This is a genomic window from Marinobacterium lutimaris (genome assembly GCF_900108065.1).
GTDB classification, from domain to species: Bacteria; Pseudomonadota; Gammaproteobacteria; order Pseudomonadales; family Balneatricaceae; genus Marinobacterium_D; species Marinobacterium_D lutimaris.
The window spans coordinates 1,934,042-1,991,712 of sequence record NZ_FNVQ01000001.1; the positions used below are offsets into that span (position 1 = coordinate 1,934,042).

42 protein-coding genes (2 of these 42 running past the window's edge) are annotated in these 57,671 nt (G+C 58.3%); 13 read left to right on the forward strand and 29 right to left on the reverse strand.

Translation table 11 applies throughout. The annotated features are described in order from the left end of the window. The 11 genes from C4S72_RS09075 to nifE all read right to left on the reverse strand — a co-directional run. Window positions 1–67, reverse strand: the 5' portion of a protein-coding gene (locus tag C4S72_RS09075) for a HesB/IscA family protein (protein WP_104002690.1). The gene continues 254 nt to the left of window position 1, outside the view; 67 of the gene's 321 nt are visible here — the first part of the coding sequence; the start codon lies at window positions 65–67; its stop codon lies off the left edge, out of view. 218 nt (window positions 68–285) lie between these two features. Then, window positions 286–696, reverse strand: a complete 411-nt coding sequence (locus tag C4S72_RS09080; RefSeq protein ID WP_104002691.1) for a hypothetical protein — start codon at window positions 694–696, stop codon at window positions 286–288. After that, complete coding sequence (locus C4S72_RS09085; protein ID WP_104002692.1) at window positions 693–1,466, reverse strand: DUF364 domain-containing protein; 774 nt, start codon at window positions 1,464–1,466, stop codon at window positions 693–695. The genes C4S72_RS09080 and C4S72_RS09085 overlap by 4 nt, the downstream gene beginning before the upstream one ends. A 23-nt stretch (window positions 1,467–1,489) precedes the next feature. Continuing rightward, window positions 1,490–1,861 (reverse strand): hypothetical protein, encoded by a 372-nt coding sequence (locus tag C4S72_RS09090; RefSeq protein WP_104002693.1) that lies wholly within the window; start codon window positions 1,859–1,861, stop codon window positions 1,490–1,492. A 25-nt stretch (window positions 1,862–1,886) separates the two neighbouring features. Then, window positions 1,887–2,210, reverse strand: a complete 324-nt coding sequence (locus tag C4S72_RS09095) for a (2Fe-2S) ferredoxin domain-containing protein (protein ID WP_104002694.1) — start codon at window positions 2,208–2,210, stop codon at window positions 1,887–1,889. Window positions 2,211–2,233: 23 nt separating this feature from the next. Then, window positions 2,234–2,542: a ferredoxin III, nif-specific gene (fdxB, locus tag C4S72_RS09100; protein WP_104002695.1), complete on the reverse strand. Its 309-nt coding sequence runs from the start codon at window positions 2,540–2,542 to the stop codon at window positions 2,234–2,236. A gap of 18 nt (window positions 2,543–2,560) precedes the next feature. Beyond that, window positions 2,561–2,767, reverse strand: a complete 207-nt coding sequence (locus tag C4S72_RS09105; RefSeq protein ID WP_104002696.1) for a CCE_0567 family metalloprotein — start codon at window positions 2,765–2,767, stop codon at window positions 2,561–2,563. A gap of 24 nt (window positions 2,768–2,791) precedes the next feature. Then, on the reverse strand, window positions 2,792–3,259 hold the full coding sequence (locus tag C4S72_RS09110) for a NifX-associated nitrogen fixation protein (RefSeq protein ID WP_104002697.1): 468 nt from the start codon (window positions 3,257–3,259) through the stop codon (window positions 2,792–2,794). A 35-nt stretch (window positions 3,260–3,294) separates the two neighbouring features. Next, window positions 3,295–3,675: a NifB/NifX family molybdenum-iron cluster-binding protein gene (locus C4S72_RS09115; RefSeq protein ID WP_200826704.1), complete on the reverse strand. Its 381-nt coding sequence runs from the start codon at window positions 3,673–3,675 to the stop codon at window positions 3,295–3,297. A gap of 94 nt (window positions 3,676–3,769) precedes the next feature. Further along, the gene (gene nifN, locus C4S72_RS09120; RefSeq protein WP_104002699.1) at window positions 3,770–5,152 is read right to left on the reverse strand and encodes a nitrogenase iron-molybdenum cofactor biosynthesis protein NifN; all 1,383 of its coding nucleotides are present in this window, start codon (window positions 5,150–5,152) and stop codon (window positions 3,770–3,772) included. Continuing rightward, the gene (gene nifE / locus C4S72_RS09125; RefSeq protein ID WP_104002700.1) at window positions 5,145–6,569 is read right to left on the reverse strand and encodes a nitrogenase iron-molybdenum cofactor biosynthesis protein NifE; all 1,425 of its coding nucleotides are present in this window, start codon (window positions 6,567–6,569) and stop codon (window positions 5,145–5,147) included. Before nifE ends, nifN begins: the two co-directional genes overlap by 8 nt. Window positions 6,570–6,920: 351 nt before the next feature. Here nifE and C4S72_RS09130 point away from each other — a divergent pair, with 351 nt between their 5' ends. After that, a complete protein-coding gene (locus C4S72_RS09130) occupies window positions 6,921–7,868 on the forward strand; it encodes a slipin family protein (RefSeq protein ID WP_104002701.1) in 948 nt (315 codons plus the stop codon). Next, window positions 7,868–8,335 (forward strand): NfeD family protein, encoded by a 468-nt coding sequence (locus tag C4S72_RS09135; RefSeq protein ID WP_104002702.1) that lies wholly within the window; start codon window positions 7,868–7,870, stop codon window positions 8,333–8,335. The genes C4S72_RS09130 and C4S72_RS09135 overlap by 1 nt, the downstream gene beginning before the upstream one ends. A gap of 80 nt (window positions 8,336–8,415) precedes the next feature. Here C4S72_RS09135 and C4S72_RS09140 read toward each other — a convergent pair whose 3' ends face one another. The 7 genes from C4S72_RS09140 to nifH form a co-directional block, all read right to left on the reverse strand. Next, on the reverse strand, window positions 8,416–9,159 hold the full coding sequence (locus C4S72_RS09140) for a 4Fe4S-binding leucine-rich repeat protein (RefSeq protein WP_104002703.1): 744 nt from the start codon (window positions 9,157–9,159) through the stop codon (window positions 8,416–8,418). Further along, window positions 9,149–9,424 carry a DUF6129 family protein gene (locus C4S72_RS09145; RefSeq protein ID WP_104002704.1) on the reverse strand — a complete coding sequence of 92 codons (276 nt, stop codon included), beginning with the start codon at window positions 9,422–9,424 and terminating at the stop codon, window positions 9,149–9,151. Before C4S72_RS09145 ends, C4S72_RS09140 begins: the two co-directional genes overlap by 11 nt. Further along, window positions 9,421–10,137, reverse strand: a complete 717-nt coding sequence (locus C4S72_RS09150) for a dinitrogenase iron-molybdenum cofactor biosynthesis protein (protein ID WP_104002705.1) — start codon at window positions 10,135–10,137, stop codon at window positions 9,421–9,423. Before C4S72_RS09150 ends, C4S72_RS09145 begins: the two co-directional genes overlap by 4 nt. Before the next feature lie 14 nt (window positions 10,138–10,151). Continuing rightward, a complete protein-coding gene (gene nifT / locus C4S72_RS09155; RefSeq protein ID WP_104002706.1) occupies window positions 10,152–10,361 on the reverse strand; it encodes a putative nitrogen fixation protein NifT in 210 nt (69 codons plus the stop codon). Window positions 10,362–10,470: 109 nt separating this feature from the next. Beyond that, window positions 10,471–12,042, reverse strand: a complete 1,572-nt coding sequence (nifK, locus tag C4S72_RS09160; RefSeq protein WP_104002707.1) for a nitrogenase molybdenum-iron protein subunit beta — start codon at window positions 12,040–12,042, stop codon at window positions 10,471–10,473. Window positions 12,043–12,137: 95 nt separating this feature from the next. Beyond that, entirely contained in the window at window positions 12,138–13,619 is a 1,482-nt protein-coding gene (gene nifD / locus C4S72_RS09165) for a nitrogenase molybdenum-iron protein alpha chain (protein WP_104002708.1), read from the reverse strand. A 130-nt stretch (window positions 13,620–13,749) separates the two neighbouring features. Further along, window positions 13,750–14,622 carry a nitrogenase iron protein gene (nifH, locus tag C4S72_RS09170; RefSeq protein ID WP_104002709.1) on the reverse strand — a complete coding sequence of 291 codons (873 nt, stop codon included), beginning with the start codon at window positions 14,620–14,622 and terminating at the stop codon, window positions 13,750–13,752. Between the two features lie 428 nt (window positions 14,623–15,050). Between nifH and C4S72_RS09175 the strand changes: the two genes are divergently transcribed. From C4S72_RS09175 to C4S72_RS09190, 4 genes are all read left to right on the forward strand, one after another. Next, the gene (locus C4S72_RS09175; protein ID WP_104002710.1) at window positions 15,051–15,890 is read left to right on the forward strand and encodes an SIR2 family protein; all 840 of its coding nucleotides are present in this window, start codon (window positions 15,051–15,053) and stop codon (window positions 15,888–15,890) included. 710 nt (window positions 15,891–16,600) lie between these two features. Next, complete coding sequence (locus C4S72_RS09180) at window positions 16,601–18,520, forward strand: methyl-accepting chemotaxis protein (protein WP_104002711.1); 1,920 nt, start codon at window positions 16,601–16,603, stop codon at window positions 18,518–18,520. Between the two features lie 218 nt (window positions 18,521–18,738). Further along, the gene (locus C4S72_RS09185) at window positions 18,739–19,152 is read left to right on the forward strand and encodes a hypothetical protein (protein ID WP_146071885.1); all 414 of its coding nucleotides are present in this window, start codon (window positions 18,739–18,741) and stop codon (window positions 19,150–19,152) included. A gap of 29 nt (window positions 19,153–19,181) precedes the next feature. Continuing rightward, window positions 19,182–20,432: a hypothetical protein gene (locus tag C4S72_RS09190; protein WP_104002713.1), complete on the forward strand. Its 1,251-nt coding sequence runs from the start codon at window positions 19,182–19,184 to the stop codon at window positions 20,430–20,432. Between the two features lie 419 nt (window positions 20,433–20,851). On the opposite strand, the gene C4S72_RS09195 is transcribed toward C4S72_RS09190, so the two are convergent. Next, window positions 20,852–21,496 carry a DUF1826 domain-containing protein gene (locus C4S72_RS09195; RefSeq protein WP_160115479.1) on the reverse strand — a complete coding sequence of 215 codons (645 nt, stop codon included), beginning with the start codon at window positions 21,494–21,496 and terminating at the stop codon, window positions 20,852–20,854. A gap of 293 nt (window positions 21,497–21,789) precedes the next feature. On the opposite strand from C4S72_RS09195, the gene C4S72_RS26175 reads away from it, so the two are divergent. Then, complete coding sequence (locus C4S72_RS26175) at window positions 21,790–22,062, forward strand: phosphoribosyl-AMP cyclohydrolase (RefSeq protein ID WP_327332646.1); 273 nt, start codon at window positions 21,790–21,792, stop codon at window positions 22,060–22,062. On the opposite strand, the gene C4S72_RS09205 is transcribed toward C4S72_RS26175, so the two are convergent. The 4 genes from C4S72_RS09205 to C4S72_RS09220 all read right to left on the reverse strand — a co-directional run bounded on the left by C4S72_RS09205 (window position 22,001) and on the right by C4S72_RS09220 (window position 31,229). Then, the gene (locus C4S72_RS09205; RefSeq protein WP_104002715.1) at window positions 22,001–23,947 is read right to left on the reverse strand and encodes a transglycosylase domain-containing protein; all 1,947 of its coding nucleotides are present in this window, start codon (window positions 23,945–23,947) and stop codon (window positions 22,001–22,003) included. The genes C4S72_RS26175 and C4S72_RS09205 overlap by 62 nt on opposite strands. Further along, on the reverse strand, window positions 23,944–29,040 hold the full coding sequence (locus C4S72_RS09210) for an alpha-2-macroglobulin family protein (RefSeq protein WP_160115480.1): 5,097 nt from the start codon (window positions 29,038–29,040) through the stop codon (window positions 23,944–23,946). The genes C4S72_RS09205 and C4S72_RS09210 overlap by 4 nt, the downstream gene beginning before the upstream one ends. Before the next feature lie 387 nt (window positions 29,041–29,427). Then, a complete protein-coding gene (locus C4S72_RS09215; protein WP_104002717.1) occupies window positions 29,428–29,832 on the reverse strand; it encodes a hypothetical protein in 405 nt (134 codons plus the stop codon). After that, complete coding sequence (locus C4S72_RS09220; RefSeq protein WP_104002718.1) at window positions 29,829–31,229, reverse strand: CHASE2 domain-containing protein; 1,401 nt, start codon at window positions 31,227–31,229, stop codon at window positions 29,829–29,831. The genes C4S72_RS09215 and C4S72_RS09220 overlap by 4 nt, the downstream gene beginning before the upstream one ends. A gap of 240 nt (window positions 31,230–31,469) precedes the next feature. Between C4S72_RS09220 and C4S72_RS09230 the strand changes: the two genes are divergently transcribed. The 3 genes from C4S72_RS09230 (at window position 31,470) to C4S72_RS09240 (ending at window position 38,299) form a co-directional block, all read left to right on the forward strand. Beyond that, complete coding sequence (locus tag C4S72_RS09230) at window positions 31,470–32,261, forward strand: hypothetical protein (RefSeq protein ID WP_104002720.1); 792 nt, start codon at window positions 31,470–31,472, stop codon at window positions 32,259–32,261. Window positions 32,262–32,346: 85 nt separating this feature from the next. Further along, window positions 32,347–33,132 (forward strand): anti-sigma factor family protein, encoded by a 786-nt coding sequence (locus C4S72_RS09235; protein WP_104002721.1) that lies wholly within the window; start codon window positions 32,347–32,349, stop codon window positions 33,130–33,132. Window positions 33,133–33,157: 25 nt separating this feature from the next. Further along, window positions 33,158–38,299 (forward strand): caspase family protein, encoded by a 5,142-nt coding sequence (locus tag C4S72_RS09240; protein WP_146071886.1) that lies wholly within the window; start codon window positions 33,158–33,160, stop codon window positions 38,297–38,299. A 12-nt stretch (window positions 38,300–38,311) separates the two neighbouring features. Here C4S72_RS09240 and C4S72_RS09245 read toward each other — a convergent pair whose 3' ends face one another. From C4S72_RS09245 to C4S72_RS09265, 5 genes are all read right to left on the reverse strand, one after another. Further along, window positions 38,312–40,426, reverse strand: coding sequence for a caspase family protein (locus C4S72_RS09245; protein ID WP_104002723.1), 2,115 nt, complete (start codon window positions 40,424–40,426; stop codon window positions 38,312–38,314). A gap of 107 nt (window positions 40,427–40,533) precedes the next feature. Further along, window positions 40,534–47,715 carry a CHAT domain-containing protein gene (locus C4S72_RS09250; protein WP_104002724.1) on the reverse strand — a complete coding sequence of 2,394 codons (7,182 nt, stop codon included), beginning with the start codon at window positions 47,713–47,715 and terminating at the stop codon, window positions 40,534–40,536. Window positions 47,716–47,903: 188 nt separating this feature from the next. Beyond that, window positions 47,904–48,518 (reverse strand): ankyrin repeat domain-containing protein, encoded by a 615-nt coding sequence (locus tag C4S72_RS09255; RefSeq protein ID WP_146071887.1) that lies wholly within the window; start codon window positions 48,516–48,518, stop codon window positions 47,904–47,906. An 11-nt stretch (window positions 48,519–48,529) separates the two neighbouring features. Then, a complete protein-coding gene (locus tag C4S72_RS09260) occupies window positions 48,530–49,744 on the reverse strand; it encodes a trypsin-like serine peptidase (RefSeq protein WP_104002726.1) in 1,215 nt (404 codons plus the stop codon). Window positions 49,745–49,781: 37 nt separating this feature from the next. After that, on the reverse strand, window positions 49,782–50,105 hold the full coding sequence (locus tag C4S72_RS09265; protein WP_146071888.1) for a hypothetical protein: 324 nt from the start codon (window positions 50,103–50,105) through the stop codon (window positions 49,782–49,784). Window positions 50,106–50,619: 514 nt separating this feature from the next. Here C4S72_RS09265 and C4S72_RS09270 point away from each other — a divergent pair. Beyond that, entirely contained in the window at window positions 50,620–53,778 is a 3,159-nt protein-coding gene (locus tag C4S72_RS09270) for an alpha/beta hydrolase (protein WP_104002728.1), read from the forward strand. A 104-nt stretch (window positions 53,779–53,882) separates the two neighbouring features. Here C4S72_RS09270 and C4S72_RS09275 read toward each other — a convergent pair whose 3' ends face one another. Next, window positions 53,883–54,212, reverse strand: a complete 330-nt coding sequence (locus tag C4S72_RS09275; protein WP_104002729.1) for a hypothetical protein — start codon at window positions 54,210–54,212, stop codon at window positions 53,883–53,885. 226 nt (window positions 54,213–54,438) lie between these two features. Between C4S72_RS09275 and C4S72_RS09280 the strand changes: the two genes are divergently transcribed. Both C4S72_RS09280 and C4S72_RS09285 read left to right on the forward strand, forming a co-directional pair. After that, window positions 54,439–55,845 carry a sigma-54-dependent transcriptional regulator gene (locus tag C4S72_RS09280; RefSeq protein ID WP_104002730.1) on the forward strand — a complete coding sequence of 469 codons (1,407 nt, stop codon included), beginning with the start codon at window positions 54,439–54,441 and terminating at the stop codon, window positions 55,843–55,845. Next, window positions 55,814–57,671 carry the 5' portion of a sensor histidine kinase gene (locus C4S72_RS09285; RefSeq protein WP_104002731.1) on the forward strand. Its footprint extends 242 nt past the window's final position, so 1,858 of the gene's 2,100 nt are visible here — the first part of the coding sequence; its start codon is at window positions 55,814–55,816; its stop codon lies off the right edge, out of view. The genes C4S72_RS09280 and C4S72_RS09285 overlap by 32 nt, the downstream gene beginning before the upstream one ends.

The window sequence follows — 57,671 nt, forward strand, 5'->3', positions numbered from 1 at the left end:
TGGGCTTGCCTGCAGATTCAATAAAACGGCTAACCGCACCTATTGCGTTTTCTGTGAGCTGTATCATCGCCTTCTCCTCGCGTGATCGAGTTGCTTGCAATGACTGGTGCAATCGGGGTGCCAGAGAAATATTTGAAATTTTCTCTTTAAATTTCAAAAGGATATAAATACACACATATTTTTTGCGTGTACCTTTGTCGGGTAGGTAAGAACAAGGAAAGGTGTCAGTGTCGTGTTTGCTACATGCGATCCCGCAATGACACAGATCAGGATATAAGCTCGATTTCAGTCGCCAAGCAGCGCTTCATAGGCTGCCCGCATCAGCAGTCTCTCGGTGACTGGCACCTGCAGCAGCTCCATCAGCGTAATAAACCGGCCACCCTCAAGTCTTGGCAGGTCATCACCGGCGATTCTCAGCAGTGCCACCGGCGTCCAACGCCCCGGCTCTTCAACCCAACCTAGCAGTGGCGATGCCACGTCAAGCTGCTCACTGTTAAGCCCAAGCAGCTCGGCAGTAGGCTTTATCATCTGCGCCACATGCGGCACCGCCGTATCCGGCTGATAGTCGGTATGCAGGATCGACAGCGGCGACAGAGGGCGCGGCAGACAGGCAGAGGTCCCCTTGTCTCTGTCCACCACCCAGAAATGCAGGCGTGCACTGAGCGCATGTAGGTGCACCACCATCACCCGCATCATCCCTTCTGCCCATCCCTGGAGAGCAGGCGGTAGCCAACAGCGCCCTGAAAAATACGTACACCACCTCCCTCCATGGCGGTTTTCCAAAGCCTGTCTGCATCAACTACTTCAACACCGGCCAGATAGTCACAGCCCTGATCAAACCACAGCCTGCTCCAGAGCAGACTCGGCCCCATCAGCAGGGTTGTCGGCTCACTGCAAAGCTGCAGCAGGCGTGGCAGTGTCCGATTCGCCAATGCGCTGGCGGTAATAAAGGCCCAGCGACTCTGGGGCAGGACCGCTTCGGCAGCCTGATCCGGCAGGTCTTTCTCTGTCGGGTTGCGTTCAATACAGACGTAATCCAGACCTTCGAGCACATCATCCAGGCCGGGGTAACGTCCGATTACACTGATCTTTCCATTGCCGAGCTGCTCGCGCATGGCGCGAAAAACAGCCAGGTTACCGCCGCCCAGTGTCTTGGACGCCGCCATCATATCGGTGTAGTCGGCACCGCCTCGCAGCACCGCATTAAGCGCAGCCACCGCCAAGGTGGTTTCAAACGGCTGCCAACTATCCAGCCAGCCAATCAACTCGCTGGCCGGACGACCGCAGAGTTCACCAGACCAGCTCAGGGTGCGGCTGTATGACTGAGGCGTCATGCACAGGCCTGTCTGCCCCTTGACCTGAACCAGGGTCCAGACCTGGCCGATACAGACTCTTTCAACCGGTGCGTAAAAACCCGGGCAGGCCTCGGCCTCCCGGGTTAACGAGCTATAGATGGATTGCAGCAACTCTCACTCCTTTGATCTGTCGTCTAACAGCCTTCAAGCTCGGCGAGCAAACCCACCTCGGCTTTCAGCTTCGCTGCATCCCTGCCCCAGACGCTGATCTGCTCCGCCCAACGCCCGGCGTGACCGGGATGGGGACAGAGCAGGTCACACTCCAGCAGCAGCGAGCCATCGGCATTGATCACCAGTGTGGCACGCCGCTGGGAGCCCGCCAACGCCCAGCGGCCGTTCAACGTAGGCTCCCCGGTGTAGGGATCATTGCGCTTTTCGAAGCTGTACTCTCCGGTAGCCGGAACCATGGCGATATCGAATCCGCCTTTCTCCAGTTGCTCCCGGGCAGCGATACACGCCGCATCGAGCAATGCCTGATGGCGCTCAACCAGTGCCGCCGTATCCATAACTCAGATCCTCAGAGGCTGAACCTTACCACTCGGCTTCAGGCGCAAGCAGTTCGCTGACCGGGGTACCGCCGAGCAGATGTTCGTCGATTATCCGATTCACATCCTCTGCTTTCACCGTCTTGTAGAGATGACCACCCGGATACACCAGCACATTGGCGCCCAGATGACAGGGACCGAGGCAACCGGTCGGCGTCACCGCAAACTGCTGGAACAGGCCGCGCTTGGCGATCTCCTCGGAAAAGGTCTGAGCGACGACGGACGCCCCGACGGCGCCGCAGCTACCGCGCGGATGCCCTTCCGGGCGCTGCTGACCGCATACGAATACATGAGCCTGAGGTCTTGGCATGATCCTGCTCCTCGTTCGTTAAGTTAGGCCGCAGCCGGTTCGTGGCTATGACACTGTTTCGGACAGACACGGAAGCAGGATTCGCAACCGATGCAGTCCTCCACATTGGCGATCGCCATCACCTTCATTTCATCGTCGTCATCGTAATCGTCGTAGTCATCATCGTCACCGGCCAGGGCCTCGCCACGATCCACCAGTTCGAATACGTCACGCGGACAGACCTTGTAGCATCGGCCACACCCGATGCAGGTCTGCTGGTTCAGGTCGGTGATAAAACTGGGCACCCACTCGGCACCGCCACGGGTGCGCCCTTTAATAAGCTCTGCAGACATTTCACGGTTCTCCAAGATTCAGCTCTGAACGGAATCCAGCTTCTCCTGAGCGGATTTCCAGGCCAGACAGGCATCGACGGTTTTCTGCGCCAGATCAGGCAAGGTTGCATAGTCGGTCCAGAGACTGTCCTCGACCAGGTCATGGACCGCAGAGGCACACTCGGTAGCGATTCGCTTGGCCTTGCGCGCTTCCTTCTGCAGTTTTTTCAGTTCGTCGTCGGTCATCTCTCCCCCTCCTGTCCTGCTAGATTAATCTTCCGCGGCAGCGCGGAACTTCTCGATGGTAGCGAGCGCACGGGCTACTATTTTTTCACCTTCGTCATCGAGTTTTTCTACGGAATCGAAGCCGAAGCGATGTACATCGCGCAGCGCCTTGTCGACCACAACCAGCTTGCCGACCATGATCAACGCCCGGCCAAAGCCTTCGTGGGTCAGGTTGATCATCGGTACGGCCATCATTCCGCACTCCTGTTCAACGCGTACCGCGATAGCGTTGTAGTAGGCCTTGACCCGCGAGATCACCACCTCATCGGGATCGCCCACCACCGGAATCTCGCGACGGCGCGCCTTGGTCAGGATCATCGGATCCAGTACCTTGTCATCGCCCCAGGTGTCGTATGTGCCGTAGCTGTCCATGGCGCGCAGCTGCACAACCATCTGTTTGACGAACGGGTTTTGCAGCGCGGCGCTGCCGGCTTCTACACAGACTTCGCTCATTGTTACTCTCCAGTGTTATCGAAACGTCTGCCGGGCTATTCGTCCCAGCCTTCCGCCTCCATCGAATCGAACGCAGTAGGCCCCAGCTTCTGGCGTTGGATCGCCTTGGCCAGCCAGCTGGACGGACCCGCCCGCAACTCCTCCTGCAAGGCGGTCAGAAGCTCGTCGATGGAGGCTTCGTCGGTGACCCGCACCGGTTGAATACCTTGCGCCAGCAACTGACGCACCGCCGAGGCGCCACAGGCGCGGCAATAGATCGCGGCGCACCCGGACAACTGCTCTATCTTTACCGGCAGGCGGTCCTCGTTATCCTCTTCGCTGATGTCGGAGAACTCACACACCGACAACAGGCGACTCGCATCCACGCCTACGGAATAGATCGCGAACGCCCGTGCCGAGCCGAAATGCTGATTCACATATTCCCGGTCCGTGGTAGCGAAGGCGACGCGCAGTATTTCTATGTCCTCCGCACTACCGACGACCTCAAGCCGTCGCGTCAGCGGTGTCATATCAGCCTCCCGAAGCCACCTTCAGCGCTGGCTCGTGGTCCTGTTTCTGGGCATAGATCGAGTGATAGGGCTCGATCTCCTCGTGCTGCGACAGTTTCAGGTTCGAGATATCGAACAGCGTCTGCTGGATACCGCGGTACCCGCACCAGACCCGCTGAAAGCCGCCCACGTAGTCATATTGAGGGAAGCCGGCACGCAGCAGCGGTTTGTGCAGACGGGCGGAGGTTTCCGCCAGGTGACTGTTACCGATCAACAGCTCGGCACGGGCTTCGCGGGCATCGTTTTCCAGATCTTCCAGATCGCCGATCTGCACCTCCTCCATGGCCAGCTCCGCAAGCGCAGGCCCCTTGGCCGGTGCTACGGCGGTGACCACCTCGCCGCCCATGCTGACCACCAGGTCGTGTAGCGCCAGCAGCAGATCTGGGTCCGCAGCGATCGCAACTCGCAGCTGACCGAGCATAAAGTGAGTATCGAGCATGGCATCCTGCAGTTGGCTGCGGTGGCGGCGCCAGCGCGAGGGCACCTCGTTGCCGGACAGCTCAGCCAGGGTCATCATCCAGCGATCCACCTGTTTCAGGCTGTGCAGATGAGGAAATGCGTGATTTTCCACGCCGGTGCGCTGCTGCAGCAGCTCGGCTGCCGCCTGCATGGAGGTACCGATGGTCAACGTCGCCCGGCTTTCGCAGGCGGTGGCCAGCTCATCCAGGGTGAGGCCACCGGTAGTCAGCGGATTGAACTCCTCGGTGGGCAGATGGCCGTCCAGCGAGGTTGAAAGATCTGGCAGCAGCAGTGGACGCAGCCCGAAGCTCTCGATGCTGTCGCAGATAAACTCCAGGTCGCCCGGTGTCAGATGAGCACCGCAGATCACGTTCACTTGCTTGTGACGCAGCCCCGCCCGGGAAGACTCGGGGATCAGCGCCTCGAAGATCGCCTTCATCGCCAGGGCGTAGCCGGTTTCGAAACAGCCACTGAAGTCGGGCGTATTCGCCGCGACCACAGCGACCTTGTCGAACTCAGGGTACTTGCGCCGGAACTGGCCTATCGCCCCTGTCATGTCACAGCCCTGGGTTTCCGCCAGGCCTGTACTGCATAGGCCGATTAGCGCCGGCTTTTGCTTGTCGCTGATCGCACGCAGCGCCTCAACGATATTGTCGTCCGCCCCCATGATCGAGCTGACCTGATCCATCGCAGTGGTCTGCAAAGGGATCGGCTCACGAAAATGGCGCACGAAAAACACCTTGGCGAAAGCGGTACAGCCCTGGCTGCCATGCATCAGCGGCATGCTGCGGTTAAAACCGAGATACGCGAGGGCAGCACCCATGGTCTGACTGGCCTTGAGTGGCGCTACCGCCAGTGGCTTTTTGCGCTTATGAATCTTAGCCATGCTTCACCTCCGCCAGCTGCAGCGGCTCAATGCTGTCGGAGCGCTCGCCCCAGGGAGCCGGCTCACGTACCGCCTGCCAGATCGGGCTTTCCATGGTCAGCGCCAGCTGACGCACCAGCTCCAGCATCCCTTGGTAACCGGCGTAGCCGAACTCACGCTCCTGGTTGATATCGAGGAAGGGAATGCGCGCTTTCAATGCGGTGTAGAGGTTACGACCACCCGCAATCAGGATATCGGCCTTGTAGTCGTGGACGATCTGGATCAGCTCCTTGGCGCCGCCCTCCTCGATCATCTTGGTGTCGTCACCCATGAGTTCGCGGATACGCGCCTTGTCCTCTTCGGTGGACTTCTTGGTGCCGGTGGCGACCACTTTCATACCCAGATCCTGCAGCGCCGAGATCACCGACCAGGACTTCACACCGCCGGTATAAAGCAGTACACGTTTACCCTCGAGACGCTCACGCCAGGGCTCCAGCGCGGCGCGGATGCGCTTTTCTTCCCTCTCGATCAGTGCTTCGGTGCGCTCGGTCAGATCTGGATCGTTGATCGCTTTGGCAAAGTCGCGCAACGCCTGGGAGGTATCGGTGATGCCGTAGAAGCTACCCTCAAACCAGGGTACGCCGTACTTGTCTTCCATCTTGCGAGCCACGTTCAGCATCGCCTTGGAACAGACCATCATGGTCACTTCCGCCCGGTGCATGGTCTGCACCTCGCGGAAGCGGGCATCGCCAGACAGGGTGCAGAGCACGCGGATGCCCAGTTCATCGAGCAGCGGCAGCACATGCCAGAACTCACCGGCGATGTTGTACTCACCGACCAGATTCACGTCATGCACCTTGATACCTTCGCGGCGGCCCGCCTCGGGGACCGGGTCCGGTTCACGGGTGCCGATCACATGCTTGAACATCGCCTCACCGGCGATACGGTTACCCAGGTTCTTGGTGCCATAGAAACCGGCGCCATCCACGGGTACCACCGGCGTACCCCAGCGCTCGGTGGCAGCCTTGCAGACCGCATCCACATCGTCACCAATCAGCGCAGGGACACAGGTGTTGTAAACAAATATGGCCGAGGGGTTATAACCGTCGATCGCCTGCTTGATCGAATGAAACAGACGCTTCTCGCCCCGTCCCATGATCACGTCCTGCTCGGTCAGGTCCGTGGTCATACCGATACGATAGAGTGTCGGACCACTGGAGCGGGTGCCGCGGTTATCCCAGGAGCTGCCGGCACAGGCGATGGGGCCGTGAACGATATGCGCCACATCGGCGATCGGCAGCAGCGCGATCTGCGCACCATCGAAAGCACAACCACCGGCAGACGCACCAGGCTTGGGTTTAGCGCAACCGGACTTCTCTTTCTTGTTATGCTCGCAGGCTGGTTCGTCCAGCAGCTCGGCAATATCCTTGGCTTTCATGGCACCCTCCGGTTACACGGTGTTGATGGCTTTCAGACACAGCAAAAGCATCTGTCAGTCATGGTCATCAAACCTGTTGCAACCGATATGCCACGGATAAGCCATTGATTTGATAGTGTCTTGTAGGCCTTCGATGTTACAAAGCCGACAAAGCAGCAGCACAATCTCCGCTTACTGACATCCCGCTGTCATCCTCGTGTCTCCCGGCTCAGGCAGTTCGACGCATCCCCCCTCCTCTGCCAGCGCCAGCCAGAGCTGACGCCCGTCACGCCAGGTGCTGAATTTCTTTTATTGGTCAGACGGGCACCGTACACTCCGATGTATCCCCTCACCCATAAAAAGGATTTGCCGATGGAAATCGTTGAGTTTCTGCTGAACAACCTGTTTACGGTACCGGTGGCGCTGCTGGTCTTTGCCCTGATACTGCTTAAGTCATCGATCATTTTCGTGCCACAAAACCGGGCTTTCATGATCGAGCGTTTCGGCAAATACCGGGCGACCAAAGAGGCAGGCCTTAACTTCCTGCTGCCCTTTATAGATCGTGTTGCGGCGGACCGTTCGTTGAAAGAGCAGGCTGTCGACGTACCCCAGCAGGGAGCCATCACCAAGGACAACATCTCGCTGCACGTTGACGGCGTGCTCTACTTCCGCGTGCTCGACCCCTACAAGGCCACCTATGGCGTGGACGACTACGTGTTTGCGGTGACCCAGCTATCCCAGACCACCATGCGTTCCGAGCTCGGCAAGATGGAGCTGGATAAAACCTTCGAAGAGCGCGATGCGCTGAATACCAATATCGTCACCTCGATCAACGAGGCTGCGGGCCCTTGGGGTATCCAGGTACTGCGTTATGAGATCAAGGACATCATTCCGCCCCAGTCCGTTATGGAAGCGATGGAGGCGCAGATGAAGGCGGAGCGAGTGAAGCGTGCTCAGATTCTCGAGTCCGAAGGCGACCGCCAGGCAGCGATCAACCGTGCCGAAGGTCAGAAACAGGCGATCGTTCTCGCAGCCGAAGCCGACAAGGCCGAGAAAGTCCTGCATGCAGAAGGTGAAGCGAAAGCGATCATAGCCGTGGCCGATGCTCAGGCGCAGGCCCTGAAAACCGTGGGTGAACAGGCCAACACGGAAGAGGGTCAGAAGGCGATCCAGCTGGATCTGGCCACCAAGGCGATCGAAGCCAAACATGCGATCGCCAAGGAATCCTCCATGGTCATTCTGCCGGATAATGCCACCGATGCCAGCTCGCTGGTGGCCCAGGCGACATCCATCATCAATCAGATCAACAAGAGTTCCTGATGGAGTTTTTAGCCTCTTACCTGATTGAAGCCCTGGCGGTACTGGGTATCGCGCTGCTGGCGATAGAGGTCTGGGTGCTCGGTGTCAGCACCCTGGTACTGCTGTTCGCCGGGATCGCTCTGCTGCTCACCTCGCTGTCGATGTATGTCGGCTGGATTCCCGATACCTGGCAGTGGGCCCTGATTGCGACCACCGGTTTTACGGTGGTGACCGGCCTGATTCTCTGGCCGATTTTCAAACGCATTCAGCGCACATCTGCCTCGGACCACAAAGCGGTTAAAAGCGACCTGATCGGACACAGCTTTTATCTGCCGGAGGATACTTCGCTGCAACAACCGACGACTTACCGTTTCTCCGGGGTCAACTGGAAACTGATCAGTCAGGAAACGCTGACCAAGGGGACGCTGGTTGAGGTAGTGGATCTGCAGGTTGGCGAGCTGTTTATCCGGGCGAAACAGCAGGATTGATTGAACAGACACTTCTCCCCCTTCAGGTTTGAAGTTTTTAAAGAACTAACAGCAAAGAGCCCGCAGGCAAGCGGGCTCTTTCAGGTTTTGGGGCCAAGCCTGGAGCTGACCAGGTCTCTGACCTCAGGGTCAGGGTCATCACGTAGATCTTCCAGTGCCTCCAGCGGCGCATCCAGGGCCGCTGCCAACCTGACGGTCCAGTCATCATCTTTGAGCATCGGCACCACCGCATCGCCTTCAAGCCTGTCGGCAACGATTCGGCGAATCTCCGCTTCGGGGTCGTGCATCATCAACCCCAGACTGACCTCGGGCAGACGTCTCGCCACCAGTTTTCGCACCTGCCGGTCCGGGTCACGGATCATACGGAATAAACGTCCCTGGGGCAGGCGCTGGGTGACATAGGCACGCACCAGATAATCTGGATCTTCGGCCAGCTTTTCCAGGTGCTCTACCGGAATGCGGTCAGCGACGGTGATGCGTACTTCGCGGTCGTCGTCATCAACCAGGGCCAGCAGTTTTTCACGCGGCAGGCGGTATGCCACGGCGCGGCGCACCGCTTCATCCGGATCCAGAATCAGCTTGTCGAGCGCATCCAGCGGTGCGTAGCGAACGGCGATGGCGCGACGCTCCCAGAAGGAGTCCTGCAGGTAGTAGATCGCAAGATGCGGATTTACCCGCAGGAAACGGTCGATCTGGCGACCGCTGTGGGCGGCGATACAGACATCGCCGGGCACACAGCGGCCGGTCAGCAGCAGCTCGGCCTTGAAGCGACAAAAACGGCAATCCGCAACGGGGGTCAGATCGCCGTCCTGCTCAGTCGTCATCCGCAATCACCTCCGCCAGCACCACGCCTGACGCGTTCTCCGCATCGTTGGAGAGCTTTGAACAGTGGTCACTGGAGTTCACCAGATAGAGATTGAAGCTGTCGTACTCTTTCCAGGGCTTGGCGGTGGCGCCGATATCGTCTTCAAAGCACCAGGTGAAATGGTAATCGGGGTATTTGATCCGCAGATCGGCGATCAGCGTCTCACACAACACCTGGGATGTTGCGAACTCGGCGATTTCATTGAGAGTCGTTTCGGTGATCATGCGAACTCCTCCTCATCCTGGCGGAAACGGATACGCTCTTCGGCATCGACACCCATCACTTTCGCCAGCCAGGGCGGCGGATTGGTGCCGATAACAGCTTTGAGCTCTTCCATAAGTTCCGATGCCTCACCACCATTAGGCAGCTTCACCGGATGCAAACCGGCGCGCACTACTTTCGCCGCGGCGGGTCCGCCAATCGACACGGTGTAGAGCAACTGACAGTCTTCGATCAGACCGGCGCGATAGATGTTCTTATCCTCTTCATCCGGGGTCTGTCCGGCGCTGCGGATATCTATCAGTCGCACCTCTGAATCCGACACCTGATAGACCAGAAAGCGCGCACAGGAGCCGAAATGACCGTCGATGCGGGTGTCGTGGTTGGAGGCGCAGGCGATACGGATAGAACCCGGCATATCGCCCTCGGCGTAGGCCTGGGTTTGCGGCAGTGACTCTTCACTGGCCTCCATGTTAACGCCGATACCCTTGAGCAGGTTCAGCGCCGCCTTGAGGTGTTCATTATCGATCTCGGCCAGCTCTTCATTGGCCGCGGCCTTGAGCTTGGCGACTTTGAGCCGCCCCAGCTTGGTCGGTGTGATCGGCAGACCCAGCGCTGAGACCAGCACGGTCATCAGGCGTTTCGGGTCTGTATCGGGAAGCGCCCGGGCGGCAAGCCCGATACGCAGAGCAACTTCGGGGGAAAGTTTATCTGCCATGGCACTGTCCTCGGTTAACCGCGCTTGGCGCGCAGGGTAATCGGCAGCTTGGGGGGCGCATCCAGCGGATCGATGTAGTAGCGGGTACCGTCGGTCAGCTCGATGGTGCCGCCCCAGCTGTCATCTGAAGTGAATTCGATGGAAGAGATCTCATCTTCCTGGTCCTTCTTGGCAACGTACAAGGTCATTTTGCCTTCGTTCTGGCGGATCATTACGTTTGGCATGGCCTGTTCCTCTAGTAGGTGGAGAGCCTCTAGGTGGAGAAACTCTGGACGGAGAAAGAACCGGGGCTTACCAGCCCCGGTTCGATTCCGATCAACTCGACAGCTTCGATTAACGAACCAGGTCGTAGTTGAAGTCGGTGGTCTGCATGCCGCGCGTTTCGTCGTCGAGACGATCCAAGACAGCGTTGACGATGGTGGTCAGCATCTGCATGGCGCCTTCGTAGCCGAGGGTAGTCTGGCGATGCAGGTGGTGACGGTCGAAGATCGGGAATCCAAGACGGATAAGCGGTACTTCGAACTCTTTACCCTTGTACAGGGTGTCACGGGAGATCTCTTTACCGTATGAGTTACCGATCAGGAAGTCCGGCTTCTTGGTAAAGCACAGGGAACGCATGTGCCACAGGTCTTTACCGATATGAACTTCGCTGTCAGCACCGTACGGAGAAGAAGCCAGGATCGCTTCCATCTCTTTCTTCCAGCGCTTGTTGGCGTGGTGGCAGAGAACGTGGATCGGCTCACCACCCAGCTCCATCAGGAACTTGGTCAGGCCCATGACGAAGTCAGCATCACCGTAGAGGGCGAATTTCTTGCCGTGCAGCCAGGTGTGGGAGTCGGTCATCATATCGACCAGACGGCCACGCTCAAGCTCCAGTGCAGCACCCACCGGCTTGCCGGTGATTTCGGAGACTTTCATCAGGAACTCGTCGGTGTACTCCAGACCCATCGGGATCTTCAGCTTCGGCACTTCGTGTTTCCAGGTGTTCTTGACGAACTTCTCGGTTTTCACGAGCTGCCAGGGCTGCAGCATGATGGTGTTCAGAGCATTCGGCGCGTCCTTGATTTCGTCCATGGTAGTGCCGCCTTCATACATGCGGAACTGGCCATCAGCCGGAGTATCAAGCACTTCTGAAGGATCAGACAGCAGGGTCGCATCGACACCCATGTCAGCCATCATGCGCTTCATGACGCGGAAGTTACCCAGGTAGGTTTCGAAGCCCGGCACCAGGTTCAGCTTGCCGCTCTTACCCACTTCCTTGTCTTCCATGAAGTTCAGGGTGAAGTAACGGGCGATACCTTCGAACATGTTGTCCCAGCCAGTGGTGTGGCTGCCGACGAAGCTCGGGGTATGCGCGAACGGAACCGGGTAGTCCTGATCGATGTGGCCTTCTTTCTTGGCGTTGCCGATGAAGGCGTTCAGGTCGTCACCGATAACCTCGGCCATACAGGTGGTGGAAACAGCGATCATTGCCGGCTTGTACAGCGCCTTGGCGTTTTCCAGGCCGTCGAACATGTTCTTCTGACCACCGAATACTGCCGCATCTTCGGTCATGGAGTCGGATACACAGGATACCGGCTCTTTAAAATGACGGTTGAAGTAGGTACGGAAGTAAGCGACACAACCCTGGGAACCGTGTACGTATGGCAGAGTCTTTTCAAAACCCAATGCGCAGAGTACAGAACCGAGCGGCTGACAGGCCTTCGCCGGGTTCACGGTCAGCGCTTCGCGCTGGAAATTCAGTTCCTGATATTCTTCAGTGGTCGTCCACTGGAACACTTCGTCGATCTTGGCCTGCGGATGTTTCTCTTCGAAATCATCGCGCTTTTTAGCCAGCATATCCTGGTATTCGTCTTCGAGGAAAAGCGGATAGCTCGGCTTGATATTGTCAACTGACTGACTCATTTCAATCTCTCCTCCCGCGCCACTAATCTGTGAACTGACGGGTCAAAGTGGGTAGTTGGGGTTCACGGCCAGAGGCCGCGAACCTTTCAGCCAATTCAGGCGCTGGCAGCAACGGCAGAATCTTCAGCCGCATCTGCTTTCCAGGGAGCCTGAAGCTTTTTCCAGCAGGGGTTGTTCAGGGTCATGTCCATATCACGGGCGAAGATCGCGAAACCGTCGTAACCGTGGTAAGGGCCTGAGTAGTCCCAGCTGTGCATCTGACGGAAAGGGATACCCATCTTCTGAAAGATGAATTTCTCTTTGATACCAGAGCCGATCAGGTCGGGCTTAACTTTCTTAACGAACTCTTCGAACTCGTAGCCGGTCACATCATCGTAAAGCAGGGTAGCGTTACCCATTTCCTTGATGGTGCGATCGTAGTCGTCGTTGTGCGCGAACTCGTAGCCGGTACCAACCACTTCCATACCCAGATCTTCATAGGCACCGATCACGTGACGCGGGCGCAGACCGCCGACGTACAGCATGACGCGCTTGCCTTCGAGACGCGGGCGGAACTTGTCGATAACAGCCTGGTACTCGAGCTTGTACTTGGCGATAACCTCTTCCGCTTTCTTCTGGATAGACTCGTCGAAGTGGGAAGCGATTTTGCGCAGGGACTCGTCGGTTTTGGTCGGACCGAAGAAGTTGTATTCAACCCAGGGAATACCGTACTTCTCTTCCATGTGACGAGAGATGTAGTTCATGGAGCGATAGCAGTGAACCAGGTTCAGCTTGACCTTCGGAGTCAGCTCCATCTCGGCGATGGTGCCGTCACCGGACCACTGAGCCACAACGCGCAGACCCATCTCTTCCAGCAGGATGCGGGAAGACCAGGCGTCACCACCGATGTTGTAGTCACCGATGATCGCTACGTCGTACGGAGTGGTTTCAAAGCTGTTGTCGTCGTCACGCTTGTCCAGAGCCCAGTCACGAACAGCGTCGTTCGCGATGTGGTGACCCAGGGACTGAGACACGCCACGGAAGCCTTCACAGCGAACCGGAACAACGGTCTTGCCGGTGTCTCTGGTCGCTTTTTTGGCAACGGCTTCGATGTCGTCACCGATCAGACCGATCGGGCACTCGGACTGGATGGAAACACCTTTGTTCAGCGGGAACAGGGTTTCGACTTCTTCCAGCAGTTTGGCCAGCTTCTTATCGCCGCCGAATACAATGTCCTTCTCCTGGAAATCAGAGGTGAAGTTCATGGTAACGAAGGCGTTGATGCCGGTGGTGCCGATGTAGTAGTTACGACGGCCGTTACGGGAGTACTGACCGCAGCCAACCGGACCGTGAGAGATGTGAATCATGTCCTTGATAGGACCCCAGACCACACCCTTGGAACCCGCGTATGCGCAACCACGAATGGTCATCACACCCGGCAGGGATTTCTTGTTAGAAGTGATGCACTTCTTGGACTGTTCTACAGACTGATCGTTGGTAGCCAGGTGCTTGGCGCGATCTTTCTTGGCTTTTGCAGGATAGACTTCGAGCACTTCATTGATGAGCGCATCGGTCTCTTCACGTGACATGACAGACATGACCTGTCTCCTTTACATGTTGGGTTGCGAACAGAGGCTAATCTGCCCCATGCTCGTCCTCGGAGCGGGCAGCCCCCGGAAATACCGGGAGGCCCCCCGTCCTGCCGACAACTTGCAATACCAGACCGAATTACTCTTCAGCCGCAGTCTTACCGATGATGCTGGCGTCTTCCTCGTCCATGATGCCGAATTCCATCAGCAGAGCTTCGAGCTCATCCATGGTTACAGGAGTCGGGATAACCAGCAGCTTGTTGTCTACGACTTTCTGTGCCAGCGTGCGGTACTCATCAGCCTGCGCAGCAGCCGGATCGTATTCGATAACGGTCATACGACGGATTTCAGCGCGCTGTACGACGTTGTCACGCGGAACGAAGTGGATCATCTGGGTGCCCAGCTTTTCAGCCAGAGCCATGATCAGTTCATCTTCGCGGTCAGTCTGACGGCTGTTGCAGATCAGGCCAGCCAGGCGCACGCCACCGGAGTTAGCGTATTTCACGATACCCTTGGAGATGTTGTTGGCAGCGTACATAGCCATCATCTCGCCAGAGCATACGATGTAGATTTCCTGAGCTTTGTTTTCGCGGATCGGCATAGCGAAGCCACCGCACACAACGTCACCCAGTACGTCGTAGAAAACGAAGTCGAGATCGTCTTCGTAGGCGCCTTCCTCTTCGAGGAAGTTGATAGCGGTGATTACACCGCGGCCGGCGCAACCAACACCCGGCTCAGGACCACCGGACTCGACGCACTTAATGTCGCCGTAACCGGTTTTCAGTACATCTTCAAGTTCCAGATCTTCCACGGTGCCGGCTTCAGCAGCCATTTCCATGATGGTGTTCTGGGCTTTGGAGTGCAGGATCAGACGGGTAGAGTCAGCTTTCGGGTCGCAACCCACGATCATGACTTTTTTACCCATTTCAGCCAGGGCAGCTACCAGGTTCTGAGTAGTGGTAGACTTACCGATGCCGCCTTTTCCGTAGATTGCACATTGACGCATTGCCATAGTGTTGCTCCTCGTTTCGGACATTGCTTCCGAGCCCAGACTCACAGCCATTTACTGAGTCGCCTCGGCCTTCGTAACTTCCCGCTAGTCGTTGCGAAAGCTGTACCAAAACGGGCACAAGGCAGTATCCGCCTGTTTTTCAAAGGGTTTATATCTACAATCACTGAATTGGCCGTAGCGATGTCACGACAAAGAGGGGGTTGTCTGTCGTAACAACAACAAAAAACCCTTAGCTTTGTCAGGGCTTATACCTCTGTCGAAAATGCGACAATCAGCCACATCTTTACCAACGCACCTCCCCCTTCCCGCCTTTCAGTTCTTTAAGATCAAACACTTATCCGTGGCGTAACTATTGCAGTTCGTGCATATGGCCCGATGAACCTAGTGACGGGTCTCCATTGTCCGAACCCAACATGAAAGGCCCTGCCATGTATAAAGAGCTAATTGAAGGAATACAGAGCGGTAAGATCGTCCCCTATCTCGGCGCCGGCGCCCTTAAGGATGTCACCAGCAAAGTGGACGGCAGCCCTATCCCTGCCGACAGCGACAGCCTTATTCTGGCGATGAACAACGGTCAACCGATGGCGCCGCGGCTGATGTATGAATTCCCGCGCGCGGCCATGAGCATGGAGAACAAGAAAGGTCGCAGCTTCGTCACCCGTTTCCTTAACGAGACCTACGGCGAAAAAGAGTGGAGCCGGGGCCAGCTGCACGACTGGTTGGCAGACCTGAAGCCCAACTACGTGATCGATGTAAACCGCGATACCCAGCTGCTCGACAGTTACGCGGATACCGAACATACCCTGATCATGGGGGTAGCACGGATCATGGCCAGCGACTTCCGTTTCAAGATTTTCCATTACGACGGCAGCAGCTATAAGGAGATTGAACAGAGCGCGGTCAACGCCAGCCTGCCGATCCTGTTCAAACCACTGGGCGCCCCCAAGCCGGAATCCAACTACATCGCCGCCGATGCCGACTTTGTCGACTACATCACCGAACTGATGGGTGGGTTCGCTATTCCTTCCTTCCTGAAGGAGTATCGCCAGCAGAAGCAGTACCTGTTCCTGGGGATGCGCTTCACCCGCGATACCGAGCGTATGGTCATGAGCGATATCATCTACTCCGCCGACCAGCCTGCCGGTTGGGCGTTTATCCCGGAGCCCAACGATAAGGAACGCCGCTTCTGCCGGCTGAAGAAGATCGAGATTATCGAAGAGGACTGGACCGCCCTGCTGAATGCTGAGGCTGTTCGCGCCTCCGCCTGACCCTGTCCCGCTCCGTCCCCCACGGCCGGAGCGGGCCGCTTTCACAGCAGCGCCAGCGCAGAACCCCGCATGCAGATTGCGACCAGCATCGAATCCAGACGGTCGCTGACCGCCCCGACCAAGTAAAAATCCACCTGCATAGCAGGTGGCTTTGCAGGGAGCCTGGGTAAACCTGCCGACGGATGCCTGGACCACCCGTATCTAATTCCTTTTCGAGGCCGGTTTCGGCTGCTGCCGAGCAAAGAGACTTGTGCGGACAAGTCCCTTTGCAATCCCAAACCGCCCCTAAGGCTTGGTCGGCTGCGCCGACTTCCCTGCGCTTCTCGTCTGAAAGAGCGGGAAAGGAAACTCACCGCTTCGCGGCTCAAACAGCCTTTCCCTTGTTTCTCTTTCAGCCTGCGATGCTCGGCTGCACCAAAGGGGATGGATTGCTGCGCTCAGATAGCCACGAGCCATCGAGCCCCGTTATCGATACGGTGCGAGAAAGGCATAGCCTCGACTAAACGATCACTGCCTCCATAAGAGATGGTTTAAGAGCAACAATAAAAGTCTCTAAAAAAAGACCCTTTTCACAAAAACCACTTAGACCTAAGTAGCAAAAAGCCACGTAATAGCGTATTTTTTGCTCTAGATCATGGATCTGATTGCACCTTTGCTGGACGCACTTCTTACTTTTTGAATAAGTGGTTTATTGGTTCCGCGGGAGCGCTATGTCACTGCAACGCAAGTTCATCCTTTCCCTTTCCGTCGCGGTTATTGTCTTTGGCCTGATCAGTGTGATCCTCGCCGTCGGCAAAAAGTCAGGCGAGATTCAAACCCAGGTCGACAGCGAAACCAACCAGCTGAGCAACGAAACGATCCGCCTGCTGGATGTCACCAACAGCATCATGTCCGAGCGCGTGCAGAGCAGCATGAAACTGCTGATGCAGCGCGGTAAGGCGAAAGGTGAAGCCAGCCAGGGAAGCCGCACCAGCGTGGGCGGAACCAGCGTGCCCAACCTTCTGCTGGGCGGCGAGCCTCAGGCCAACAACTTCACCCTGGTTGATCAGCTGACCGATGTCATGGGCGGCACCGCCACCCTGTTCAGCCGCGACGGCGATAACTTTGTCCGGGTATCGACCAACGTCGTTAAGGACGGTAAGCGCGCTATAGGCACACTGCTCGCCCCCGAGGGTAAAGCGATGGCGGCAATCCGACAGAACCGCGCCTACTATGGCGAGGTGGATATACTCGGCCAGCCCTATCTCACCGGCTACGCTCCCATCGAAGGCGCCAACGGCACCATCGGTATCTGGTACGTGGGCTACTCCGCCGACCTTCAGGCGCTGGAGACATCCGTTGCCGGAGCCCGCATCCTGGACAAGGGCTTTGTCGCCCTGCGCGATGGCAAGGGCCAGATTCGAGTCACTTCCGATCATATGAGCGCTGAGCAGGTGAACAACATTGTCGCCAACCCGGGCTCGGACTGGACGGTCAAGGTCGTGCCCTACGCCCCCTGGGGCTATGACGTGATTCTTGGTTACTCCAACACCGAAGTCAGTGGACTGATCCGCAGTGAAGCGCTGATGCAGATCGGCTTTGTGCTCGGCGGCGGGCTGTTGCTGATCCTGATTCTGTCGCTGCTGGTTCACCGCATGGTTGGCCGCCCGATGGATAACTACATCAAGGCGATCGATAACCTGGCCGATGGCGAGGGCGACCTGACCATGCGCTTCAACGAGTCCGGCAACGATGAATTCGGGCATATGGCCAAGGGCTTCAACAAACTGCTGCAGCGCATTCAACAGACCATTGGCGACTCACGCCAGGCTGCCACCGAACTCACTCACGCTGCGCAAAACCTCTCCCGCATCGCCAGCCAGTCCAGCGAGGCCGTGACCGCCCTGAGCCGCGAAACGGAGCAGGTTGCCGCTGCGACCCACGAGATGAGCCAGTCCGCCGAGGCGGTTACCGAGGGCGCAGCGGTCGCCGAGCAACACGCCCGCGCAGCCAATACCGAGGTCAGTCACGCCGGCGACAGCCTGCTGCAGACCATCGCCAATATTGAGAAACAGGCCAACGAGATTCAGGCATCCAGCGATGCGGTCAATGAACTGGCCAGCGCATCCCACGATATCAGCGGCGTGCTGGCGGTGATTCGAGGTGTAGCCGAACAGACCAACCTGCTGGCCCTTAATGCGGCCATCGAAGCAGCACGAGCCGGTGAGCAGGGCCGAGGCTTTGCGGTGGTCGCCGATGAAGTGCGCTCACTCGCCTCCCGGACCCAGGCCTCCACCGAGGAGATCCGCGAAATGGTTGAACGTCTGCAGAACGGCGCGGAAGCGGCTTCCTCACGCATGAGCGCCACCCAGGCCAGCGCCATCGACAACGCCAACAGCGCCCGTGCCGCCGGTGATATGCTGAACAGCGTGCTGGAAGCGGTGAATCGCATCGCCGTTGCCAACACCGAGATCGCCAGCGCCTCGGGCCAGCAGCAACAGGTGTCCGAAGAGGTCAGCCGTAACGTTGAAGGTATCCGCGAAGCCGGCGAACGCAGCGCCGAATACTCCACCCACACCTACGATGCCTGCGATGCGCTGACCAAACTGGCAGAAAAGCTGGACAGCCAGTTGGCCCATTACAAGGTCTAAACTGCTTAGTAAGCCAGCCCCCGGTAAACTGCACGCGCCGGGGGCTCGATCCGCTGGGCCTACCGGAATTTTCGGCTCTGCTGATACCATCCTCCCGGCAGGCCCTAAAACACGCAAATCCCGCCCTTCGCCTTTACACCCTGCATACACTCTGGCTAGATAAACACCAGCTACAGTGACACCTACAAACGGCTATTAACCGAGACTAAGCGCTCAGCATGAAAAAATATTCAATATATAAATATCTGATTATATTAATATTTTTGTTTAGCCGGCATATAGGGTACGCGTCGGAGCCGGAAAGCGACGCATCCTACCTGCAAAGCTTGAAAGCGATCTCCCAGATCGAAGGCAACGGCAGTAACGAGCTGCTGACCCTGCTCAGAGAATCTTCCGATCAGCTCGTCGAGCACTGGTCTGCCCCACTGGCCACAGAGATAGCGCGCGTTTTTAACCTGCTGCTAGATGCCAACCAGAATTATTTTTTGGTGGAGCTGATCGAACCCGCCGTTGAAGGCCAGCCCGATAAATTCCCTCCTGTTCTGGAAAAAGGACTGTCCGATGAAAACTACCAACTCTACAAAGAGCTACTTCAGATAGAGCGCCGCGAAGAGATCGAAGGCAACGGCTGAATTTGTAGCGACTAACCCGGGCACTCCTGATGTCAGACAAGCTGAAACACGCAAGACCGCCACAGTCTCTGGACTTTCCTATCGTTGTCGAAGAGTGCTTCTTCGAACCGGGGCAGTACATTTCCGAGGGTGACCAGCTTTATATATTTAAAGACTCAGCTGGCCGCAAGGTGATCATGCGCTCTCCGCTAACGGGAAGCGTCGCCGAGGGTCCTGTTGCTGTGGGTTCGGCTCTGCCCAAGGGGATGCCCGTCGTTGGCGTTTATACGACAGATTCAGCTGGCACAAAAGCAGATACTCGAACCGCTCAACAGGCAGCGCCAGAAAAGCCCGCGACCGAAAGCCCTGTTGCCGACAATGGACCAACATCGGGAGCGGGCAGTTCAGACGGGGTTTCACAAGCTGTCGAGAAAGCGCGGGAAAACGCCCCATCCGGATTCATGCAAAAATTCTGGAGCAGCGATAAGCCCGGGGTCTCCTGGGGTGGAGTGGGACCGATTTTCAAACTCGTTATTTTTTACGCGCTTCTGGTGCTGATATTTAACTTGGCTCTGCGTATTACCTTTCCCGATCTGGCTCTAGAAAACAGGTTATTACCCTCGATCGGATTAATTCTCCTGGCGATCTGGCTGACGCTGCTAACGGCAAGTCGGTGGCGCCGACGCCCCTCTCCCATCGGGCTCTATACAACGCTGATTCCCCTGGTGATCGCCGGCATCTTTATATCGATCCTGCCGGACAGGGAGCTCGCCAAAGCAACCGGCTTTCGAGCGGACAGGTTATGGGCCTTTTTTCACCAGCCCGGAAACAACGACGCACCACCGGTCACGAAGTCTGCTCCCTCCTCCGAGCCTGAGCCGCCTTCGGCCTCGGCACCCTCCCGTTGCTTCGTAGAAATCGTCCAGCATTGCGAGGGCGCTTACAGCAGCACAGTCAAAAACTGGTCCATCGTTAAACGCCATGAGAGCAATCTGCCAGCGGATCTTTGTACCGAGGGCCTCCAGGCACTCGCTTACACGCCTTATAGCGGAGAGCTCTCCTACCCCAGCGATTTTCCCGCCCGTTTCAAACCGGCGGTCGAACCTATGCTCAAGAGATTCGAGCAGGGCGTAAAAACGCAGCACGCCGATTGCGCCGTCATGCCCTGGAGTTCAGCAACACTGAAGATTGTTCCCAACGAAGAGCTGGCCCAGATCCCCGGCGGGAAAAGGAAATGTACCTCCAGCCCCCAACCTACTGCCAGCGACTCGGTCAGCAGTTATGTGTGTGCCCGTTTTTAGAGGCAAAGAGCTCCAGACGACACGAGATCTGTCAGATCTCATTTCCGGTGGAATAACCCGCCCATCATCAGGAGCATTTCACACTGAATAAGACTAGGCCTGCCAAGCAAAATCTCACATTCAGTGAAATGATTTCGTACGGTTTCTTACTTAGCCTGAAACCGATAGCAGAGGCATTCTATTAGGCACGAAGAGTCATTAAGCACAGCGATAACTCTAGACGGAAGGGACGGTCTGACATTGCAGACCGTTGTTGGTCCGAAGCGAACATTCGGCTCTTAGAGCCAAATGCCAGCGATCGGCAGTCTTTAACGTCCGAGCTAGTGACTTGCCCATAACTGGCCATAACATGCTTCATCTACCCGCCTGGGAGGCTTTGCGTGTTGCGTCCATTTTATGTCTGCTTTGTCCTTTCAAACTCAATCCGCAAAATCCAAAGAAAGAAACATCCTCATGCCTCCCTCTGCCACTGGAGGAGAGCGGTGTACTACCCCAAAGCCTTCATTCTCAAACCAGCCATCACCTTTCAGTAGAGCCACATCACCGGTACTAATCTGTTCGAACCTGTCCGGTTCTGTTTCCGGGATACGTGGGCAGCCATTTTGCGGTTCTGGTAGCCAGTGGGTGCCGGCGCCGCTAAAGCAGGTGACAAGGCGAGCGGGCAGAAAATCTACGTGAAACTTCGGACACATGGCGCGTCGCAGTGTGGCCAGGCGCACACCGATCTGTTCCGGCTCGAACAGACACTGATACATCTCCACCAGTTCGCAGATGTTGTTGACCAGTGCTTCTTTACCTTCGAAAGTTGGCAATGCCCCGTTGAGTTGAATGGCAGTTTCTGCGCGCATCTCTTCACCGGTACCGATCAGACATCGCAGGCTAACCTGGCGGTTGGATTCGGCGAGTTGAGCCATGTAGTGTTCGATCTTCTTTTCCAGGTCGCGTTGCCAAACGGCGAGGTTACATTCAGGTTGGTAAATTTCACCCAGTACTTCGGCTTGGTTACCAATACGTGCAACTCGAGCGGGTTGCTGGGTTAAAACTGCGTGGTTTGTTGCATTCATCGTGATTAGTGTCTTTACCAGGTTCGTCGGAGCCAATAATGTTATGATATAACAATACATAAATATGCAGCTGTGTTGAACCCGCAAGACACTCTGTCTGTACCGCTTAACCCAAAGCCCAGGAATAACGACGACGTCAATGACACGCGCCCATTTCCAACAGATCGCCCCACCCCCAGAGCACTGAATTCCCCAAAGATGATTTTTTAAAGCAGCCTGCCTGGACCCGAGATGGACTTATCCCGGTGATCACCCAGCAGCATCCTAGCGGTGAGGTACTGATGCTGACCTGGATGAACCGGGGATCACTGAACCTGAAAACTGGGTGGGTGACTTACGGGTCCCGTTCCCGCAACCCCCTATGGATAAAAGGTGAGAGTCGTGGGCATATGCAACGTGTGATCGAGCTACGCACCGATTGCGATGGAGACACCTCACTTTGCCTGGTGGACCAGGGCATGCCCGCTCCACAAATGCATCTGTGTAATTCACCCTGGACAGAGCTCAGTTCACAAACTGTACGAAGATACTCTGGGCTTGATCGCAGCTTCCATACCTGGCGCTGATCACGTTTGCTCCCGCGTGCTCAAGCGGTAGCGTGCCATTCTCTACCTCGACGGCCTTGCCGTTGAGATACCAACTCACACCAGTGTTACGGCTAGCTACGGCAATTCTGCCGTTCTGCGTCAGGATCAGCTCGTCCGGTTCTGGATACTCGATAAGACGGTTACAGTTGGCCTTCGCAACCAAGGGCCTTTCCTGCACTGCAATCTCTGGAATCAACGGCGGCTCCAGCCCCAGTGCCAGAATCAGCTCACGCCCTATGGGACTGGCCGTTTGCGCACCGGAGATCTGCTCCCCGGAAAGATGATCGGGACTGCCCACCCATACCAGCACAAGATGGCGTTGGGTGACATGAATCGACCAGGCATCGTTGCGACCATCGGATGTTCCCGTCTTGACCACATAGGGCTGGCCGCGGTTATCGCGTTGCGAGAGCAGAGCAACAAGCTGGTCAGACGCCTGGTTACTGAGAATCCCTTCGCTGTACTGTTCGTTTGCATCTGACAGAAACGACAATCTTGGCGCGGGCTGATCGAGCATCCCCAGGTAAAGCGTCGCGAGCTGCTCGGCGGTCATGTAAAAGCCGCCCACCGCCAGCGATAAGCCGGCCCCCTGCGCCTGGGTTCGGGGGATCGACAGATACTGGCGCAGGCGCCTCTCCACGTTCTGTGGCCCCAGCCTTTCGAGAGTGTTGATCGCGGGAATATTCAGCGACTGAATCAGCGCCTCTTTGAGACGGACACGGCCATGAAAACCATCGTCAAAATTGGTCGGCGCATAACCCTCAACCTGAATCTCCGTATCCAGCATCGATGACTGCGGCTCCAGCAGCCCCCGCTGCAACGCCATACCGTAAATCATCGGTTTCAGCGTAGAACCGGGGCTGCGCAGGGCCAGCAGGAAGTTATTGGCGCCCTTGCGCTCAGCATTAGCGTAACCGGAAGACGCCAGGTAGGTTTTCACCCGGCCGGTGCGCCGCTCCACCACCATCACAGCAGCGTTATAGGCAGAGCCATGTGGCGCGATAGCACCGCGCAAGATCTCACGGGCGCGGGCCTGCCACTCGCCATCGATATGGGTGCGAACAATGCCGCCCGAAGCGCTGCCCAGACGATCGATCAGATGCGCATCGCCCGTGCTAAAGCCCTGTTTACGCAGCGGAATCAGCTCCGCCTGGTACTCCTCAAGCTGCTGCTGACTCCAGCCAAAAGAATCGGCTACATCCTGCAGCACCCGTGATGTCGCACGCTCGGCGGCCTCGCGGTGGCGATCGGGACGACGTGACTCCGGTGACTGGGGCAGCGCGACAAAAAATGCCGCCTCCCTGTAGGTCAGGTGTAAGGGTGAGCGGTTAAGCCAGGCGAAGCTTGCAGCGCGGATCCCTTCAATGTTGCCGCCATAGGGGGCGAGGTTGAAATAGGCTTCGAGTATCTGCCGCTTTGACCAGTGGTGTTCCAGCCGCAGCGCCATCAACATCTGCTCAAGCTTCGCACCCAGACTTTTGCGCCCCAGCTCCGGATACATCAGCCGTACCGTCTGCATCGTCAGCGTAGACGCGCCGGACACCACCCTGCCATGGCGCAGCATAGTGCCTGTTGCCCTGATAACCGCCAGCAGGTCGACACCGGGGTGACGCCAGAAGCGCTTATCCTCGTAGGCCACAAGCATCTCGATCAGGCGCGGATCGACCTCCTCCAGGGACACCGGTTCACGCCAGAAGCCATCGACGCTCAGACGGGTCGCCAGACGCTCGCCCTGCTGGTCCAGTACCACGTTGGCGGTACTGCCCAGCCGGGAGGTCTCCAGCGGCTGCCGGATATAGACGGCCAGCGCCACCAGCAGCAAAGCTGCCAGCAGCCCCAGTATCAGCAGCGTTTTGCGGATCATTTCGCTAGGATCTGCGCCTCGCCAACGCTGCTGCGGCCGTTCACCTCCGGCCGATACATGAACTCCGCATGGGCATCGGGCAGCTGCATGGTACCGGGATAAGCGGCACGCACCCGGTAGTGGATCAGCGCACTTCTACCCTCGCTCCAGCTCAGGTCGAAGTTGGCCACGTAGCGATCATCCATACGCTGCTCCCAGGTGGGTCGCGCCGCGCGCAGGTTGGAGAGAAGTTCCACCTTGCCGGCAGCGAGCTCTATCCGAGGCTCTATGCCTGAATCGGCTTCAAGCTCGAAGCCCGAGGGCAGCAGATCGGTCAGCATCAGGTTGCCACTGCCCAGCTCTTTATCGGCCCTCACATGGACAACCACATTGACCGACTCGCCCTGCTCCAGACTCAGACTTTGATTTCTGCTGAGGATGCTGCCGCTGTCATCAACCCAGAATTTATCCACCTTCAGACCATTGCGCAGCGCCTGTGAAGAGCTGCGCGGGCCGATGACCTCGGCGTTCAGGAACAGCGTCTCGCTGGCATCGTGTTCAAGGCTGAAGCCCTGCGAAGCCAGTTCCGCCGGAATCGCCAGATCCGCACCGATGGGCTCACCATTGACGCGGATATTCAGCGCGTCCGATCTGTCCGCCCCCTGGGTCAATGCCGCCAGATGGGCATTGTTAAGCGTGGAGCGGTAGCGCAGTTCAGAGAGCCCCTGGATAGCACGATTGCTCAGGGAGTCCGTTAACGCCGTGCGGTAGGCCGGCGGGATGGTCGCAAGCATGATGCCCGAGGTGGTGATCCAGGGCCGGGATTCAGATTCAGTGCCGGCCTCGGCGATCAGAGGATCAAACCAGCGCTGCGCCGGCGTCTGCTGCTCAGACCTGCGGACCAGAGCATCGGACGCTGCACTCAGCTCAGTGAGCAGACGCTCAGCACGTTTGTCATCCTGAATCTGCGCCGCGCTCCAGTAGGCGGCCAGCAGCAGATCCATGCGCTGCCGCGGGTCGTTTTGTTGCGCCAGCGCCGCGGGTAACTGCTCGTCGATGGCATAGCGGGTGCGACTGGTGACCTCATAGCCAGCCTTCGCCAGCACGCCGTAGGTATACAGCGCGGTCCAGGCATCCTCTACAAACTGGCGATCGAGGTAGGTCAGCGCGCGATCCAGCGCAGCTTTTGCCGCTTCCGGGTTCGATGCATAGGGCATGGCATCAAGCAGCGTTTCGGCGGCGTAGGCCTGGTAACGTTCCTCGACCCGATCATCCCTGTCCCAGTAGCCGAAGGAGCCGTTGGCTTTCTGTTTCGCCAGAATAGCGTCGATACCGCGGTTGATCTTACGCTCCAGCCGGCTATCCGCCGCGTTGAGCGACGCGATCGCAAGCAGCCCACGGGTGCCACTGGATACCTGTTCAACACAGCCGTAGGGATAGCGATCCAGAGCCGCCACCGCCTGGCGCAACGAAGCACCGGGGCGCGTGGAAAACGACCACTGGATAGCCGTGGTTTCGGGGCTGGCAAACCCGGAAAGATCCATCGGCGCTATTTCGAAACGTCCATCCCGGGCAGCAGACTGAAGCAACTGTATCGAGCGCATCTGCGCCAGCGGATAGGAGGTCTCCCTGGCCTGAATGCTGTAGTCCCGGCGCACCGACTGATCGTTAGCGCTCAGATCGATCTGCACAGGGATCGCTCCCGCCACGGCGCTATGCAACGGTAGCGCCTGGTTCAGGCTCTGCCCCTCGGCGGGGCTTGCCAGAGTTGATGTCGTGCTGTCCTCACCGACGCGTAGATCCAGCGTCAGCTCATCTCTGGGCTCATTAACACGCAGCCCGAGCTTGCCTGCAATCCTGTCGCCAACGCCGACAAAACGCGGCAGCGAGACATCGATACTGACCGGATCCTGAACCCGTATCTGCGCCTGTTCAAAACCAACCCCCTGACCGGAAGCCACCAACACCACGGCCCGCATCTCACCCTCAAAATCGGGCGCATCAAAGGTGTATTCCATCACGCCCTGCTCGATATCGAGCAGCGGCGAGTGCTGGGTCACTGTTTTGAAGAAATCAGAGCGCAGCACGCCGGGGTCGCTCTCGCCCTGGTCACCGCCGACGCCATAGGCCTGAAGCTGCTGGTCCTGCTGGATCAGCTGACCGAAGTTCGAAAGGAACCCGAGGGATAGCTTGCGCTGTCCGAAAAAGAACTCGCGCGGATCCGCATTGCGGTAGCGGGAGATCGCGTGAATCCCCTCATCGACAAGGAAAATCATCCCCTTACCAGCGTCGCTGTTGACCCGTACGCGGATTGTTGTGGGCTGACTGGAGCGCTGGGTTTCCGCCACCTCAACCTCGGTATCGAGCAGACGCTCATCGGCAAGATGATCGATCCAGGCACTACCCATGGCGATCTGCGGCAGGTGCTCGGAGCCTCTGGCCACCGGACGCACCAGGGTCGCCAGCAGATGAAATCCGGGTTCCGCATCAACCTCACGGGGAACGCTGAACTCATTGGCGCCCTGCTTCACATCAAGCAGACGATAATCCTCGATATCGGCGCTGGCCTGCATCACCCGCAGGGTGCCGGAGAACGGAGCATCCAGCTTGAGCAGCAGCTCTTCATCATCCTTGGCCTCAACGGAGAGCTCCAGCTGGCCCGGCTCACTGACCGGGGTGTCGCCATACCAGCCGACACTGAACGGAACCACCGTGGTAAAGCCGTTGCTGTCGACGACTACCAGCTCATAGCTGCCCCAGTCCAGGCTGTCGGTCAGCACCAGTCGGTCATCGCTGGTCTCGCCGGCGGTAACAACCCTGTCGCCCTGGCGTTTGCTGCGGTAGCGCCAGCCATTATCGAAGTACCAGTCAAAGGAATAGTCCACCTCCCTCAACTCATAACGCACCGGCTCGAACGGCAGAGTTGCGCCGTCGCGATTCACCCGGATCAGATCGAAGACCGCGTTTCCCCCCTCCTCCAGCGCACCGGAGAACTGGGGCCTGGCGCCCAGATAGGAGCCTGTAGCATCAACCTTGACCTGTTCGTAGACGCTGTTGGGCCGCCCCCCCACATCAAAGACCGAGCCCTTGAGACTCAGGCTATAGAGGCCACTTTGGGCAAACTCGTCCTGGGGCAGACTGAAGGCGTAGGTCGACTCACCCTGCGCACTCAACTTGCCGGTAAATGTATCCAGGTATTGCTGGGGCTGCTCCTTGTCGGAGCCAAACAGGTAACCTTTCAGCGCATCGGACTCATGGGTGTTCGACAACTTGATCGCCGCCACCACTTCCGCATCCAGGTTCGCGGCCTTACCGCCGGAGAAATACTCGGCCGACAAGCTGAGGCTGGTTTCCTCGTCGATACCCCAGTTTTCCTGGGTCTCCAGCTCGGCTCTCAGGGTCAGCGGGACAAAGTCTTCCACGCGCACTTTGTGGCGTGCGAGCACGACATCGTCCATCCCTTTGACAACGACCTCGTAGGTGCCCAGTTCGATATTGGCGGCCAGGTCAAAAGCGCTCTGCGCCAGGCCAAACTGATCCGGGCTGATAATGCGCTTGTCGATAACATCCTGGTACGCGTCCACAAGCTCAACTTTAAGATCCACCCCTTGCAGCGCTTCCAGCTTGCTATCACGCCCCATCAGTACAAACTGGATGCTGTCTCCGGCGCGATAAAGCTCCCGGTCGGAGGTCAGATAGATATCGCGATCCGTCGCCTTGGCCATCCCTTTTTGGCCGGTTTTCAGCTCACCGCCACCAGCGCTGAACTGCAACAGCCCAAGCCCCTGGCTCTGACCGTCAACCAGCAGGAACGCCGGTGCGTGCCCTCCCTGTCCCGCCAGCAGATGGCCGGGAATACTGAGGTGTCCACTGCGGTCGGACTTACCCTCGAACAGCAGGCGGTTGTTCTGGGCGATCACCTGCACCTGGGCGCTGCCGACGGGCTCCATGGAATCGAAGGCCGCCAGGAAAATATCGGTCTGATTGCGGCCGTGATAGCTGGAGATCGACAGGTTGGAGCGGATCAGCCACTGCGTCGGCTTCATATCCCACTCTCTGAGGTTCAGATCCTCGGAGTCAAAAACCGCGACGTAGATCCCTTTAGCCGGGTTTGGCAGCAGCGAATCGAGATTGATATTGACCGACCGGGTGCTGTTTAACGAAGGTTCCAACCTCACCTGCTTGCTACCTAGCGAGCGGGCGTATTCCGAGGACAACCACTCTTTCTCATAGCCGGATATCGACTTAAACAGAGAGCCGGCACTGGTGACGCTGCGCAGATCGACCTCGAACAGTTCGATATTCACGCTGCTGACATTGGTCAGCTGAACGGGGATCAACGCCTCACCTTCAACCGGCAGAATGCGCTTTCCCGATACCAGCTCGATCGATGCTGGCCGATCACCGGTCGCGCCCCAGAAAGAGACGCCCTCCTGCAGCACTATCGGCTGGCATCCTTCACCGCTGCAGGCGCTCAGTTCCAGCCCCGCCAGCAGTTCGACCTTATAATTGGTCGAGTATTCCAGGCCCTCCAGGCACAGATCCGACTCACTGCGACGCAGGTTCTGGTAGTCGATCGCTTCCTCTTCCAGCGCCTCCCGGGGCGCTGCAACCGTAAAGCCTGCCGGTTCACCCTTCCGGCTCAGCCGAAGATAGTTTTCAACCTGTGCAGAGGTGGGGTAGAGATAGCTTTGGTTCTCTTTATCGAACAGGGTCATGCAGAGCCTGGCCGTATCCCCGGCCGCATCAAACCGCAACAGCGTCGATGCGATGGCGCTGTTGTTGATCACCTCGTCAAAGCCCGCTGCATCGGCGGTATGGATCTGACCGTCGATAACAAAGGTCAGCAGCCGACCGCTGGGAGCGAGGCCCGGATCGACCTCGCTGACGCCAAGTACATCGACAACCTGCCCGGTTTCTATCTCATAACCATTGGAAGAGCTCACCCGGGAGACGGCCATATACTGGCTGGTCGCAAAGGCGGACTGCACAGAGGCGGCCAGCAGAAAAGTCAGCAGTATCTTCAGTCGTAGCTTCAGTCGCCACTTCTGTCGTAAATGGCGTAGCAAGTTAAGCGACACCGCTTTCGTGGCCAGCGCGTTTATACACTTCATAACCCGTCGTTCTTCCCTGTTGTGTAACGGTTGCTGATTCAGCCGTTTGTTCCGGCCGCTCCAACCCGAGGTCAACGCCGTGCGGGCAGATTGCTGGCCCTCTGCGGCGCTTTTATCCTTAACTGGCTCGCAGCCCTCAGTGAAGCCAACAGATTCTGCTGCCGGCATGCCTGGCAACGAGCCGTCTTCTGGGTGTGTAGTGTGCGTCATTCCACTGGCCTCCGGTCTGATCAGAGCTCTTTTTGCATTGAGATGGACCTGAGCGGGAAAACGCTACACTTTTTTATCTGATCGCTTTTTCACTGACTGCGAGATATCAGCCATCGGTTGCAGGCTTAAGCATAGAAGAGCCCTCTCCCTGACAAAGCGATTTACCGATGCCAGGCATCAGCGATCCTCATCAACCCTGTCGATGCAGTGTAGGGCAACCCCCTGCTCTACCCCGCGCAGGCCATAGTTGCGGTAATCCTCAGCACGCCCGGCCACGCTCGCCTGGCACTCCAGCAACAGGGCATCTTCCTCGCTAAGCTGCACCGAACTGCGGCCCACCCAGCGTAATCCCAGCCCCGGCATATTCACCAGCAGTTGCCGCCCTTCGCTCTGCAGGATAGTCAGCGGTGGCTCGGGGAGACGTTCACGATCGATCAATTCCCAGCTACCATCCGGCAGCGTGAGATCCACCGCCGGCTCCAGCCAGGCCTCGATCAGCGGTTGCGCCTGCGCCGGAGCTACGACCAGAAGAGTATGTAGCAGCAAAGTAAGCAGCAACCCTGCCCGCAGTATTCCAGTCATCGGCTCTCTCCCTCCTGGTTGATCGGATCCGGACTTGGATCTTGGTATGGGTCTGGGTATGGAGAATGCCGATCCAGGCGCTCAAGCAGCAGCATCCCCGCCCACCCCATCGCCAGCAACGATATCCATCCGGCCGGCGCCAGATGCAGCCAGCCATAGCTGAACACCAGCATCAGCAGCACAAAGCCGCCCCCCAGCAGCCAGTAGCTGTCGCCCAGGCGGCGGGTCCAGCCAATCGCACGCGCGCGGCCGCTGCGCAGGGCGATCAACGCCATGCAAAAGATCCCCCAGAACAACAGCAAGAGAGGCTGGGCCCGGGCCCCATCGCGGATATAGCCCTCACCGCTGGCCATCAGGTTATCCAGTGCCATGGCATGGAAGAACACTCCCGGCAGGGTGCCATGCACCGGTGAGACGACATAATCGTGAAGCCCCTCGATCTGGCCACCGACCAGCACCAGGCTGCCGTTGATCCAGTCGTGCAACTGTTGCCTCTGTTCGGGATCTGGCGAGCGCGCCAGCGCCATCAACTCATCGGCGTATAGCACCCGCTGCGGAGCGCATACCGGCACCTCACTGCTATCGATAAAGCTCTGAAATGCGCCTTCAAACAGCTTCACCGGCAGTGCCAGCAGCGCTGAAACCAGGCCGGAATCCGTTTGCCTACACTGGTCGCGGCGATGCTCCACCAGCGCGGGCGCCGGGATAGAGCTCCAGCGCACGCTCATGGGAACCGAAAACGCATCCGCTGTCGGTGCACAACCAACCTCTTCGCAATAGTGTTGGTACAACGCCATGGCGGCGGTGGTCCGCCCCTGTACCTGCAGCGGGTAGTAATCGCCGACCGCCTCCCAGCCGTTGATCACCGGCTCCGCAAAGCGCTGCAGGCGTTCGGCAAGCTCCGGCTCAAGCGGCCCGTCCACGGTCCCGGAAGCCAGCAGCAAGGGTACTCCGGTCAGCTGCTGGGTTCGTTCAAGCTTTTGCATCGCCCGTTCAAAGGAGGGATCAACGGAGCGTCTTTTCATCCACATCACGTCGTAGAACAGTGCCTGGGGGTTCTGCTCCATCAGAATAGAGAGCAGGTTCACCTGGTCCAGGTAGGAAAGCGGCCAGTCATTGGCCTGCCAGAAAGCGGGATAAAGATTGTCGATGCTGCGGTCGTTAAACAGCACCACAAGGATAGAGCGCTGTCCTGGCTCGCTGTCATACCAGCCGGAGGTCATGCGGTAGATCGCCTGCTCCGAGGCACGATCGGTGGCGGCACCGATACCAAAGGGGTTGGAATAGATCATCCAGCCACCGGCCAGCATAAGAAACAACCACTTCCAGGCAAATCCCGCCCGGCTGCGCAGCAGCCCGGAGATCCAGCCATCGATCCTTGCGCGTATCCCCTTCATGCCTTTCCCTTATATAAGCTTCCGAGCAATTTACCCGCCGCTCCCGGGCGCGTCCATATATCCCGACCATCTACCGCGATCCTCTCTCGCTGGCAGCGATTATCGCGTCTGAGAACGGAAAAACCTTTCGACGCTTTATTGACCGCTACACTAAACTCCGACCTAATCAGGGTTTTCTGGCCTGCGATTGTTGACGAATTCTTGGCGAGGAGTAGAGCGATTACAGCCTTAGAGGGACAGATGGACTGGTCCGCCATCGTATTTGATCAACAGACGCAGGGCCGGATCTCCGCGCTGTGCGAACGTCGTTTCGGCAAGACCGTGGATGCGGAGGTTGCCAGCCAGTATGTGCTGGAGAAGCTCAGTGCCGACGACTGGCAACTGTGCCGTAAATTCACCGGCCGTTCCCTGCCACAAACCTACCTTTATACCCTGTGCAGCAACCTGATTGAGGAGCACGCGCGCAAGCAGTATGGCCGCATCCGTCCGCCGGCCTGGCTGAAGCAGCTGGGAGACACCTGGCTGACGCTGTGGAAGCTTATCTGCCTGGAACGCCAGCCGGTCCCTGCCGCCATCGAACGTCTCGCCGGCAGAGATGAGACCCTGCGTAACAGCGACGGACTGCTGGATATGGTGCGCACCATCAAGGCACGGCTGCCCTGGTGCGGCCAGCAGACCGGTGCTGTCACCACAGAGCAGGAACCCGAAGAGGAAGCGCATACACCCGCCGCGCAATCCGACTCATCCATCGAAGCCCTGCTACTGCTGCTACACCAGGTGGTACTCAAACAGGAGCCGGAGAACAAGGCTCAGACCCAGGATGCACTAAACAACCTGGGGGCTGAGTTCACGCTGGATGACGAACAGCGACTCGTACTGCGCATGGCCTATGTCGATGGCATGAAGTTCAGCGCCATCGCCCGGGCCCTGAATCTGCCGGCACACAAACCGGCGCGGGTGGCGAAACAGGCGCTTGCCGAACTGCGTTCGGTGCTGCAAAGACATAATCTGCTGCCAGAGGAGTTGCTGTGATCATCAAACTGGCGGCACAAAAAGAAACGAAAAAAGCAGCGCTGTTCCGCGGCTCTGTCCATCAGAGTGATCAGGGGGTGGCGCAATGACCGCAGACAGAGACGAGCAGCAGCAGGAATACCTGGCCCGTCTGGCGCTGGCAATTGCCGAAGCCAGCACCGCCTCAGGCCCTGAGCCCGATAACGAAGACCTGGCCGCCCTGCTCGATAACCGCCTTCCGTTGGAGCGGCGCCAGCAGGTGATCAGCCATCTCGCCAATAACAGTGAGCTTTACAGCCAGTGGCAACAACTGCTGACCGACCTGGAATGCTGGGAAACCTCCGACACCAATGTCAGCAGTATCTCAGGCCGTCATCAAACCAAGCGCTGGCAACGCTGGCTGGCCGGCGTCGGCGGTCTGGGCACCGCCGCCGCTGCACTCCTTGTCGGCTGGCTGATACTCAGCCCCGATGGCCCGCTGAGCCTGGATCAGGCCTATGCCGAATACTCGCCACAGCTGGTCGAGTTTCTCAGTGAGCAACCACGAATGCGCGCACTACCGATCGCCGTCGACCCTGAAACCACTGCAATGCTGGCGGGGATCTACGCCGGGCAGCAAAGGGCCGGAATAGCCACCAGCTTCGGCGGCATCGGTAAGGCACAACTGGAGCTGGCCCAGCAGCAATACGAGGACAAGCCGCAGCCATCGCAAAACCCGGCGTTCGAGCGCGGACGCTGGCTGGTGGTCGGCGCCGCGATCTGCGCAACCGAACCGGACCAGATCGCCCGGATCACGCTGCCGCCGACGGCCGATTCCCTGCCAAAGCCTCAGGCGAGCTGCGATTTTATCGATGCTCAGATAGGGCAACTCCTGGCGCTGCTGAAACCTTGACCAGACACCAGATAGGATAATCGACGTGCTTCTTCGCCTGCCGACCCGGTCATCACCCATACCCTTAGCGCTACTGCTGACGCTGCTTACGGTTCCACTTTTGGTTGCAGCGGCTGAGCCCGATTACCGCTCGATCCCGCAGGAGGTGCTCAGCCTGAGTGCGGTTTGCGATACCGAGCAGCTTGATGCCGACAGCTGCGCTGAGCGCCTGCGCAGAACTTACAACGAAGCGATCATGAACCAGGCTCCTGAGCTGGAACTCGCCCATCTAGCAGAAGCCGCCTCGCGAACCGCAGAAATGGCCTCGGACCAGCTAGGGTTCGACGACGGCAATCGATCTGCAACCCATCGTGTCAACGCCATGCAGTTCACCCAGCAGGCGCTGAATTTCTATAACTCGGCGCAATCAGCGCGGATGCTGGTGATGCTGCACCGGCTGGCGAAGTTCAGCATTGCACCGGGTTATGCCGGGCTCAACCCTGCCCCGCTGGAGACGACGCTGGCGCAGATCGACCAGTTCACCGAAAAGCTGCCCGAGCAGGCTCTGCTCAGCAAGGCGGAGTTTTCGGCCTTGGGGCCCCAATTTATCGCTGCCTTGATCAACCAACAGACTTTCGATCAGCGCTGCTCCGGCGACCTGCCCCAGCGCCTGAAACAGCGTTTCGAGACCGCCCGAGAGGCTGCAGAGCACGCCGAGGCCTGGCGCCTGCTGGTGGACCTTCGGCTATCACAGCCCCAGGTCTGCAGCGCAGAAATGGGCGCGGAATACAGCCTGGACAGCTCGCTAAAACAGGCGGAGGAGATCGCCCATACCCGGGGGCTGACCGATATCGAGGTCAACCTGAAGCTCGGCAAGGCCGGCATTACCCAGGTGGATGCGCCCGGCAGCAGCCAAGTGGCCGAGGCACGCTCAGCCCTTGATGAGGCTGGGACCATCGCCCAGGGCTCTCCGGAACTGGAGCTGCAGGTGCTGCTGGCCAGAGCGCGGCTGTCGATGGCGCTGGGAGAGTACGCCGGCCTGCTCGAACAGACCGAGGCGGTGTTCGAATTTTTCCAGCAGCACCAGTCGCAGCTCGAGGGCAAGGTCGAGCCAGGCTCTATCGCCGCCCTGATTGAGCATGCGGCGATCACCTCATTTCAGCTGGGCCGTTACCAGGATGCCGAGCAGCTGCAGCAGGTGATAGTGACACTGAGGCAGCGCTTCGCGCCCCCTGCAGAGATGCGTGCCCTGAATCACAATCTGGCACTGTACCGGGTGCTTGGGGGCGACACAGCGGCCCAGGATACGCTGGAGCAGTTCACCGCCAACCCCGAAAACAAGCGCCTTTGGCAGCACGCACGCCATAACCTGGCAGAGCAGGCCTACGCAGAGGGTGAGATCACTGCGGCGCTCGACTGGCTGCAGCCGCTGGCGGAGCAGGATAAAGACGCGGGCGAGATAAAAAGTGGCTACTACAGTGCGCTCTATGGTCTTCTGCTGGCTGTCGATGGTCAGGTAGACAGAGCAAAAACCTGGCTCGAACTGGGCAGCAGCGGCTTCGGCTTTTCCGATGGCGCCATTCGGGAGAGCCTGATCGCCCTGGCTCAGCAGGCGGTCAATCCGTCCGCCCTGCAACTACGGCTCGAAGGTGAACTGCTGCAACCCAACCCGATCCGTTATTTCGACACTCTATGGTTCAAACACCGCAAGGACGACATCCAAGCCCAGGCCGCCGTGCTGAAGGCGGAACCCCTGGGTGCCGGCAGCAGCCTGCCACGGCTAACGGTAGATGTGGGTCATGAACGCAGCAGCGCCATCTGGCGCGCCGTCACCGCCCTGGCACTGACCCATGACGGCCAACAGGCGATCAGCTGCGGCGACAAGGGCCGTTGTACCCTCTGGGAAAGCGATTCAGGCCGAACGCTGCGCCACTTCCAGGCTGGAGATGACGCCATCGTCAATCTGGCGATCAGCCCGGACGATCGTCGTCTGCTGACCCAGGGCTTCAGCGACAACCGGATCCGCGTCTGGGATCTGGATACCGGACGTGAACTAGCCCAGTTACGGACCGACAGCAGCAGTAATATCGAGACCTTTGCCCTCACCGGGGATGGCCGCTATATCGCCGCCCTGCAGGACCAGTTTATCTATCTCTGGGATACCAACGACTTCACTCTGATACTGGCGCGCAGCCGCCAGGGTTTTGCCACGCAAACCGGTGATGCGAAGCTCAGATCCCTGGTTGCGGATAGCGGATCCGACGCTTCCACAGATGCCCTGCTGCTGCAGTTCGCCCCCGATCCCAAACCGATTTTCGGCGATCTATCCTCTAATCCGGAGACTGTGCCAGACACAACAGCGACAGATCCGGCCGTCACAGCGATCTATCGCTGGTATCCCGACAGGGATCAACTGGAACAGGTCACACAGTGGCAGGAGGATCAGGGTCGCTACCTGGTATCGATCGCAGGAGAGACCTGGCTGAGCGGCGATGGTGACCGGCAGAAACCCGGAAAAACCGAGGCTGAAGCCTGCGCCGAGCGCTGCCGCCTGCCAGACCTTAGCGACTTTGCAAAACCTCTGCAGGCGCTTGGATTCGATGCCAGCTCCGCCTCGGTCAATCAGGGTGAACAGCTGGCCCTGGTTGCCGACCGCAGCGGCCAACTGCTCACCCTGACACCGGAGAACCTTGTTGCCCGGCATACACCCAAGGTACGCCCGGTGAAGGCAGCCTTTTGGCAGCCCCAGACGGAAACCCTGGAGGCCGTGGTTAAGACCTTCGCGGGCGATGCCGAGCTGATCCGCTGGGACACCACTGCTGGCCGGGTCGCCTCCCGCCTGGAGGTATCCTCACTGATGGAATGGCAGCGGATCGACGCCCAACTCTGGGGTTTCCAGAGCCTGGATCTGCAGCGTCTGGATAGTGATAGCGGAACGCTTGTCACAACCGAGCTGCCACGCTGGGATGAGGAGTTCTACCCCGATATCGTCGCGCTTGGCGAGGCCGCCACTGGAGAGCTCTGGAGCCTGGAGAGCAACGGCTACTATGGCGATAAGAACCGTCTTAAGGCGCGCCTGATCAACGCAGCAGATCCGGCGGATGCACAACTGATGCCCTGGCAGCTTGATGCTGTGCAATGGCTGGCTCTGGATGCTGGCCGAGAACGGCTGCTGGTGCGTGACGAAGCGCCCTGGGGGCAGCCCGCCACCGCGCACTGGCTCGATCTGCATAGCGGAAAAACCCTGACAGAGTTTTACCTTGAGGCCGATTTGAATGACCTGGAGCCACAGCAGCTGACTCTGATACCCGCTGCTGAGGTACCCGCTGCGGATGGAGTCCAACTTCTGATCGCCCTGCGCGACGAGTTGCAACTGCGCAGCGCCGACGGCGCTCTGCTCTGGCGCCAACCTTCAACGCTGGGCGAGATCGCTGCGGTGGCTCCGGCCTCAAACGGCGAAGAGCTGGCAGTCGTGATCAATGCCAGTTCTATGAGCTTTATCCAGCGTTTTCGTACCCAGGATGGGCAGTTGCTCGATTCGCGGGTGTTCGACGGCCAGATCGAACAGTTGGCCTACAGCAGCGACGACCAGGCACTGCTGAGCGCCACGCCGGATGGCACCCTGCAACTCTGGCCAAACGGAAAACGGGACTTTCTTGCCTCACTGATGCATCTCGGCAGCAATGAGTGGCTGGTTATCGATCCCCAGGGCCGCTACGACAGCGACCGCCCCGGCGATATTGACGCCGTCTCCTGGGTGCTGCCCGACGAACCGCGCCAGGCGCTGCCGCTGCAGGCCTTCATGCGCGACTATTATGAACCCGGATTATTGGGCCGATTGCTGGCCGGTGAGCAACTGCAGGCCCCTACCCCACTGTTGGCGCTGAATCGCGCTCCGTCTGAGGTAGAGATTCTGGCTGCCACTCCGACCGCCGAAGATCCGCTGCGAGTGGATGTGCAAATTCGTATCAGACAAACACGTACCGCTGACGGTGAGTGGTCGGGAGCCCGGGACCTGCGCCTGTTCCGTGACGGCCAACTGGTGGGCTTCGCCCCCCGGCAGGATGGCGAGCTGCCCATGGAGGGCGATGAAACCCTGATCAGTCTGCCGGGTATCCAGCTGCCGGCCAAAGACGCACCTGTCGAACTGAGCGCCTACGCATTCAACAGCGATGGTATCCGCAGCGAACGTTCGACTCTGGCGCTGAGCCCACAAACGTCCACAGCGGCTACCTCGCCCCGCGTGGCCTACCTGCTCACCATCGGCGTCAATGAATATGAGAACAGCGCCTGGAACCTGCGCTATGCCGCCAACGATGCGCGCCAGATGCAGGCACAGCTGAAACAGTCACTGGAGGCCAGCGGTGCCTTCGATGAGGTGGTCTCGGTGCCGCTGATATCGGACAGCCAAAGCCAGCCGGGAGAACGGGCAACCAAGGACGCACTGCAGCAGCGCCTCGCCGCTTTCGCAGATACTGCAAGCAGCGAGGGCAACTGGCTGCAGGGCTATCGACCGGATCTGAACGACAGCCTGTATATCACCTTCAGCGGTCACGGCTATGTCCACAACGACGGCCAGTTCTATTTCATGCTGGAGGATATAGGCGCGGGGACACAGCGGGAGATTAACGATGCCGTGCTTGCAAATGCCCTTTCCAGCGATGAGTTGGCGCGCTGGCTACGCCCCATCGATATGGGCGAGTTTGTAATGATTGTCGACGCCTGCCACTCCGCCGCGGGTATCGCCAGCCCGGGCTTCAAACCAGGCCCCATGGGCAGCCGTGGCCTGGGACAGCTGGCTTACGACAAGGCGATGATCTTCCTGGCCGCCAGCCAGGCGGAACAGTTTGCCCTCGAAAGCGACAACCTGCGCCACGGCTTTTTAAGCTATGCCCTGCTCTCGGAAGGACTTGCCGCCGGTCGCGCCGACTACAAACCCACTGATGGCCGACTAGGCCTGCTGGAGTGGCTGAATTACGGCAGCGACCGGGTACCAGAGATGATCGGCGAAATGGCCCGCGGTGAGTTCAACCCGGTCCAGCGTGGCCTAAGCGTCAGTAAACCAGACCCCAGTAACTTGACCAGTAACTCGACCAGTGACAACGCGCTCAGCAGCATCCAGAAACCCTACCTGTTCGACTTCAGGCACTCACAGAGCGAACGGCTGGATCTTGGCAGGTCGCTCTGAAGAGCCAGTCCGTCACGGACTGACCTGCCAGGAGAACAGGTTGATCTCGGACGATGGCGCGGGCTTGCTCAGCTGGATTCCCAAACCACGGGTGCTCACATTGAGCGGCGCCTGTTGCAGGTAACCAAGGTCGGTATTAACACCGACACCCGGCACCGAGCTGACCAGCAGATGCTCGGTGCCCACGGTGTCTACATTCACATCCCACTGGAACGAGAGCGACTCACCACTGCCAAGACGGTTCGGCTGACCGCTATCGGGATAGAGCTGATACACGCCGTACTGGCTATCGACGAACAGAATACTCACATCCTGGGGACGGGTAGCGCGGTTGGTCAGGTCAAACAGGATCCGGTCGCCCTCGTTCAGTACCGGCTTGGCATTAACGGGGAAATCCTCGGTTGTGCCATTGCGCTCGATTCTGAAACTGCTGCTGATCTGCTGGCCTCCCGGCAGGTGCTGCATGCTGGCCATCAAACGGGTCACCGTGGCGATTTTCTGCAGGCTCGCCGCCAGCAGCATTTGCTGCTGCTCCTCATCGCCGGTCAGCGGCATGTTAAGCAGCTTCTGCGGCAGGCGCGTCTCGGTGCAGGTTGCCAGCTCTGGCTCGCTAAGTGACTGCTCCTCACAGGGCAGGCTCTGGTCGGCCCGCATAAACCAGAGATGGCCATCGAACTCACTGACCAGAATATCGGCACTGTCCAGCGCGGAATGGGCGATACCGACGCCCTGGGAAGCCAGCTGAGCCAGCCAGTCTTCAACCTGCTGCTGTCGCTCTTCGTTCATCGACCGTGCCGGTAGCAGGGCGACACCGACCTCAGTGTTGGCGACCGGCTCGATAAGACGCACATACACCGATTCGGGCCAGCCCACCGACTCTTCTTCGGGCACGCTGGCCCAGCTTTTCAAAGGCGTCGCCTCCTCCAGTAACAGAGTGCCGAGGCGCTCATCCTCAGCCGCCATCGGCGAGGACAACACCTCGACTTTGGCGCCCGCGTCCAGCAGCGTCAGCGCTCCCGCCTGAATCTCCAGCCGGCCACGTCGCAGGTTTGCGGGATAGACCTGGGCGACTGACTGCTCCTCGTTAAATACCGGCCGGTTCATATCACTGGCACTGAACAGCGGCTGTGTCGCCTGCCAGGGCAGGCTCTGATAACGGGAGACCACCTGTTGCGCCAGCTGCTGATAGGTCAGTTTGGGGTTTGCGCCCAGCACCTCCATCATCGTGTAGGTGAACAGGCCATGAAAACGGCGCCCGTCGCTGTTGCGGGGCAACTTCATCTCTGGCGTTGTCTCGGCACTCTGCGCGGCGGAGAAAGCGATCAGCTCACCGCGCTCGGCAGCGGGAACCGGTTCACCTTGTGGTTGAGATGAAGTCTGTTGAGATGCCGGCTGTTTAGATGAAGTCTGTTGAGTAGAGGATTGCTCGTAGCCGCGGGTGGCAATCTCCAGTATCGGGTTTGCCTCAGCACTACCTTCAAGGCTATCGGGAATCCCCAGCAGGTCACTGCCGACACGGCGATATTTCACCTCGGGCATCGCTACCGCACCACGGGTCATGGTGCCGGAATGGCAGCTGTCGAACACCAGCCAGACATCGGCACCGCGATCGCGGATACGGTCGATATAAGCGCCGATCTCATCATCGATGATGGCGTTCTCCACGGAACCTATGCTGCTGTTCCACTTGTCCGCATCCATCGGCAGGAAGATCTCGTCCAGACCATTGGTTTCTATATTGTCAGACGCCCGGGCCGGCTGCCGGCTGCCGTGGCCGGCAAAATGCAGGTAGATAAAATCCTCATCCTGAGCCGAAGCCGCCAGCCCCTCCAGCGCAGCGATAATATTGGCCCGCGTCGGCAAGGCCTGCTCCTCGATTCCCGTCACCAGCTGTTCAATATTCTCTTCATCGAAACCACGCTGCAGCAGCACGCCATGAACTATCTCGGCATCGTGAACAGGACCATCGAGCTGCAATGACGCCGGCAGGTTGGGATACTCCGACACCCCTACAAGCAACGCCCGTTTCGCGGCCAGCACCGGCGTGCTCGCCAGGCCTCCCATTAGCACCAGGGCCAAAGCGCTGCGCTTAAACACTCGACTTGCCTGTCTGTAGGTGATCTTCATGCGGCTTATGCTCTCTTCATAGCTAAAACAGGGATCGCTCCAACGGGGCCTCAAACGCTCTCGCTGGCTCAGATTAAATCGACCAGGGCTGGCGGTTTCTAAAACTATCAGGGTTTACCAAACAGGGTAAACGCCGCCCAGGCCGCCGGCTCGGCATAATGCCCGCCTTCAGCAATCAGAGCTCGCTGGGCGCTGCTCATGGCGCTGAGGAAATCGCTCTCCGGGGCCTCGCGCAGGTTGGCGTAAAAACGCTGCATCAGCTCCGCGGTGGCGCCATCGTCGACCTTCCAGTAGGAGGCAACCACGGTCGGCACGCTGGCCAGCGCAAACGCCCGGGCCAGGGTCGCGTACTCCATTCCGGGCTGCCCGATGCCTGTTTCACAGGCCGAAAGCACAACCAGATCGGTCTCATCCAGGTTGAGCGTGGCGATATCGATCACATTCAGGCGGTAGCTATCGGCCAACAGCAGATAGCTGTCCTCGGGGGCGGCCGGATCCAGTTTGCCATGGGTCGCCAGATGCACAATGCGCGCATCGCTCACCGCGTCAGAAAGATTGTTGAAGGTCGCCTCAGGCCCTTCAAGCACGCTGGGAGCAAACAGCGCCTGCTCGGCAATACGGCTGACTTCGGTACGGGCGCCCGGCAGCGAGCCATCGGGATCGGCCACCAGGGTCATCCCCTCGCTGAACGAGCCGTTCTGCTGCAGCACCAGGTTCAGGTGATACATGGAGGGTATAACACCCAGGTTGAACCTCTCGGCGGCATATTCTCTTTGCGGTTGCTGTTGGCGCAGCAGCGCGGGGAACGGCAGATAGGTCAAGGCTCCCACTGGAGTGATCAGCACCTGATCCCTGCCCACCAGTTCACGCTCCACCGGTCGCAACAGCTTGTCGTACAGCCAGGCGAGTTTATCGTCCAGCCCTTCGACCACCGCAGATGGCGCTTCCTCGGGGGCTGAAAGACCGCGGTCTGTTTCGCTGCCAAGATGGGTCGCCCGGTAACGCAACCCGCGTACCACCAGCCCTGCGGTCAATTCCAGGTCAGCGCGGGATACATTGACCTCGCGTATCTGGGCACCTTCACGGGTCACCAGCTGGATCAGCAGTTTTTCCGCCGTCGGTAGATACTGGATCAACACCTGGCGCTCATCGAGGCGCCGATGCATGGCAGCGACCTCTCGGGGGTCGAGCTTGAGCATCTGGTAAAGCCCCAGGTGATCGGTTTCCAGCCGCGCCAGCAGTTTCTCCCGCGAGCGGGTCTTGCTCTCCAGTTGCCGACGCAGTTTCTCAGCCTCAGCAGCGCCAACTGACGCAGGTCGCTCCGTTTGCTGGGCCGCATGCTCCGGCCCGGAGGCGCTTTCCGTAGACGGCACTGCAGCGGACCCAGGCTGAAGTTCGTTACCGGTTTCGATCTTCTGCTCCAGCTGCGCGATCTGCTGCTGCATCTCACGATAGCGCTGCAATAGCTGCCCTTTCTCACTGTCGGCAGGCATGGAGGAGAGGAAAATATCGCCCAGGGCCAACTGCTGTTGGGCCTCGGGGCCCTGGAACGCCAACTGCCCGAACTGGTTGTCATTAAGCAGGGATGCCACCCCCTGGGAGTCATACACCAGCAGCCCCAGGTCGGTGCCCACATAAACACGTCCATTCGCCGCTACATCGACGGCATGAACGGTACGTCCGCCGTATTGCCCCAAAGCCTGATCCTGGGGCAGCAGCTGGTTGAGGCGGTCTGGATAGAGCCAGCTACCGGCGTGGTAAAGCACCACCCCGCCCGCGGTAGGAAACAGCCAGGTGTTTTCATCGCTGAATCGCGCGCCCCGGCCACCGGTCCATAGCATGGCGCTTTTGGCAGACATCGCCTTAAAGCTGGGGTCTTCGAGCTCGGCGAAAGACTGGCGACGCTGCCAGGCATCAGGCGATGCCTGTTCCCTGACAAAACCGCGGTTGGTGGTCACCACCGCCGTTTTGTCATCGAGCGACGTGTAGCCGGTGGCGAACCAGTGTGCAGGCTGCCCCAGGTTGTCGAAACCGCTACCGTTCCAGCGCAGCAAGCCACCCTTGAGCCTCATCCCATCGTGCAACAGGTGCCCCTCGTCGGAGGCAACCACCTCTATGCCACCATCGAGCGTCTCATAAACCCGCGCCAGCATTGGGCTGCGGGAGGGAAAGCGTTCAGGGTCGAGCAGATAATTGAACTCCTCAACCTGCTCCTTGCGATAGCGAAACAGGGACGAGCCGGAGACCACCCAGAGCGTACCCTGGCTGTCGACCAGCATGTCCTCGATTTTTCCGGACCAGCCCTCCTCGTCCACCGAAGGCCGGGCCGAGAACAGCTCCTGGGGCTGATCGCTGCCGAGCGGGAACCGGAGTATCTGAGAACCGTCATGGGTAATCAGATTGCCCTGTGCATCCTCAACCAGATGGCTCGCATTGGCGGAATAGAAGTAGAGCGATTCGTCCGCCGCCGCGTCATTGTCCAGAAAGGCGATATGATGCCCCATCGCCATAAAGGCGCCGTTGAGCTTATCACTGACCAGCAGATCGTAAACCGGCCCCTGCTCATCCCTGAACGAGTCTTTATTCAGCCGGGTATAGACTCCCTCTTCGCTGTATAACGCCAACCCCGTCGCATCGCTCGTCGAACCTCTGGGGCCAAGGCTGAGCCCACCGCGCGCGGCGGCAAAAGGTAGAGGCAGGGCTTCGAAATAGCTGCCGTTGAACAGGTTGATCGCCCGGTCGGTATTCACCACCAGCACCTGGCCCTGCTCATCCAGATTCCAGATAGAAAGCTCATGAATACGCTGCGACAGCAGCAGATCGGATGCACCTGCTATCAGCACGGGCTCCCCCTCTGCCAGATGCCAGTCGCCCTGCTCTACGCTCAGGTCATGGGCGAAAATCTGCTGTCGGCTGAGTCGATAAACCCGCTGTTCATCGCCCTGATACGCAAAGCTCTCTCCCTGCCCCAGACTGACTGTTCCGGCAGCGGAGATAAGCCAGACCTGATTCTCCGCCCGGTACAGTAGCGCATCATCGGAAAGCCGCTGCACCTGGCGAATATCCGTGGCGCCGGCCGAGTCGATGGAGCGGACCGCGTTATCTGAGAAGCGCAGCTCAGCCAGCCCCCGGGCGGTACCGACCACTACCCCACTGGCATCAGCACTGAGCGCGTTAACCCGGCTGGAGGGCAGCTCCTGGGCCACGCTCCAGAGTTTAAGCTCGGCGTCATAATCACCGGGCAGCGCCAGCAGGCCGTTGGCGGTTCCTAGCCAGAGCACGCCGTCCTGGCTTTCGGCCAGCGCCAGGATGTTTGACCGGGGATCCAGCCCACTGACCGCCAGGGTCTTGGAGAAACGACGCTGCCCGGCATCAAAGCCGTACCAATGCCAGTACCCCTCACGCTGAACCAGCAATCCCTGGCTCGTAGCCAGCACCAGGTCACCGTTGGCACGCAGCAGAATGTCCTGTTTCTCGACACCCGACAGCGCTTTGCCGAACAGTTCGTCATCGCCATGACGCTGCCAGTAGGCGCTGTTGGCAAAGTCCGACGCCTGGATGTTGTGCGCCTCGTTCAGCAGCTTGAGCGGTTCCGCCTCGACATCGGCCAGCGCTCCACTGAGCGCTGCCGAGGGCCGCTCCAGCACAGTACTGCGCAGCCAGGAGTGAATACCGGACCAGGTAGCGAAAGTCTCTTCCGGCAAGCCTCTTGGCCGGCTCTTGCGGTACATTTCGTGCAGCAAAGCCACCGATTCGGCAGCCAGGTCAAGCGCCGGGGCGGCGCCATCTTCAAAGCGTGCATAGCCGATGACGCTCAGCAGCATCCCTTCGGCTTCGTCAAAGTAATCGGGGCTGTCTCCCAGATGCTCAACCAGGTGAGTCGCCAGGTTAAACGAGGCCTGCTGCTCCTCCTGGCTCAGCGACTCGGTCTGCTGGTAGGCATCGCGCAGAGCATCCAGAGCGTCGTCCTGAACCGGCAGGCTCGGTAGATGATCCAGGTCGTTGATGCGCTTGACCTGGTCCACCATCCCCAACAAATGCTGAAAGGTGCGGGTAATGCGCAGGGCCATCTCCTGGCCCTGGTCGGAATCGACTCCAATAATCTCTCCGGCCGGATCGTAGCTCACCCGCAACTCGCCCAAACCGCGTTCGGCAATGCGCACCGGCTTACCCGCCTCGTTGTAGGTAAACTCAAGAACGCCGCTATCGCTGCTCAGCGTAGCGATCAGGTCTTCGCTGTCGTAGGTCAGCTCGATGGCACGACCACTGGAGTCCGCCATCGACTGCAGCTGTCCGGTCTCGGTGTAGGTAAGCTCGATAAAGCTGGCTCCGCGGGCAAAATAGAGCGGCTTGCCGAAAACGGGATGGTCACGTCGTATCACCTGTTCACCGCTTGGCAGCACGATTTCGACCGCGGGAATACCTTCATCCAGGCGATAGAAAACCTGGGTGCCGTCCGCGGTTAGCGCTTTCTGTCTGGCGCTGTCGAACCAACCGATATAGCGCAGGGATTCACCGGGACGCTCGCTGCCCAGCGAGTATCGTTCAAATTCCGACAGCGAGTCGCCGAGCTTGCCCAGCGCCTGGCGCTCCCACTTCTTGTTCACGTTCAGCCCGCGGGCATTCGCATCCTTGATCGCTTTGATGGCGACAATAGGGCTGCCTCCCCAGAGCAGCTGCTTGTGCAGGTAAGAGTCGACAACCTGGGAGTCATAGGGATTTCTCGCCAGCATGCGCGCGCCGTACCCGAAGGTTTCGTTGCGGCCCAGCTCGCGGGAGTAGCGCGCCACGAGATCGTGGAATATCCCGGTGTTGTCGCGCTGGGAGTGACTGCGCGATACCAGCGCCTTGGCTGCACAGACTTTATCCTGCCGCGCCAGACAGAAAGCCTCGCGATAGCGCAGGTAATTAGTCTTGCCACCGTATGCCTGACGGTATTCCTCAAACGCGCTCTCAGCGGCGTTGGTCGTCTCCAGGCTGAGATTTTGCTGATCGCTCTGCTGTTCGAAAATCCAGGCCTGGTAAAGCAGCAGCGTGTTCCGGGCGCTACGCCTTACCGGCAGCGTTGATGCGGCCTGCTGCTCAAGGCAACGGTTAATCCACTGACCGGCCTGTTCCCAGGCTTTGGCATCGACATGGTAGGCAATCAGTTTCGTACAGCCGAAGGTCTCCTGAGGCGCAGCACTCGCCGCCTCCTCCCAAACCCCGGGGGCCTGCTTTACACCGGCATCCAGAGCCTGCTGCCAGGCCGCACTCGACCAGGGCTGCTGCTTCAGGCTAAGGGCTATAAACTCGTCAGCCTGCGCCTTGCCCTCCAGCGCCTCCTTGTAGTCATAGACCTTGCCCAGCAGCGACCCATTATCGGGAAAAGCGTTCAACAACGCCTCGGCCTGTTGCAGTGCCTGCTGCTGTTCGCCACCCTCCCAGAGACCCTCCACCCTGAGCAGATGCAGTGCCAGCGACTGCGGTTGCTGCTGCAACGCCTCGCCAAGTAATGCCTCATAAGCGCCCGCATCATTAAGCGCTTTCAGATCGCCCAGGATGGCTTCAAACAGACCTGCCGAGATGCTGTCAACGGATCCGCGATAGCGGTTAAAGGCGGTCACCGCTCCCAGCCGGTCGCCGCTGTCTCTATAGGCACGGGTCAGGTAGTCCAGGTCCAGTGAGACCTGGGAGTCGAGCAGCGGCCAACCTTTGAGCGCCGCGGCCAGGGCCTCGTCGGGCCGTTTGTCGTCAAGTTCAAGGCCCGCCTGCTGCATCCAGAGACGCCCCGCCTGCGGGTGGTCCTGCAGCGCCTGAGCCAACTCTGCCCGTGCTGAACCGCGGTCTCCATCGTCGATTAAGCCATCGACAAAGTAACGCCGGGCTCGCGGCGCCTGATCCTCAACACCGAACCAGTAAGCCACGCCTTCGGCCAGACGACGGGCCCGCTCCGGCTGGTCATTTGTCAGCAGCAACTTAATGACGAACTTACGGTCCGCGTAAAAAGGGAAATGCACGACACCCTGGATCTGGGCCTCAAGCGCTTCCTGATGGTAGCCGTTGCCGTTAAGCGCATAGGATTGCGCTACCAGAGCACGACTGTCCTGGGGATAGGCGGTGAGATAGTCATCGAGGAACAGCAGGCGATCCTCATTGCCCCAGCCATGCTGGGGTAGTAGCTCGGTCAGGTAGCGAGCAACCTGGCCACCCGCCACCCCAGGTTCGTTGATAAACGACTCCAGGCGAGACCTGACACCGGCCTGATTCAGCGCCGACATGTTTTCAAACATCCAGGCCAGCTGCCATTGATCCGGCGCCAGCCTGGTGGCGACGATGAGGTAATCCACGGACGCGTCGTAATCCCCCCGGTCGCGCGCGATCGTCGCGAGATCCACCAGCGCGAAAAGATCCGCAGTTCCAAAGTCGGCATCGGTGGGAAACTGCTCCAGGGCAGCAACCGGATCGCTGTCTATCGCCATCAGTACACGAGGCGAGAGCCCGAGAGACTCACGCAGCGGCTCGGAGATCTGCTGCCAGGCCTGCTCAAGCTGGTCCGAGCGCCGCTTGACCACCGTCCATACATAGGCCGCCAGTGGATGGCTAGAACCGGAGAGCAGATCGTTCTCCAGGCTGGCGGCCAACTCATCACCACGGCCCGCCCAATAGAGAGCGCTCCAGTAACTTAAGCGGTCATCGTTATAGTCGATCTCTGCAAGTGGCTTTGAAGCCGGCGCGGGCGTGGCATCGACCAGCTTATTAAGCAGGCTCCAGCGGCCCTGACCTACGGCCACTTCCAGCGCTGTTATTCCATTAAGGTCCTGCGCCAGCGCCAACAGCCCCGCGTCGAGAAAGCGTTGGCACAGTACTTCATCGCCGACGGCCGCACACCAGTGCAGGGCCGACTCCCCCTTGGCATTGCTATGACCAGGATCGACGCCCTGCTCGAGCAGCCAGTTCGTAAACTCAGGCTGACCGGCCAGTATGCTGAGCTGCAACGGCAACTCGCCTGTCTCGTCCGGCTGATCGAGCGCCGCGCCGGCATCACGCAGGATATGAGCCGCCTCAAGATCCCCCAGGCTGGCCGCCAGAGTCATCGGAGTCCGGCCTGATTCGGCCACCTGCTCCAGTTTTTCGGGATGTTCGCCAACCCAGGCGATCAGGGCCTGGCGATTCTCTGCGCCAAGCAGCTGCGAAAACTTTTCAGCTGCCAGAACACTCGGGGAGATCAGGCTTGATAGTGTGATCAGGGCCAAGGCCGCCAAAGCGCCAGCCCGGCGGGTGTACAAAGCAGTCTCTCTACGTTCCATCTAATGTGTCCTTACTACTCGGTGAGTACCAGTCATCACCTACTTGGATGGCCATAACCTATAAACCGGACACAGGCCCGATAGAGGATGCAGATTCAACCGAACATTCGTCCGGCGTTCTATCAATACACACGCCCCGGATACCAAGCAGCGCACAGATACCGCGCCGCCAGCAGCCCCCGAAAAAGCTACCTGAGATTATATTGATGAAGCAGCGTTTGCAGCTGCTCTTCACAGGCTTCGGCATGTTTTATCTTTGGTGTCGCCAACCCGTTTATCAGTACCAGCTCTGCCGTTCTCAGATGACAGGACGCAATGGCGTAATCCAGCGCCGTAAACTCGTTCCCGGCCCCCCAGGCAATATCCTCAGCGCCAAGATCGACCAACCTCCTGGCGGCATCGTAACGACCGAATCTGACCGCCTCAGCAAGCGGGCTAATACCATTTTCAGATAAGGAAAAAGGATCTCCCCCCAGCGAAACCAACAGATCGACGGTTTCTGCGGCACTGACACAGTGCATGGCTGTTTTACCTGCATTGTCGCGAATATTCACATCCAGCCCTTTTTCGACAAGAAGAGTGATCAGCCTGTCCTGCTCATTGCGCGCAGCAACGCAGAGCAGCGATCCGCGTAGCGGGCTTATCGCGCCTATATCAGCATCGTCTTCAATCAGGCTTTCAACTTTATTGTAATCTCCCTTGGATATTTGCTTTTCCAAAGGAGATAAAGGAGAGCACCCGAACAAAAACAACAGGCTACAAATAGATAAAACCCTAACAAAGCGCATCAGATAATCAGCCAATCCTTAGATTTTTAATAGCAGCCAAATTCATAAGTAAATGAACCGTATTGATTAACCTGATATTTTTGAAGAGAAGCGTTTTGCTTAGCAGAAGGAATGTATTTCTCTGTGTCATTCCTGCTTATACGTTCACCCTCAGTTGACACAGCCCCTATATAATAAATGCCGTTACCTGTATTAAAAATCTCCAAATCTTCTAAAGGGTCAAGTTTAAAATACCCATCAGCATTCCATTCACCTTCTTTATTTTTATAATAATAGGCAAAGTAAAGCCCCTGACGCTCGCAGGTGTTCTTAGCAAAAACATGAATATCTTGTGTTTTTGGAGAATCGAATTTTATCCAGTTTTCTAAAAATGAGTTAGAAATATACTTTGATGTACCGAAATCACCGTCAGTTATTGATCTGATTATCTTTTGCCGCTCTGTAGAAATACGTGAACCCATATTGATATTACTCGACTCTGCCGTAATAACACCATGGATATGATAGGAGTCATATTTTTCAGAATAGACAAATATAGGGCTACCACTTTGCCCCCTGTAAACATCACAATCCAGAATTATCTCATTCTCATCGGAGTAACCAACCGCTGCTTCGCACCCTTCCTCGAAATATTGATGACTCGTCTCTTTATCACCCGGATACCCTATAGTTAACACAGGTCCCTCAGGAAAAGTATTTTTCCCCCAGTATCCTAAAAATCCAACTACATCGCCGGCATACTTTTCCTTATCTGACTGTTCCAGCTTCATTACAGCGATATCAACTTCTGAATGTACCTCGCCTCTTTTATAGTAATACTCTGCCGGCATATAAACCTCAGAGACTTTATATTTGTTATACGGAGACTGATTAAGTGAGTTTATACCTGGATAGAAAAACTGATTAGGATGAATTTCACCTTCGGAATTAATCGCACAGTGGGCCGCTGTGATGATATAACTATCATTAATCAAGGTACCTGTGCAGGTAGACATTCTACGATCTCTTAACCCGGTACCGTAATTAGTGATTAACTGACCTACACGCAGCTTATAATTATCCAAATACTCAGGCATCTCGTTCATTGACTTTCGATTATCTACACCGAGTATAGCCCTACTCTTAACCTCGGTTATCCAGTCAGCAGGCGCTTTATTATCAGTAGGTTCAATTTCCACATCAGCAGAACAAACAGAAGCAATGGAGAAAAATGAAACGATAATAAATTTGACCATTTTCATAAGTACTTTCCTGTAAGTCCCCAAGAAGTTCCTGAATTTAGCGCCTGTTTTTACAGAGATTAAATCCTAACTCAGACAGGAAGAATTTCTTGCCTGAATCAAGCCAGACGATATAACCATTTTCAGCCAGCTTATCGATCAAGGATCGATTGCCCAGACAGCCGGCCGCCGCACCGGCATCATCATCCAGCTCAAATATCTTATCGGCCAACGCCAGAACACCACCGCGATGCCGCTCTCTCGCTTCCTCATACTCAGCCACCAACCATCTGAGCATTTGGGCCTGCTTAAGCTTCGTTTCTGCAGTCACAGACTTCATTCCCAGCTTCAGGCTGCAACAAACCCGCGGCAAATAAGTCATGCAAGGCTGCTTCCGACATTGAGCCGTCCCTCTATCGCTGATCGCCTGCAATCCCATCTGCTACCTAACTCGGATCCGCAACGGGTCAGTGGACTTAAAGTAAACGTCATCAGATGGCGACTGACAATCTATTTTCCGAGCTGGAGCCCATCGATAGATATTCACAGTTCTTCTGTTCAATCCCTGACTCCTGCCGCTTAGTACGAGGATTGAGATGGACAAGCCAGAATTATCGAACACCCCTACGCTGGGAAATCCGCTAAGCCAGGTATCTAGCTCCTCAGGCACCCTCAACCCCGCAGGCTCTATCACGTCCTGCGCTGTACTTCTTAACGGCAGTTCAAACGCTTTGAGGTAAGGGTTAGTATCGGGCTACCTGAACGAGATGCAGACAGGGCATGCTGCTGAGAAGCCAGCGGCACAGGCTGGCAAGGCATTAAGCGTTCGAAGTTCTATAAAGCATTATCGATCGAAGCCATTTTAGTTATCTGAACAGCTCAACGAGGGAAAGGGTATGGGTATCAGACAGGCGCTCAGGGTTTCTGCTTTCACCGCTCTGTTCTGGAGTTTCAGCGGCCTTTTACTCGCGGCGCCCGCTAAACACGCGCTTCTGATCGGCATATCGGACTATACGGATTCGGGGCTATCCTCCCTGCCAGGCGCCGAAAACGACATCCAGGCGGTGCGCCAGTTACTCGAACAGAGACTTGGCTTCCCTAAAGAAAATATCGAACTTCTACTCAACAAAGACGCCACGCATTCCGCGGTGGTTACAGCACTTCAGGAACTGAGTGCTCGTGTCCAGCAGGATGACCTGGTCTACATCCACTACTCGGGCTACGGCTCAAATATGCCCGACCTGAATGGTGACGAAGCCAGCGGCCTGGATAAGACCTGGGTGACATTTGGCGCCCGCAGTGACAGATCGACCGTGCTCGACAGCGATGAACAGAATAACGTCAATTTAAATGGCTTCGACCTGCTGGATGATGAGATCGATCACTGGCTGGCCCCCGCTTATGCCAAGGCTGCTCAACTGGTTTTCGTCACCGACACGGCTCACTGGGGTACCGTCAGCCGCGGCGACAAAGCCCCTCAGCAGCGGGCTGCAGCGAACGACAGCCGCATGCACCCACTGGGTATGCAGTCATTTGAAGCTGCGGACAGATCTAAGGCTGTGTTCGTTAGCGCCACCCAGCCAGAAGGCTCTGCCTATGAGTACCAGCCGTTCCACCGCAGCTTTGGCCTCTTTACCTGGCACTGGCTGCAGAGCCTGGCCAGCGCGACTCCGGATACGAACTGGCGGGATCTACTCCAGCAGACTCAAATGCGGATCAAAACCGATGCGGCTTGGCACCAGTCGCCCAGCATCAGCGGCAACCTGAATTCAGCGATACTCAATGGCGAACTGCCGGCACATTCCGCCCGCTTCAGGGTGACGGGCGTTACCGGCGATCAGATTTCTCTCGATGGCGGACAGCTGGCCGGCCTTACCCCAGGTTCAACAGTCACACTCGCCAACATTGATGCGGGCGACAGCCGGATCGAGATTACCGAGACGGATGTCTTCTCTGCCAAAGGCGTGCTCAAAAGTGGCCACTTCAGCCCGGGTGACGCGCTGGTATTGAGCGAGCGCAGCTACCCTCAGCCAGTACTCAGGGTATTTGTTTCCGCAGATAAACAGGCGGATTCGGATAGCCATGTTATCGCGTCGATTCGCGATGCGGCTGCATCGGTGCCAGGGATTCAGCTCGATACCGATCAGCGCCAGGCTGACCTGGTGCTGTACTACAGCCGCATCGACGAAGCGCTCGGTGCACAGGTGCGCAAACAGGGTATAGCGGCCAACCTGACCTTCTCTCTTCCCGACACAGATCCGCAGGGTGCGCCCCGCTTATTTTTCCTCAACGCCGATGAAACCGAGGCGGCCACCGGCCTGACCTGGAACGGCAGCGCTGATAACAGGGTTGAACTCGAACAACTCAAGGCCAGGCTGGGGCGTATTCGCGATAGTTACCACTTACACAGCCTGGCGGGATCCTCATCCGATGACTCCTCTGTCGATCTGAACATCACTCACCTGCACAGGGACGATGGCTGCACCCCGGCGGCTGATCAGCGCTGCCAGGAGTTCGCTTTTGGCCGCTTCCTGGTGGATGACCCCAGATCGGCGCCCGATGCAGAAGCAAAGCGCTATCAAACCGGAGATGTGCTTGCTTTTGGCGTCGCCAACAGGTCGACGCAGGCGCGCTACGTCTACCTGCTAAGCAGTTCGCCAGATGGCGATATCAAACTGATCTATCCAACGCCGGAGATGACGGAGGCGGAAAACAGGATCGACGCCCAGACTCAGCTCGACCAGCTGCCGATCGCCTTTCAGCTCGACCGCAGCGGCACGGAATCGATCAAGATGATCGCTTCAACCGAGCCGATAGACCGGGCGTTTTTTGAGCCAACCACCCATCTCGCCGATTCAGAAAGCGCTGCTCCAAACAACGCACTGGAACGCCTGCTGGCCTACAACCGCGATATCGGAAACGGCCAGAAAAGTATCCAGCTGCCAGTGGCACAAATCTCCTGGAGCACCGCCAACATCGACCTGACAGTGGCCGCATCCGGCGATATGGCTGGCGTCCGCTCACGCGGTGCAGACACCGGCGCCCAGCCTGCTTATGTTCGCGTGCGCGTGTTCTTTGGCAGCAACAGGAACTACGATCCACACGCCGATGAACCGGGTGAGCTGTTTGGCAACGACCGCGGTACGCTGCGCCTTGGCAGCCTTTGGGTCAGCATCCCGGCAAACCACGAACCGGGCAAACTGGAGACCCCTTCGCTACTGTCTCTGATGGGTGAAGACCCCAGCGAGCACGTGATGCTGCAGTCGGTTGATCTGCTCGACAAAGAGGCCTTTGTCAGCCAGCTGGGCGATGCCGCCAGCCAGCTGCCCGACCGCCGGATGCTGTTGTATATCCACGGCTACAATAACTCCTTTGAAGAGGCCGCCCGCCGCTCGGCTCAGATCGCCTACGACCTCAGTGTGGAAAATGTGCACTACGTGCCTTTGCTTTTCACCTGGCCGTCGGGCGACAGCATCATTCCCACCCAATACACCCGCGCCTGGACCAACAAGGAGTGGGCGGTTTCCGATCTGGTGCAGTTCCTCGAACTCGCCGTGCTGGAAACAGGCATCGATAATGTCCACGTACTCGCCCACTCCATGGGCACCAACCTGTTCAGCAGCGCCTCACTGGTCATGGCCGGGCGCGAACAGGATGCGGATATCCGCTTCGGGGAGGTGCTGCTGGCGGCGCCCGATATCGACGCCGAGACCTTCTACCGCCTGCTGCTGCCGCGGCTGCAAACCCTTGCCGAGCGGACCACGGTCTACATGGCTTCTCAGGATGTGGCGCTGCATGTGAGCAAGGTGGTGCATTCAGGCTACCGTCGCCTGGGTGATTCCAGCGACTCACCGTTGATTCTTCAAGGAGTGGATGTGGTTGATGTCAGCGAGCTTAATACCTCGGACATGGGCCACGCCTACTATGCCGCCATTCGCGAACTGCTGAGCGATATAGGCTCCACGCTGCGAGGTATAACACCGGATCTGCGTCGCCTGAGCAGCCAGGAAACCGAGCAACGGCTAAAGTACTGGTCATTTCAAAAAGCAGAATAATCCGTACAGCAATACGTTCAGCGCAGCTGCTGAAGGCTACAGCCACTAACGATCGTCGCGGTAACCGCCTTAAAACGCACCGCGACGATCCGGCGCTCGGCCCGCTAATTCCAGGCGTCGAGCCAACGCTGAATCTCGCGCACCGTTCCCAGACCGTAGCCATCCGGGTCTCCCGCATAGCCACGATAAAACTCACTCAACGCCGAGAGTTCACGCCTCACCCGCGAGAGAAAACCTCTAAAAGACTCGCCATCCCTTGCAACAAGAATCGCTTGGCAGCGCCCTATCGCCGCGGCTTCAATCTGCCCGGTATTTCCCCAATACCAGGCCGCACTTTCTTTTTCCTGCGCCCGGGTTTTCTGCTGAGACAGCATTTTCCTGAGTGCGCGATGAAACCGCATTTTTCGCACTAAGCCATAAATTTTTCGGATCACTCAAAGCTCCCTGACCACCAAGCGGGCCCGCGAAGCTGAGCCCGTCATGAAGCTTGGATGGACAGAGACGGCAAAGAAGGATTCGCGATAGTAACCGAAGATTACTGCCAAGCCTGGCGTAGATCAGCCATAGAGCAGAACGTTCGGTTCACACCCTGGGCCCAAACTTTTTGCGTGATACACTGCGAAAACCGATCAATAACTCAAAATAACTAGAATAAGAATTATGGCTATTGCTGACGCTAAAAGGATTGAGCGCCCTGTAGAAGGTGCCTTGCCGGATATCAGCATCCTGATCGTCGATGACGAGGCCGGGATTCGTGACTTTCTGCAACGTGCACTGAGAAAACGCTACCGCACGGTCGATGTGGCAGACTCCACCGAGCAGGCGGACCAGCTGCGCTCATCGCGACATTTTGACCTGCTGATTGTCGATATCTGCATGCCCGGACGCTCCGGCGTCGAGTGGGTACAGCAGTTGCGCGAATCTGGCTGCCCTTCCGATGTAATCTTCATGACCGCCTTTGCCGATATGAACAGCGCCATCGAGGCACTGCGCCTGGGTGCCTGTGACCTGGTCCTGAAGCCGTTCCGCATCGAGCAGATGCGCAATGCGGTGCAGAAGTGCCTGGATAACCGGCAGCTGACGAAAGAGAACTACGTGCTCAACCGGCATGTAGCGCAACGGGAAAGCAGCGGTCTGGTAGGCTCCAGCGCGGTGATGGAAGCGCTGCGCACAACCCTGTCACGTATCGCCCCCGCGCCCTCAGCCGTATTGATCGAGGGTGAGACCGGCACCGGCAAGGAGCTTGCGGCCCGGGCGATCCACCGCCAGAGCGGCCGCAGCGGCGCATTCGTACCGGTCAACTGTGGCGCCATCGCGCCGGAGCTGATCGAGTCGGAGCTGTTCGGTCATATCAAGGGGGCATTCACCAACGCCCACCAGGCCCGTCTCGGCCTGTTTGCCTACGCTGATGGCGGCACGCTGTTCCTGGACGAGATTTCGGAACTGCCGCTGCCGATGCAGACCAAGCTGCTGCGCGTGCTGGAAGATGGCGCCATACGACCGCTGGGTACCGAGCGCGATACGCCGGTCAATGTTCGCGTACTGGCCGCCTCCAACAAAAAGCTGGATCAGGCGGTAAGCGAGGGACGCTTCCGCGAAGACCTCTACTATCGGCTCAATGTGCTGCACATTCAGATGCCGCCGCTGCGGGAGCGCCAGGAGGATATTCCCGAGCTGCTCAGCCACCTTTCAACTTCCCTGGCAACAGAGTTGCGCCAACCCACTACAAGCTTCGACAGCGCTGAGATCCGCGCTCTGCAGGCTTACCACTGGCCAGGCAATGTGCGCGAACTCAAGAACCTGATCGAACGCTGCCTGCTGCTCGGCATGTCCCCGACACAGCTCGCGTTTCCAAACAGGGTGCGGGATGCGGAAGTCTCGGGTTATCCGCTGCACTGGCGGCTGAAACAGGTAGAGCTGACCCATATCGAAAAGGTGCTGGCACGCAGCGACGGCAACAAAACCAGGGCCGCCGAGGCACTGGGCATTACCCGCAAAACCCTCGACCGCAAGCTACGCTCTTTTGAAAGCAGCGATGACGACAGCAGTGACGACAGCGCTGATTAAACGTTGCTGGCAGCGGCTCACCGGCAACCTGCGCTACCGGCTGCTGGCACTGACGCTGTTCCCGCTGCTGCTGGTTCTGCCCGGTGTGGTCCTGCTCGCCTATCTGTGGAGTAACGAGGTGGGCTACCGGCAACTGCTGATGAAGGCCAACACCGACCTGGCCGTTGCCCATGAAGCCTTCTTCGCCACCCGCGATCGCTACCTGGTACGCCTCTCTCTTGCCGCCGCGGGCGATCGCTTTCATCACGCGCTGCTTAACTCCTCCGCCGACGGGGGCGATCGCAATAACACGGATACGCCTCTCCTTCTGGAGCAGCTGCGCTCGGCAACCGGTTTTGACTACGTGCGCCTGCTCGACCCACGCGGTTGCTCGCTGACGCAACCCGGCGATTGCAGTTATCCCGACAGCCCGCTGATACAGCAGGCCAAGATGCAGGGGCCGGTGAGCGGCGTTGAGGTGTTTTCCGCTGCAGAGCTGAGCGCACTGAGTGCCGAGCTCGCCACCCGGGCCCGCATCCCGCTGGTAGCTACCCAACGCGCTACGCAATCCGAGCGTTCCGTGGAAGATCGCGCCATGATGCTGCATTTTGTCTACCCGCTGCGTGACAATAGCGGTAACGTGGCGGCACTGCTCACGGCAGGGCTGCTGATGAACGCCAATCTCGGTTTTGTCGACCATATCAGCAACACCGTTTACGGCCCCGGCAGCCTGCCGGCAGACGGCATAGGCACGGTGACCCTGTTCCTTGACGATGTGCGTATTAGCACCAATGTTCAGCACCCCGAAGCACCACGCCAGCGCGCTCTAGGCACCCGCGTATCGGCCCAGGTACGCCATCAGGTGCTTGAGGAAGGCGAGCGCTGGCTGGACCGGGCGTTCGTGGTCAGCGACTGGTATATCTCCGCCTACGAACCGGTCATCGACGTCAACGGTCACCGCATCGGCATGCTCTACGCCGGTTTCCTGGAAGCGCCGTTTCTGGAGAGTTTCTACCACTGGCTGGAACTGCTGCTCTGGCTGTTCGCGCTGGTGCTGCTGCTCTGCACATTTATCGCCATCGCCGGCGCCCGCTCGATCTCCAGACCGTTCGAAATCATGACCGCCGTTGTCGATAGGATCAGAGGCGGCGAACGCCAGCGGATTCCACCACTGAACACCACCGACGAAGTGCGCGTACTCGCCGAGCACTTTAATGCGATGCTGGCCCAGCTGGACCAGCAGCACGATGCGATACAACAGGCAGCGGTGCAGCTCGAAGAGAAGGTTCAGGAGCGCACCCTTGAGCTGAAACAGCATATCGCCATGCTCAACGAAACCCGCGAGCAGCTGATCGAGAAAGGTAAGCTTGCAGCTCTGGGCGAGCTGACCGCGGGTATCGCCCACGAGGTGAACAACCCCACCGCCGTGATTCTCGGCTATATGGATCTGCTGCTGGATGAACTGGGCGAGCAGGCAACGCCGGAGATCCGCCGCGACGCCGAACTGATCATCGAGCAGGTGGGACGCATCCGCACCATTATCAACGACCTGCTGAAACTGGCACGCCCCAGCTCACCACGTACTCATCTGGAAGCGATCGATATCAATGATCTGGTGCTGAATACCCGCACGCTGGTCCAGCATGAGCTTAAGCGACGCGGCATCAATCTGAGGCTTGAACTGCGCGCATCTCATCGGGCCCGGGCCGATGCTTCCCAGCTGCAGCAGGTGCTGATCAACCTGGTAATGAACGGCGCCAACGCCATTTCCGGCAGTGGCGAAATCCGGGTGCGCAGCCGTAATCTGGGCGACGGCGGGGTCAGCCTGAGCATCCATGACAACGGCT

Coding starts and splice junctions, on each gene's coding strand:
- C4S72_RS09080 (WP_104002691.1), bottom strand. CDS start 696: ATGATGCGGGTGATGGTGGTGCACCTACATGCGCTCAGTGCACGCCTG.
- C4S72_RS09090 (WP_104002693.1), bottom strand. CDS start 1,861: ATGGATACGGCGGCACTGGTTGAGCGCCATCAGGCATTGCTCGATGCG.
- C4S72_RS09095 (WP_104002694.1), bottom strand. CDS start 2,210: ATGCCAAGACCTCAGGCTCATGTATTCGTATGCGGTCAGCAGCGCCCG.
- fdxB (WP_104002695.1), bottom strand. CDS start 2,542: ATGTCTGCAGAGCTTATTAAAGGGCGCACCCGTGGCGGTGCCGAGTGG.
- C4S72_RS09105 (WP_104002696.1), bottom strand. CDS start 2,767: ATGACCGACGACGAACTGAAAAAACTGCAGAAGGAAGCGCGCAAGGCC.
- C4S72_RS09110 (WP_104002697.1), bottom strand. CDS start 3,259: ATGAGCGAAGTCTGTGTAGAAGCCGGCAGCGCCGCGCTGCAAAACCCG.
- nifN (WP_104002699.1), bottom strand. CDS start 5,152: ATGGCTAAGATTCATAAGCGCAAAAAGCCACTGGCGGTAGCGCCACTC.
- nifE (WP_104002700.1), bottom strand. CDS start 6,569: ATGAAAGCCAAGGATATTGCCGAGCTGCTGGACGAACCAGCCTGCGAG.
- C4S72_RS09130 (WP_104002701.1), top strand. CDS start 6,921: ATGGAAATCGTTGAGTTTCTGCTGAACAACCTGTTTACGGTACCGGTG.
- C4S72_RS09135 (WP_104002702.1), top strand. CDS start 7,868: ATGGAGTTTTTAGCCTCTTACCTGATTGAAGCCCTGGCGGTACTGGGT.
- C4S72_RS09140 (WP_104002703.1), bottom strand. CDS start 9,159: ATGACGACTGAGCAGGACGGCGATCTGACCCCCGTTGCGGATTGCCGT.
- C4S72_RS09145 (WP_104002704.1), bottom strand. CDS start 9,424: ATGATCACCGAAACGACTCTCAATGAAATCGCCGAGTTCGCAACATCC.
- C4S72_RS09150 (WP_104002705.1), bottom strand. CDS start 10,137: ATGGCAGATAAACTTTCCCCCGAAGTTGCTCTGCGTATCGGGCTTGCC.
- nifT (WP_104002706.1), bottom strand. CDS start 10,361: ATGCCAAACGTAATGATCCGCCAGAACGAAGGCAAAATGACCTTGTAC.
- nifK (WP_104002707.1), bottom strand. CDS start 12,042: ATGAGTCAGTCAGTTGACAATATCAAGCCGAGCTATCCGCTTTTCCTC.
- nifD (WP_104002708.1), bottom strand. CDS start 13,619: ATGTCTGTCATGTCACGTGAAGAGACCGATGCGCTCATCAATGAAGTG.
- nifH (WP_104002709.1), bottom strand. CDS start 14,622: ATGGCAATGCGTCAATGTGCAATCTACGGAAAAGGCGGCATCGGTAAG.
- C4S72_RS09175 (WP_104002710.1), top strand. CDS start 15,051: ATGTATAAAGAGCTAATTGAAGGAATACAGAGCGGTAAGATCGTCCCC.
- C4S72_RS09180 (WP_104002711.1), top strand. CDS start 16,601: ATGTCACTGCAACGCAAGTTCATCCTTTCCCTTTCCGTCGCGGTTATT.
- C4S72_RS09185 (WP_146071885.1), top strand. CDS start 18,739: ATGAAAAAATATTCAATATATAAATATCTGATTATATTAATATTTTTG.
- C4S72_RS09190 (WP_104002713.1), top strand. CDS start 19,182: ATGTCAGACAAGCTGAAACACGCAAGACCGCCACAGTCTCTGGACTTT.
- C4S72_RS09195 (WP_160115479.1), bottom strand. CDS start 21,496: ATGAATGCAACAAACCACGCAGTTTTAACCCAGCAACCCGCTCGAGTT.
- C4S72_RS26175 (WP_327332646.1), top strand. CDS start 21,790: ATGAACCGGGGATCACTGAACCTGAAAACTGGGTGGGTGACTTACGGG.
- C4S72_RS09205 (WP_104002715.1), bottom strand. CDS start 23,947: ATGATCCGCAAAACGCTGCTGATACTGGGGCTGCTGGCAGCTTTGCTG.
- C4S72_RS09210 (WP_160115480.1), bottom strand. CDS start 29,040: ATGAAGTGTATAAACGCGCTGGCCACGAAAGCGGTGTCGCTTAACTTG.
- C4S72_RS09215 (WP_104002717.1), bottom strand. CDS start 29,832: ATGACTGGAATACTGCGGGCAGGGTTGCTGCTTACTTTGCTGCTACAT.
- C4S72_RS09220 (WP_104002718.1), bottom strand. CDS start 31,229: ATGAAGGGGATACGCGCAAGGATCGATGGCTGGATCTCCGGGCTGCTG.
- C4S72_RS09230 (WP_104002720.1), top strand. CDS start 31,470: ATGGACTGGTCCGCCATCGTATTTGATCAACAGACGCAGGGCCGGATC.
- C4S72_RS09235 (WP_104002721.1), top strand. CDS start 32,347: ATGACCGCAGACAGAGACGAGCAGCAGCAGGAATACCTGGCCCGTCTG.
- C4S72_RS09245 (WP_104002723.1), bottom strand. CDS start 40,426: ATGAAGATCACCTACAGACAGGCAAGTCGAGTGTTTAAGCGCAGCGCT.
- C4S72_RS09250 (WP_104002724.1), bottom strand. CDS start 47,715: ATGGAACGTAGAGAGACTGCTTTGTACACCCGCCGGGCTGGCGCTTTG.
- C4S72_RS09260 (WP_104002726.1), bottom strand. CDS start 49,744: ATGAAAATGGTCAAATTTATTATCGTTTCATTTTTCTCCATTGCTTCT.
- C4S72_RS09265 (WP_146071888.1), bottom strand. CDS start 50,105: ATGACTTATTTGCCGCGGGTTTGTTGCAGCCTGAAGCTGGGAATGAAG.
- C4S72_RS09270 (WP_104002728.1), top strand. CDS start 50,620: ATGGGTATCAGACAGGCGCTCAGGGTTTCTGCTTTCACCGCTCTGTTC.
- C4S72_RS09280 (WP_104002730.1), top strand. CDS start 54,439: ATGGCTATTGCTGACGCTAAAAGGATTGAGCGCCCTGTAGAAGGTGCC.